The organism is Streptomyces sp. NPDC028711 (assembly GCF_055565415.1).
This window is the reverse complement of the sequence record NZ_JBVHUJ010000004.1, coordinates 499260-550583: the sequence shown is the minus strand read 5'-3', so window position 1 is coordinate 550583 and position 51324 is coordinate 499260. Positions and strand designations below refer to the sequence as shown.

Sequence of the window (51324 nt, the reverse complement as noted above, 5' to 3'; positions counted from 1 at the left end):
CACCCGGATACGTCGGATGCCCCGGCTTCGTCGGCTCACCCGGATACGTCGGATGCCCCGGCTTCGTCGGCTCACCCGGATACGTCGGATGCCCCGGCTTCGTCGGCTCACCCGGATACGTCGGATGCCCCGGGTTCGTCGGGTGGCCGGGAGGCGCCGGGTTCTCGCCCGGGTGGTCGGGGGTTTCCTCGTCGGGGCCGTCCCCGTACCCGTCGGGGTCGTCGAGGGCCCGGGCGCAGAGGTCACGGACCGCCTCGCCGCCGATGTCCGCGAGCTTCACGGAGTCCCCGCACAGGCTCATCGAGAGAGGGGCCTGACGATGGTGGCCCGCGTCGGGCCCCGGCGTGTCCCCCGCGGAGTTCGCCGCCACGGCGAACCCTCCGGTCAGCGACAGAATGCCCGTCGCGGCTGCGGCAGTGAGCAGCTTCCTGGTGATGATGGATCGCATACCGCTCTTCCTCTGGAGAAAGGGAGAGACCGGCCGAGGTTCCCCCTCGCTCCGACCGGCCTTTCCGCGCGCCCAGTCCGTCAGTCACAGACGAACTGGTTACGGAACGCCGTCCTCGGTCTCTCCATGAGCCGACCTTCCGTGGTTGATGGGCGAGAGCGTAAGGAGTGGCACGCGACGAAGAACCGGCCCCACACGGCGGCGGATCAGAAAATCATTCGATCAGCCGATCACCGTGGAAAGAGTCGTGTGGGGTCCGGATACTGAGGGAGCGTCAGCCGCCCAGCGGGAGGCCACCGAGCAGTGGCGTCTTCTTGCCGGTCTCGTTCAGCTGTTCGGTGACCTCGCCCACGGTCTCGACCGGGGAACCTTCCGTGGTGCTGCTCAGCGCGTCCGTCTCCAGGCCCTCACTGGAGATCGCGCCGAGCCCCCCGCCCAGGCCGGCGGGAAGCTCCGCCGGCCCCATGGCCATGGCGGGTGCGGCGGCACCGAGGGCCATGACGGAACCGGCAACGATCGCGGCGACCTTGGTGGGCTTCATGGAGTGAGTCCTTTCCTCTGAGCGTCGATGCGTCTTCTTCGCAAGCAAGTCGCTTGCCGCGCGGGTGAGTTGAGTGACCCCGCGCGTCCTTCTGCCTCTGTAACGAGAGGCGTGCTCCCCGGAAACTCCGGGGGGACGACACTGCACCCGAATGAAGGGGCCCGGTCCTATTTGCCGACCGGACCACGCGCCGAACGGCTTCCCCCCACCGGCCCTGGGGCTATAGCTCTCCGCGACGGGAGAACTACTGAGCGCCACGCATTCGTTCGGGTGAATCCACCCCCCGTCCTGCCACCCCCAGGGGCGTACGCCGTTGCACCGGGCGGCGCACGAGGGTGCGTACGAACGAGCGGGAGGCCGGCACGCACACCCCGGGAGGGGTGGCGCACCGGCCTCGGGGACCGCGATCCGCGTGGGGGATCAGGCGTTGACGCAGGTGTTGCCGAAGGTGGGGTTGAGGATGCCGATGACGTTGACGGTGTTGCCGCAGACGTTGATCGGCACGTGGATCGGCACCTGCACGACGTTGCCGGACAGGATGCCCGGGGATGCGGCGGCCAGACCCGAGGCGCCGGAGTCGGCGACGGCGACACCGGTGGCACCGGCGACGGACGCGGCGACACCCGCGAACAGGGCGACAGCCTTTGCGATACGGGACATGGGGAAGCGCTCCTCGATCGATTGCGAATCACGCGGACCGGAAGGTCAGCGGTGTGACCGGATCAGCCCGGCTCCCTCAACAACGCGGTTCCCATTCTTCGGTTGCTCTCCCGAATGGGTGACGTTCAACCTATCTTTGGGCCATCAGAGGGGTATTCGAGCAAGTGAGCCGGGAATGGCGCAACACGCTCAACGAGGAAACGGCCGCCCGGATACGAAGGTTAGTCTTTGTGAGCATCTAATGCTTACTATCGCCCGGAATCAGCGTTATAACGTTCGCCGACGTCGCTCACGGTCCAGCCGCGCGGACACCGTTTTCGCACGGTCGGAAGCTTCCCTCTCCCCGGTCTTCACGGGTGTTCCCTACTTTCTCTCATCAAAGCGGAGAACCTGTATGAGGAATTCAGCGGTTCTTGCTGTGCGCCGCGGCGCGCCGTGCGCCCGGTCCGGCGCCGCCCGGCGGGCGACGCTTTCCCTCCGGGCGGACGTCGGACACTGACATGCCGCCTCCAAGAGAACCGGACTCCTCCCACCTCTCCGTCCTGCACGCGGTCCAGCCCGGGGACGGCGGCGTCGCCCGTGTCGTCGCGGACCTGGTCCGCGACCAGCTCCGCGCCGGGATGCGGGTCACCGTCGCCTGCCCGCCCGGCACGCCGCTCGCCGCGGCCGTCCGCGCCGAGGGTGCCGACGTGTACGCGTGGCGGGCCGGGCGTGACCCCGGCCCCCGGCTTGTCCGCGAGACGCTCGGCCTCGCCCGGCTGATCCGTACCGCCCGCCCGGACCTGGTGCACGCCCACAGCGCCAAGGCGGGACTGTGCGCCCGGCTGGCGCTGCGCGGATCTCTGCCGACGGTGTACCAGCCGCACGCCTGGTCCTTCGAAGCGGTCGAAGGCACGGTCGCCGCGCTGGCCCGGCGCTGGGAACGCCGGGCGGCGCGCTGGACCCAGCGCATCGTCTGCGTCAGCGAGGCCGAGCGCCGCACCGGCGAGGCGGCCGGCGTACGCGCCTCCTGGTCCGTCATCCACAACGGTGTGGACGTGGCCAGGTTCGCGGACGCCTCCGCCGACGCCGTCGCAAGCGCCGCCCCCGGCCGGTCCGGTGACGGACCCGTCGTCGTCTGCGTGGGCCGGCTCTGCCGGCAGAAGGGGCAGGACACCCTGCTCGCCGCCTGGCCCGCCGTCCTCGCCCAGGCCCCCACGGCCCGCCTCGTCCTGGTCGGTGACGGCCCGGACGGCGAACGACTGCGGGCCGCGGCTCACCCGTCGGTGCGCTTCACCGGCGCCGTCGACGACACCACCCCCTGGTACCGGGCCGCCGACCTCGTCGTCCTGCCGTCCCGTTGGGAGGGCATGGCGCTCGCGCCCCTGGAGGCGATGGCGAGCGGCCGTCCCGTGGTGGTCAGCGACGTGGACGGCGCGAGAGAGAGCCTGCCGCCGGGCCACGAACCCCTGTGTCTGGTCCCGCCCGGGGACCCGGCCGCCCTCGCCGTCGCCGTCGGCCGCCTTCTCGGCCGGCCGGAGCTGCGGCGGTCCCTGGGCCGCCAGGCCCACGAACACGTACTCAGCAGATTCGATGTGCGGCGCACCGGCGCGGCCGTCGCGGACGTGTACCGCGAACTGGCCGGAGCGCGGAGCACTGAGCGCAGGGAGCCGATTTCGCCGTGACCACGGAAAGCACCAGCATCCCTCCCGCGCCGGGGGCCTGGCCCCCGGCGAGCCGGGGACACGCTCACGGACTCGCCTCCCTCGCACCGCGGCGTGGCGCGGCCGACCGGCTCGCTCTGCCGCAGCGCCGGTCCGCGCGGACGCGGTTCGCCGCCGTCCCGTTGGTGACGGCCGACGCCCTGGCCGTGCTGCTCACGGCAGGACCGCTCGCCGAGCCGTACCGCGAGGTCCGGCTGCTCCTGCTTGTCCTCGGGGGCGTCCTCGTACTCAACGGCGGTGCCGGACTGTACCGGCCCGGGCCCCTCACCTCCGTCCTGGACGAGCTGCCCGCGCTGGCCGCCCGGATCGGCGTCGCGTGGTGTGCCGCGGCCGCCGCCGTCGCCGCGTACACCCCGGCTCTGGCGATCGGTCCGGCCGCGCTCTGCTCGGCGTACGCCACCCAGCTCGTCGCCGTGTGCCTGCTCCGCGGCGCGGTGCACGCCCGCAGGCGACGGACGGCGCGGACGCATCCGAGGTCCGCGCTTGTCGTCGGCGGGCCGGCCGCCGCCCAGCGGTTCGCGGCCTCGCTCGGGCAGCATCCGGAGTACGGGATCCGGCCGGTCGGGATCGTCGGCGCCCGGCAGAACGGGGACTCGCCGGAGCCGGCCGGGGAGACGGGGCTGCCGGTCCTGACCACCACCGAGGAGATCCACCGCGCCGTCATCCAGAACACCGTCCTCGACGCGGTGTTCCTGACCGACGACCCGGCCCTGGTGATGCTCTTCCAGCACTACGGGTGCACCACCTGGCGGGTGGGCGAGCAGCGGCACGGCGGGGCGATGGGCGAGCACCTGTGGGGGCACGGCTGCCGCCGTCTCGTCCCGCCGGCCGAGCGGCGCGGTCTGACCGCGAAGCGCGTCCTCGACGTGACCCTGGCCGGTCCGGCACTCGTGCTCGCGCTGCCCGTGCTGCTGCTCTGCGCGGTGGCGGTACGGCTCTCGGACGGGCCCGGTGTGCTGTTCCACCAGGAACGGGTGGGGCAGAACGGGCGGCTGTTCACGCTGCTGAAGTTCCGTACGCTGCGCGCCGACGAGGCCGAGTCGGCGACGCGGTGGAACGTCGCCAACGACCGGCGGATGAGCGCGGTCGGCGGCTTCCTGCGGCGGACGTCGCTCGACGAGCTGCCGCAGCTGTGGAACGTACTGCGCGGGGACATGAGCCTGGTCGGCCCGAGGCCCGAACGCCCTTATTTCGTCGCTCAGTTCAGCAAGGTCCACGCCGGGTACGCCGACCGCCACCGGATGCCGGTGGGGCTGACCGGTCTGGCGCAGGTGCACGGACTGCGCGGTGACACCTCGATCGAGGACCGCTGCCGGTTCGACAACCACTACATCGACCACTGGTCGTTCTGGCAGGACGTCCGCATTCTGCTGCGGACCGCGGCCGGGCTCGTCCGGCCCGCGGGGAGCTGACGATGACGACGGCCGTACCGGTACGCGTGCCGGGACCCGCGCTCGGGCCGGTGGCGGCGCGTCGGCAGACGCGCGACCTGCTCCGCCGGGCGGGGGCGCTGTCCCCGGTCCTCGCGGTGATCGCCCTGCTGCTCGTGCCGCCCGCCGGTGGCGCGGAGGGCGGGACGGGCGGTTCGGGCACGCTCGCCGACGCGGCCTCGGGGCTGCTCGTGCTGATCTGCCTCGTACGGGTCGTACGCGGCGGGGCACGGCCGCTGACCCGGGGCGCGGCCGTCGTGCTCGGGCTTCCGGTCCTCGGGATCTGTCTGTCGGCGATCACGTCGAACGACCCGGCCGCGAGCCTGCCGGGCGTCGCCCGTTACGTGCAGGTCTTCGTGCTCGTCCCGGCGGCCGTGCTGCTGATGATCCGTGACCGACGGGACTTCGCGCTCGTCGCGTGGGCGCTGGTCGCTCTGGCGCTGCTCCAGGGCGGGGTCGGTGTGGTGCAGTACCTGACCGGCACGGGCGCCTCGTACATGGGGGAGGACATCCGGGCGGTCGGGACGTTCGGACCGACCGATGTGATGGGCATGGCGACGATCGTGTCGTACGGACTCGTCGTCGTCACCGGGATCGCGCTGGGCGGCGGAGGCCGGACGCGGACGGCGGCGGTCGTCTGCGCCGGGCTGCTGTGCGTGCCGCTTGTGGTGTCCTTCAGCCGGGGCGCGTGGATCGCGACGGTCCTCGCGTGTGCGCTCCAGCTGCTGCTTTCGGGACTCCGGCGGGCCGGCCGGGTGGCGCTTGTGGTGGGCGCGCTTGCCGTGGTCCTCGTCGGCGGTCTCGGCGTCGGCTCTTCGATGGTGAAGGAGCGGGTCGCCAGCATCACGCAGGTGACGGCCGCGCCGGACCAGTCGGTGACGGACCGTTACACGATGTGGGCGGCGGCGGAGCGGATGTGGCGTTCGGAGCCGGTGACGGGGGTCGGGCTCAAGGGCTTCCCGCAGTACCGCGACTCCCATGCCTCGCTCGCGCTGTCCTCGGGCAGCGACACGGCGGGCGCGGGCGCCGACTTCCGGCGTCAGCCGCTGCTCTCCCCGCACAACATGTACCTGCTCGTGCTGAGCGAGCAGGGCCTGGTGGGGCTGCTCGCCCTGGCGGGCAGCTGGGTGGCTCTCCTCGCGGGGGCGCTGTGGCGGCGCTCGCGGAGCGCGGAGTGCGCTCTGGTGGCGGTCGGCCTGCTGTCCTGGCAGCTCATCGACTTCTTCTACGCGGACATCGGCGGCCCCTCCACGGTCCTGATGTCGGTGGTCCTCGGTCTGGCGGCCTGGTGGTCCCTGGCGGAGGTGCGGCGTGCGTGACGCCAGGGGCGGGGAGCCGGATGCGACGGACGCGGCGACGGTCCCGGCTCCGGTGACGGCGCCTTCGCCGACTCCGGAACCGCCCGGGGCCGACCGCGCGGGCCGCCCGCCGTCCCCCTCACCACCGCCCCCGCGCGCGCACACCGCCGGCGGCCGGGGCCGCCACCGGCTCCGCCCGCAGCAGTCCTCCGGGCGGTTCCTCGCGCGGGCCGCCGCCGTCACCGCGGGGCTCACCGCGGCCGGTGCGGCGCTCGGGCTCGTACGGGACCAGATCCTGGCGCACTTCTTCGGCGCCGGCGCCGAGACGGACGCCTTCCTGGTGGCCTGGACGGTGCCCGAGTTCGCCTCGACGCTGCTCATCGAGGACGCGATGGCGCTGATCCTGGTGCCCGCGTTCAGCCGGGCCCTCGCACGGCGGAGCGGCGCCCTCTCCGGTGACCCCGTACTCTCCCTCGTACGCTCCACCCTGCCCCGGCTCGCCCTCGCCGTGAGCGCCGTCGCCGGACTCCTCGTCCTCACCGCACCGCTCCTGGTCGCCGCCCTCGCGCCCGGTCTCGCGGACCCCCGCCTTGCCGTCGACTGCACCCGGCTGACCGCGACCTGCGTCCTGACCTTCGCGCTCGCCGGGTACTGCTCCGCCGCGCTGCGCGCTCACGGCAGCTTCCTGCCACCGGCCGCCATCTACGTCGCGTACAACATCGGGATCATCGGCACGGTCGTGGTGCTCCGCGAGCCCTTCGGCGTCCGGGCGGCGGCCGCCGGGGTCGCCGTCGGCGGTGTGCTGATGGTGCTGGTCCAAGCTCCTTATCTGCTGAAGGAGTTGCGCCGCCCGCCGAAGCCGGCACCGGCACCGAAAGAGACGGCGGCGGTGCTCTCCGGCGACGGACGGCTGCTCGTCCTCGGGCTCATCGCGCCCGTCATCGCCTTCGCGGTCTCCCGTCAGTCCCAGATCCTCATCGAGCGCTTCCTCGCCTCCCCCCTTCCGGCGGGCGCCATCTCGCATCTGAACTACGCGCAGAAGATCGCGCAGATGCCGATGATCCTCTCCCTGATGCTGTGCACGGTCAGCTTCCCCGTCGTCGCCCGCGCCATGGCAGCGGGCGACACCGAGGGCGCCCGCCACCGGGTCGAGCGCGACCTGCTCCTTGCCGCCGTCGTCGTACTCATCGGCGCGTCGATCGTGATCGCCGCCGCTCCGCAGATCGTCGAAGTCCTCTTCCAGCGGGGGGCGTTCGACCGCGCCGACACCGAGGCCACCGCAGCGGTCATGCGCGTGTACGCCCTCGGGCTGCTCGGCCAGACGCTCGTCGGCACCCTCGTCCGCTGCTACTTCTCCGCCGCGCGACCGCTCTGGTACCCGGCCGCCGCCATGGCCACGGGGCTCGCCGTGACCGCCCTCGCCGGAATCCCCGGCGCCCGCCTCTGGGGCGCGGTCGGCATCGCCGCCGCCAACGCCCTCGGCATCACGCTCACCGCCGTGATGATGCTGATCGGCGCCCGCCGCCAGTCCATCCCGGTCCGCATCCGCTATCTCGGCGAGGGGCTCCTGCGGCTGGCCACGGCCGCCGCGTGGGCCACCGCCGCCGGCTGGCTCTGCGCCGCCTTCGTGAGCCCGACGCTCCTCTCGCTCGCCGTCTCGAGCGTGGTCACCGCCTCCGTCTTCCTGCTCTTCACCGCTCTCGCGCCCCGCGCGCCCGAGATCCCGCCCCTCACCCCCGTCGCATCACGAAGGCTCGCCCATGCCCGCTGCCTTGGCGCCCCGCACCCCCGCGATTCGTCGTCTGCTGCCGAAGCCGCCCCCCTGGGTGGTGATGTACCACTCGATCGCGGACACCCCGATTGATCCGTACCGGGTGACCGTCTCCCCCGTGCGCTTCGCCAGGCAGCTGCACTGGCTGAGGGACCGGGGGCTGCGCGGTGTCTCGGTACGGGAACTGCTCGCCGCCACGGCCGCGGGCCGCGCGAAGGGGCTGGTCGGACTCACCTTCGACGACGGGTACGCGGACTTCCTCGAATCGGCGGTGCCGCTGCTGCGCCACCACCGGTTCACGGCCACCGTCTACGTCCTGCCGGGCCGCTTCGGCGGCGCGAACACCTGGGACGGGGACGGCCCGCGCAAGCCGCTGCTGACCGAGGACGGCATCCTGCGCGCCGCCGAGGCCGGCATGGAGATCGGCTCCCACGGCCTGCGGCACGTGTCGCTGCCCGCCGCCGACGACGCGGCCCTCGCCGACGAGACCCGCCGCAGCCGCGCCCTCCTGGAGGACCTCACCGGGACGACCGTGGACGGATTCTGCTACCCGTACGGCCATGTCGACGCCCGGACGATCCGCGCCGTACGGGCCGCCGGCTACCGCCACGCCTGCGCCATCGACCCCGGCCCGCTGACCAGCACGCACGCGCTGCCGCGCATCCACATCGACGAGCGGGACGCCGCCTGGCGCCTCACCGCCAAGCGTGTCCTGCACCCGCTGCGCCGCCGCCGCCCCGCCGATCTGGTGCCCGCCCCGCAGCTGCTGGCCGGGGCGGACGCCTCATGAAGGTCCTGCACGTCATCACCGGCCTCGGCATCGGCGGCGCGGAACAGCAGCTGAGGCTGCTGCTGCGCCGGCTGCCGGTACGCGCCGAGGTCGTGACGCTCACCAACCCGGGCGCGGTCGCCCGCGGCATCGAAGCCGACGGCACGCCCGTCACCCACCTCGGCATGGCTGGCAACCGCGACCTCGGCGCACTGCCCCGCCTCACCGGGCTGATCCGCCGGGGCCGGTACGACCTCGTCCACACCCATCTGTACCGGGCGAACCTCTACGGCAGGCTCGCCGCTCGCGTCGCCGGGGTCCGCACGGTCCTGGCCACGGAGCACTCCCTCGGCGACACCCAGATCGAGGGCCGCCCGCTGTCCGCCGGCACCCGCGCCCTCTACCTGGCCGGCGAGCGCCTGGGCACCGCCACCGTCGCCGTCTCCCCCAGCGTCGCGCGCCGCCTTGAGGAGTGGGGCGTGGCCCCGTCCCGTATCCACGTCGTGCCCAACGGCATCGAGACGGCCCGCTTCGGCTACACCGAGGACCGCCGACGGCTCGGCAGGAAGCTGCTCGGTCTTGCCGAGGACGCGTTCGTCGTCGGAGGGGTGGGGCGCCTCTCGCCCGCGAAACGATTCGATCTGCTCGTACGGGCGGTGGCTTCGGTGCCGGAGGCTCGGCTGCTCCTCGTCGGCGAGGGCGAGGAGCGCGCGCGGCTGAAGGCCCTTGCCCGTGAGTGCGGGGCCGCCCACCGGGTGGTGTTCGCGGGAGCCTGCGAGGACCCGGCACCGGAGGGAGCCGGGGAACCCGATCTGCCGTCGCTGCTCGCCGCGATGGACGTCTTCGTCTCCACCTCCCCCGACGAGTCGTTCGGCCTGGCGGTCGTCGAGGCGCTCGCCGCAGGACTGCCGGTGCTGTACGCGGCGTGTCCGGCGATCGACGACCTGCCCGACGCGGCCCCGGGCGCCCGCCGGATCGGCGGTTCGGTCGCCGAGGTCGTCTCGGCGCTGCACGGCATCCAGGACGCCCGGCTCACGCGGCTCCCGCCGCCCGCCGCGGCGTCCCGCTACGACATCGCCCACAGTGCACGGCAGTTGATGTCCCTCTACGAACAGGCCGTACACGGCACCCCTCTCCCCGCGAAGCGAGACACCCGATGAACCCTTCACGCTCCTCACGCTCGGCGAGCTCCCCCGGCTCCGCGAACCCCGGCCCGCCGCCGTCGCGCCGCTCCCCCCTCCCGACGGCTCTGCGGACCCCGCAACGCTGGTGGGCGCTGCCCGCCTCCGTGCTCGCGGGCGCCGTCCTCGGCGCCGGCTACGGAGCGCTGAAGGCTCCGGAGTACGCGGCGACGAGCTACGTCATCGTGGTCCCGGCCGGGAAGTCGGACCCGGCCGCGGCCGTCGGCTTCGCCCAGGCGTACGGGCGGGTCGCCACCGACATCGCGGTGACCGGCGACGCCCAGGTGTGGGCCGGGGTCTCCGCGCAGACCCTGCGCTCCAGCGTGCAGGCGGCCACGAGCCCGGACGCGCCGATGATCTCCATCACGGCGAGGGCGGCCAAGCCGGCCGAGGCGGTGTCCATGGCCGACGGAGTGGCCCGCGCCCTGGTCCTCAACAGCTCGCACGTCTCGGGGAGCACGGGAGTGAAGGTGGTGCAGTTCTCGCGGGCGACCAAGCCCACCGCGCCGGTCTCACCGTCCGCGCCGCTCTCGGCGCTCGTCGGCGGCTGCGCGGGCGGTCTGCTCGGCGGTCTGGCGCTCCTGGTCCGCCCCTCGCGCGCCACGCGCGCCGAGGCCCGGCACTCGCGGCAGTCCGCCGCCGTCCCCGGTCCGGCGGGCGTACAGCACCAGCCGGAACCGGAGACGGTGTGAGCACGGCGGGCGCGGGCGGCCTGCGCGCCGAGATCTGCCGGGACGAGGCGGAGTTCGGCGGACTCGCCGACCGGTGGGGAGCGCTGTACACGCGCTGCTCGACGGCGACCCCGTTCCAGTCCCACGCGTGGCTGCACTCGTGGTGGGTGTCGTACGGCAGGCCCGGCGCGCTGCGCGTGGTGCTCGTACGACGGGAGGACGGCGAACTGGTCGCCGCGGCGCCCCTGATGCGCGCCCGCGGCCCGCTGCCGGTCCTCACCCAGCTCGGCGGCGCGATCACCGACTTCACCGACGTCCTCCTCGACGACTCCTGCCCGGACGCGGTCCCCGCGCTGGCCGGAGCCCTTGCCCGGGCGGCGCGCCGCGCGGTGATCGATCTGCGCGAGGTGCGGCCGGGGGCGGCGGCCGAGCAGGTCTTCGGCCGCTGGCGCGGTCCGCGCAGACGGCTCGCCGACTCCCTCTGTCTGGAGCTGCCGGCAGTGCCGATGGACGACCTGCTCCAGCGGATCCCGTCGGCCAAGGCCCAGCGGGTACGGGCCAAGCTGCGCAAGCTGGACGCGCTCGGCATCGACGAGCGGGTCGTGACCGGGGAGGAGGTGCCGGCGGCGCTTGAACGGCTGCTGCGGCTCCACCAGCTCCAGTGGCAGGGCAGGGGGGTGACCGCCGAGCACACCAGCGACCGGTTCGCGCAGCATCTCGCGCGGGCGGTCCGGCCGATGGTCGAGTGCGGGAACGCGCGGGTGACCGAGTTCCGGCTCGCCGGGGACGTGGTCGCGGCCGACCTCACCCTGATGTCACCGCGGCTCGCGGGCGGATACCTGTACGGCGCGGATCCGGTGTTGCGGGCCCGGAAGGTCGATGTGGCGACGATGCTCCTGCGGCACGGGGCGCGCGAGACCAGCGCGAGCGGGCGCGCGACGCTGAGCATGCTGAGGGGCACGGAACCGTACAAGCGGCACTGGCGGCCGGAGACCGTGCCGAACCAGCGGCTGATGCTGTCCGGCCGGATCGCGGCTCCGTTGCTGTGGCTGCTGGCGGGCGCGGCGGACGGGCGTCGTCGGCTGGCGCGGCAGGCTCGCGAGCGGGCGTGGGTGGGGCGGGCGGTCGGACGTCTGCGCGGACGGCCGAGCGGCGGCGGAGGATGAACTCCTCCGCCGCCGCGGTGACCCTCGGGTGATCAGAAGGGCCAGTTCTCGCTGTCCATCATCTCCTCCCAGGGCTCGATGTCGTCGACGTCGTTGAGGTCGATCTCGTCGACGATGTCGTCGATCTCGTCCTTCGAGTCGCCCTTGTCGATGCAGAGGGGCCCACCAAGCCAGCTCTCCACCCAGGAACCGAGGTTGATGCTCAGGCAGTCCTTCCCGGGCTGAGGCTCCGGCTTGGGCTTCGGGGGAACCTCGGGCTTCGGCGGGACTTCCGGCTTCGGGGGAACCTCAGGCTTCGGCGGGACTTCCGGCTTCGGGGGAACCTCGGGCTTCGGGGGGACCTCCGGCTTCGGCTCGGGCTTGGGCTCAGGCTTGGGCTCAGGCTTCGGTTCCGGCTTCGGTTCCGGCTTGGGCTCAGGCTTCGGTTCCGGCTTCGGTTCCGGCTTCGGAACCGGCGGGACCTCGGGCTTCGGTTCCGGCTTCGGAACCGGCGGGACCTCCGGCTTCGGCTCGGGCTTCGGAACCGGCGGGACCTCCGGCTTCGGCTCGGGCTTCGGAACCGGCGGAACCTCCGGCTTCGGCGGAACCTCCGGCTTCGGCGGGACCTCCGGCACCTCCGGCACCTCGGGTTCGGCGCCGTACAGCATCTGACGGAACACCTGCGACGACCTCGGATTGTCATCGCACTGCCAGACGCCGTGCGGGCAGTAGTCGGTGATCGTGTGGTAGAGCGGCTTGTGCTGCTCCATCCATTCGATCATGCGCCGCATGTACTCGGCGTTGTCCCCGTTCCGGAAGAGCCCCCATTCCGGGTACGAGATCTGCTTTCCGTGCTCGGCCGCGAATTCCACCTGTGCGCGCAACCCGTACGGCTCATTGACGTGGCTGTCGAAACCGGCCCCCGACGGCTGGTCGTACGAGTCCATTCCGATGATGTCGACCACGTCGTCACCCGGATAGCATTCCGTCCACGGAACGGCGTCCCTGCCCCGGCTCGGGTTGAAGTCGAAGCGGAACTCCTGACCGGGGACGGAACGCATCGCGGTGACGATCCGGTTCCAGTACTTCTTCCACGACGCGGGATCCGGTGCGCACCGGTGGGTGTACGTGGTGCCGTTCATCTCCCACCCGAGGACGATGACGGTGTCCTTCGCCTCCAGGTCGACCAGACGTTCGGCCAGCGCCCTGAAGTGGTGGTCGTAGTACCCCGCGGCGCCGAGCCGGAGCTGCCTGCGGACTTCCTGGTCGGAGACCCCGGCCTCGTTGCGCTCCAGCATCGGCACGTTCAGGACGAACAGCCGGTCCTCGCGCTCGTTGCGCCAGTCCGCCCAGGCGTCCAGGAAGCCCGGGGGGCCCTCGATGTTCGACCAGAGGTCGCCGGGGAGGTACGTGTGCCCGACCCGCAGCTCCCTGCCGCCGAGCCACCGCTCCATCTGACGGATGCGGCTGACACCCACGGGGCCCGATTCCAGGAACGCGCCCATCGCGCTGGACAGAGGCGGTTCGGAGGCTCCGGTCGTTAGGGGTTCGGCAGCGTGAGCCGGAGAGGACAACACGACCGAACCCGAGGCGAGGAGCCCCGCGGTGAACACCCCCCACCACGTTCTCGATGCTTTACGTGTTCCTTTGGCCATGACCACTCCTTCTCGTCCCGCGCCACTTGATGAGCCGTCAATCCGATGTTCAGAAAGTATTCCTAATAAGCCGACCGTGAACGCAGGGAGGATCTGATCCGTAGTCCATTGGTGGATTCCATCGCCCACTTGGGGCACCCGAGGTGAGGAATCCCGTTCCGAGTTTTGACACCGGCGTCCCCGCTCTCCTCGTGCGGCTCGACCGGAATCCCTTTCATCACGGCACGCTCGGCGCCGCCCGGTCCCTCGGGCGGGCCGGCATCCCGGTCCACGCGGTGATCGAATCGCTCACCAGCCCCGTCGCCCGCTCGCGCTACGTCCGCGACGTCCACCTGAGCCCGGACGCCCCTTCCCCCGCCGAGCTCTGCCGCCTCCTGCTGACGCTGTCCGACGGGCTCTCCGGTCCCGGGCCCGCGCTCCTGGTCCCCATGGACGACCTCACCGCCCTCGCGCTGGCCGAGCACCGCACCGAGCTCGCGGGCCGGTACCTGCTGCCCGACCAGACGCCCGAGCGGCTCCTGCGGGTGGCCGACAAGGCGGCCCTCGCCGAGACCTGCCGGGCCCTCAACCTCCCCCACCCCCGTACCGAGATCCCCGCCGGCGCCGACGAGGCGGCCGCCATGGCGTGGTCGCTCGGGCTGCCGGTCGTCGCCAAGTGGAGCTGTCCCTGGCTGCTCCCGGCCGGAAGCGGGCTGCGCAGTACGTCGATCGTGCGCTCACTCGCCGAGGTGCGCGCGCTGTACGCCCGTACCCCCCAGGCCGGCAGCCGGCTGCTGCTCCAGCGGCTGCTGCCGGCGGGGCGGCACCTGGACTGGTTCTTCCACGGGTACGCGGACTCCACCGGCCGCTGCGTCGCCGCCGCCACTGGGCGCAAGGAACGCTCGTGGCCGCACGGGGCCGGGCTCACGGCGGTCGGCCGGTGGATGCCGAATCCCGCCGTGGAGCGCATCGCCCGCGAACTGCTCGCCGCGCTCGGCCACCGGGGCGTGGTCGATCTGGACTTCCGGCTCGACCGGTCGACGGACACGTACCACCTGATCGACTTCAACCCACGCCCCGGCGCCCAGTTCCGGCTCTTCGCGGACCGCGACGGGCTCGACGTCGTCCGTGCGACGCACCTGGACCTGACCGGGCGCCGGGTCCCGCCGCACTCCCCCGTGTACGGCCGCCGGTTCGTGGTGGAGAACTACGCGGCGCTGGCTCTGCTCACCTCCCCGCGCCGCCGCCCCGACGCCGAACGGGGCATCGGGGGCGGTGGGCGGTACGGCGACGCGGGCGGTACGGAGACGGTCGCGCCACCGGAGGCGGAACCGGCCGTGGAGTCCGGACACCCGACGCGGCGCGTGGAGACGGCCTGGTTCGCCGCCGACGACCCCGCCCCCGGCCTCGCCATGACCTGGGCCTGGCTCCGCCACGCCCTGCTCAAGGGACTCCCGGGAAGCATGACGAAGGGCCGGTCCCGGCAGGTGCGACAGGCACCTTCCGGGTCCGGCCCTTCAGATCGCGCCCCTGCGAGGGGGCGCCGGCGTCAGGCGTTGACGCAGACGTTGCCGTAGGTCGGGTTCAGCAGACCGATGACGCTGATGGAGTTGCCGCAGGCGTTGATCTGCGCGTGGATCGGAACCTGGACGACATTCCCCGAAAGGATGCCCGGCGAACCGAAAGCCAGGCCCTGCGCCTCCGCGTCCGCGAAGGCGGGCGACGCCGCACCCATGGCCATGATGATTCCGGCGACGACGGCCGCAGCCTTCTTGCACTTCATTTCGTCTGAATCCTTTCTGCGGCGGAAGACTACTCACGGCTTTCGTGATCACACGGGGCACATTTTCATGCCCCGGCTTCCGCTGCACACTTCGCCGAGCACCATGCCTCGGAAGTGGACCGCACGCGTAGCCGAACCGGCGGCATTCACTCCATCGCATTCACCGAATTACGCCGGACGCCGCGATTTCGGCTCAGCGCGGCCAGATCGGCGCCCTGATCAGCCGCTCCCACTCGTGATCGGGGACTCCCGGCACCGTGCGGCCCGCCTGGGCCCACCGCCGTGCCAGCGAGGAGTACAGGGGGAACGGTCCTCGGTCGGCGGGTGGCGGGTCGACCACATAACGGCTCTTCGGAATGAAGGCCATCCGCTCCCATTTCCCGGGATCGGGTGCCATCTTTCCCTCCCATCCGGTGCGGTTCCCGCATCATTCCACAGACCCCGCAGGAGAGTGATTCCATCGGCCGATGTCGCGTCGCGAACCTGTGTGCGACGGGAATCGATTTACTGTGCGGGTCCACATTCCCGACCTACGGTGGTGTACGCCCGTGTCCGTCAGGAAATTCACGCGTCCGCGGCGACTCGCGCTCGCCACCGCGGCGCTCGTCGCCCTCGGTTCCGGGGCGCTCGCCGCCGCCCCCGCCGCCCTGCCGTCCCCCGCCCTGCCGTCCCCGAGCCGGGGGCTCAACATCCTGGTGGTCGGTCTCGACACGCGGAAGGGCGTGACCGCGCGGGAGAAGGAGGCGTACCGGCTCGGCGGCAAGGAGTGCGGCTGCACCGACGTGATGATGCTGGTGCACGTCTCCGCCGACAACAGGCGGGTCAGCGTCCTTGGGCTGCCGCGCGACTCGCTCACCGAGTTCGCCGCCGGCCACCGGGACCGACGGACGGGCGCGACGCACGGCGCCCATGCGGCGAAGCTCAACGGCGCCTGGGCCGAGGGCGGTCCTTCGTACGCGATGGAGATGGTCGAAAGGACGACGGGGCTCCCCGTGCACCGCTATCTGGAGATCGACTTCCGCCGGTTCATGGACGCCGTGGACCAGTTCGACGGCGGCGTGCCGATCTGTGCCGCGCAGCCGCTGAAGGACACGTCCACCGGCATCGACCTCCAGCCGGGCACCACGAACGTCGGCGGCGGAGAGGCCCTCCAGTACGTGCGCTCGCGGCGCGCCGACGGGCAGATGGACTTCGGACGGATCCGCAAGCAGCAGCAGTTCGTCCTCAACACCCTGCGGAAGGTGCGCTCGGACCTGCTGGGGAACCCGCTGCGGCTGATGACGTTCGCCTCGGTGCTGAGCGGGCCGACGGCCGCGGAGCATCGCGGGCTCTCCACCCTGGACCTGATGTTCCTCGCCATGCGCCTGCGGAACCTCACCCCGGACCGTATGGAGTTCGCGACCGTGCCCGTCCTCCGCTTCGAGACCGTCCAGGGCGCCGGGTCCTCGGTCGCCTGGAACGTGGCGCACGCCGAGGAGGTGTTCGCGCGGCTGCGCGCGGACGAGCCGCTGCCGCCGGCCCGCCCCACCCCTTCCAGTGAGATCCCCCAGGCCGAGTACCGGCCGGCCGGCGGCGCTTCGCTCGTCTGCTGGTAGCCCCTCGCCCGGCCGGCGCCGTCAGCGGCCGAGCTTGCGTGCCAGCTCGGCCGGGTCCGTCGTCGGCGCGTCGCAGGTGAAGTGCCGGCAGACGTAGGCGGCCGCTCCCCCGTCCACCAGCGGTCGGTCCCTGAGCAGCGGGAACTCGTCGCCGTCCGGGGCGCCGGAGGCGACGACCGCGCCGGGCGCGGGTGCCAGCAGGGCGGTGCGGTGCAGGGCGCGGCCCAGGTCGTCCCCGGCGGGAGCCACCACCGCGATCTCGCGCGGCCCGTCGAGCAGGGCCTCCGCCGTGGCCAGACCCCAGCCGATGAAACGGGGAGCGCGCGGCCCCAGGGCCTTGACCACGCCGAGGGCGCCCTCGGCTGCCGCCCGGTGGGCCTCCGAGCCGGTGTGCGCGGCGTACGAGAGGAGCGCTCCGGCGGCGGCCGTCCAGCCGGACGGGGTCGCGCTGTCGGTGGGGTCCTGCGGCCGGCGGATCAGGGTCTCCGCGTCGTGGGCCGTGTCGTACAGCGCCCCGCCCTCGGCGACGAACTGGTCGAGCACGATGTCGAGGAGGAAGCCGGCGAACTCCAGCCACACGCCCTCGCCGGTGACGCCGGCGAGCGCGAGGAAGCCCTCGGCGACGTCCGCGTAGTCCTCGAGCACTCCGGCGTTGGCCCCGACCCGGCCGTCCTTGGAGGTCCGGGAGAGCCGCGCGCCCTGTCCCATGTGTACGCGAACGAGCAGGTCGGCGGCCTCTGTGGCGCGTTCGACCAGGTCGGGGCGGTCGAAGAAGGCTCCGGTCTCGGCGAGGGCGGCGATCGCGAGGCCGTTCCAGGCGGCGACCACCTTGTCGTCGCGGCCGGGGCGGGGCCGCCGCGTGCGGGCGGCGAGGAGCCGCTCCTTGATCGAGGTGATCCGGTCGGCGTCGACCGGGCCCGTGTCCCGCGGGAGCTGGAGGACGGAGGCGCCCTCCTCGAAGGTGCCCTCCTCGGTCACGCCGAAGTACCGGGCGGCGTAGCGGGCGTCCTCCTCGCCCAGCGCCTCGGTCAGCTGCGCCGGTGTCCAGACGTAGTACGCGCCCTCGACGTGCCGGCCCGTCCCGTCGTCGGAGTCGGCGTCGAGCGCCGAGGCGAATCCGCCCTCCGCCGTGCGCAGTTCGCCGACCATGAAGTCGGCGGTCTCCAGGGCGACCCGGCGGGCCATGTCGTCGCCGGTGGCCCGCCACAGGTGCGCGTACACCCGGCAGAGCAGGGCGTTGTCGTAGAGCATCTTCTCGAAGTGCGGCACGACCCAGTCGCGGTCCACGGAGTAGCGGGCGAAGCCGCCGCCGAGCTGGTCGTAGATGCCGCCGCGGGCCATCGCCTCGCCGGTGTCGGCGGCCATCTGCAGGGCGCCTTCGGCGCCCGTACGGGCGTGGTGGCGCAGCAGGAACTCCAGCACCATCGACGGCGGGAACTTGGGCGCGCCGCCGAAGCCGGCACTGCGGGAGTCGTAGTCCCGGGTGAGGCCGAGCAAGGCCTGGGCCAGTTCCGCCTCGCCGGGGACGCCTTCGCCGCCGTACGCCAGGGAGCGGGACGCGAGGTCCTTGGCGATGTTGCCCGCGACCTCGCCGACCTCGTCGCGACGATCCGTCCAGGCACGGGAGACGCCGTCCAGGACGTCACGGAAGGAGGGCATGCCGTGGCGGGGCTCGGGCGGGAAGTAGGTGCCGAAGTAGAACGGTTCGGCGTCCGGGGTGAGGAAGACCGTCATGGGCCAGCCGCCCTGCCCGGTCGCCGCCTGCACGGCCTCCATGTAGACGGCGTCGACGTCGGGGCGCTCCTCGCGGTCGACCTTGACCGCGACGAAGTGCTCGTTGACGTCCGCGGCGGTGACGTCGTCCTCGAAGGACTCGTGCGCCATCACATGACACCAGTGGCAGCTGCTGTAGCCAACGCTGAGCAGCACGGGAACATCGCGGCGGCGCGCCTCCTCGAACGCCTCGGCCGACCAGGGCCACCAGTCGACCGGGTTGTCGGCGTGCTGGAGGAGGTACGGGGACGTCTCATGGGCCAGTCTGTTCGGCATGCCCCCATCCTCGCGCACACGGCTGAGCCCCGTCCGTTGCGCCACGGAGGCGTCGTACGGTCGCGGCGCCGGTACGCCGGAGCGGCCCCGCCCTTCGCAGTGGAGCTGCGAAGGGCGGGGCCGCCCAGCGACGAAGCTGACGTCAGCTGACGTCGGTGTTGCCGTTGTCGGCCAGGAGGTCGACGAGGTCGGACAGCGGGTTGTTCTGGCTCTGCTCGACCGAGTTCTGCGTGCAGGTCATGTTCTGCTTCGGGCTCAGAACGTCGTCGATCGGAACCGAGACGAGGTTGATGACCGGCACCTGCGCCGTGATGTCCTGGATGTCGAAGCAGTGCAGGACGCCACCGTTGATGAGGCCGAAGTTCGGGCTCATGTAGCCGCCGGTGGAGTTGCTGCCGATGGCCTGCTTCGACGTGTTGCCGATGACGTTGGTGCTGTTGCCGTCATCGGCCGCCGCGGTCGCCGTGGCAGCGGACATACCGACGACGGAGGCCGCAACTGCCGCGGTGGCGAGAACCTTCTTGATCACGAGATTTTCCTTCTTGAGCTGGAGGGCCCTGGGAGTGCTCCGTACCGAAGCACGCTGATCAACTGCCGGAGACGGGATTGGTTCCGGCTGATCACCCTGATGCGCTATTTGGCAGATGAACGCCATCGGACGTGATCTCGAAGGGCATGTGTTCGGTACGGCCGCCGACCCCCCGCGAGGCCAGGCGGGACAAGGGTCGACCGCGCGGCAGCGGGTGGCGACCCACGCGGGGAGCCCGCGCCCGGGTGCGAGTACGACTCAGGGCCCCGGGAGGTCCCGGGGCCCTGAGTCCGCGACGTACCGCCGGCTATTCCCCTGCCGCCGCCTTGCCGGGCTTCACGGCCGCGGCGGCCGCCGGGTCGGGGGCCTCCTCGAAGGAGACCTTGCCCATGTGGCGGTTCATCGACTTCATCAGCTGCCAGACCGCGAGGGCCAGGACCGCGAAGACGACGAAGCCGAGGACGCCGGGGGTCACCTTGTTCTTGTCCAGCTCTTCGGCGGCGAAGGGGACAAGCTGGGTCAGTGCCAGGTGTGCGCTCATGTCAGGCATTGTCGCGGATGCCCGCGAAGAGATCTTCCTCGGGGAGGGAGGTCGGGACCAGCGCCTTGCTGAGCTCGTACTCCTCCGTCGGCCAGACCTCCTTCTGGATCTCCATCGGGACCCGGAACCAGCCGCCGTCGGGGTCGATCTGGGTGCGGTGGGCGATCAGGGCCTTGTCGCGGGTCTCGAAGAAGTCGGCGCAGGGCACGAACGTGGTGAGCGTCCGCTCCTTGCGCTGGAACTCCTTCCAGCGCTCCAGCCACTCCCCGTACGGCGACTCCATGCCACGGGCGAGGAGCGCCTCGTGCAGGGCCGTGGTACGGGGACGGTTGAAGCCCTGGTTGTAGTAGAGCTTCAGGGGCTGCCAGACCGGGCCGAACTCGGCCTCCGGGTACTTCTCGGCGTCGTTCGCGCCGTCGAAGGCCACCATGGAGATCTTGTGGGTCATGATGTGGTCGGGGTGCGGGTACCCGCCGTTCTCGTCGTAGGTCGTGACGACCTGCGGACGGAAGGAGCGGATCTTGCGGACAAGGGCTCCCGCCGCGGTGTCGACGTCCTCCAGGGCGAAGCAGCCCTGGGGAAGCGGCGGCAGCGGGTCGCCCTCGGGGAGGCCGGAGTCGACGAATCCCAGCCATTCCTGGGAGACGCCGAGGATCTCGCGGGCCTCGTCCATCTCCTTGCGGCGCACCTCGTGGATGTTCGCCTCGATGTAGGGGTCACCCTGGAGCCGGGGATTGAGGACCGAGCCCCGCTCGCCGCCCGTGCACGTCACCACCATGACGTCCACCCCCTCGGACACGTACTTGGCCATCGTGGCCGCACCCTTGCTCGACTCGTCGTCGGGGTGGGCGTGAACGGCCATCAGTCGCAGCTGCTCAGTCAAGACTCGATCCTCAGTGATTCGACGCGGAGGGTGGTCTCTATAGTGACGGAATCGGGGGAGTGAAAATTCCGCCACCCCCGGCTTCGAGAGGATCGATCATGAGCGCGGTGCGAGAGCAGCTGTCCGAGGAGCGCTACGGGCGCTCAGCGGACCGGGCGGCGGACCGCAGGCTCACGATCACGGGCGCGGTGCTCGGTGTCCTCTTCCTCGGCCTGATGGGCTGGTTCGGCTGGCACTACGTCGTCGACAGCAGGATCAGCGCCGAGATGATCAAGTTCGACGTGGTGAGCCCCACCGAGGTCCAGGTGCACCTGGAGATCCGCAAGGACGAGGGCGTCCGCGGCGTCTGCACGCTCCGCTCGCGGGCCGAGGACGGCGCCGAGGTGGCCCGCAAGGACGTGCGCGTCGACGACCCCGCCACCCGGGTCGACAGCGTCTTCTCGCTCCGTACGACCGCGCACGCGACGAGTGCCGAGCTCGTGGGGTGTACGGCCCGGTAGCGGTGGGTACGGAGCGGGTGTCGAGTCCCGGCGAGTCACCACGGTGACCTGGGGTGACGCCATTCCTGATGGTTATGTCCTCCCGCTTTTCGCCACTCATTGTTAGGCTCGTGGTTTCGCCCACCCGGGACAGCACCGTTTCCCCGTGTAGGGCGATGCTTTGTATTCCCAGTACCTACGAGGAGCACCTGTGACCCAGACCAGCGACAACGTCACCTGGCTCACCCAGGAGGCGTACAACAAGCTCAAGGACGAGCTTGAGTACCTGTCTGGTCCCGCGCGTACCGAGATCGCCGCCAAGATCGCCGCCGCGCGCGAAGAGGGCGACCTGCGCGAGAACGGCGGGTACCACGCGGCCAAGGAGGAGCAGGGCAAGCAGGAGCTCCGGGTCCGCCAGCTCACCCAGCTGCTCCAGCACGCCAAGGTCGGCGAGGCCCCCGCGGACGACGGCGTCGTCGAGCCGGGCATGGTCGTCACGATCGCCTTCGACGGCGACGAGAACGACACGATGACCTTCCTGCTCGCCTCCCGCGAGTACGCGAGCGGTGACATCGAGACCTACTCGCCGCAGTCGCCGCTCGGCGTCGGCGTCAACGGCAAGAAGGCCGGTGACGACGCCGAGTACGAGCTGCCGAACGGCAAGAAGGCCGCGGTGAAGATCCTCAGCGCGAAGCCGTACACCGGCTGAGGCGCCTGATCCACGCCAAGGGCCGGACCCCCGAGGGGGTCCGGCCCTTTGCCTTGCGCGGCTCCGTCAGGCCGTCGCCGAGCGGTACTTCCGTACGGAGAGCGTCCGGAAGACCACGATGATCAGCACCGACCAGATCAGCGACGCCCACACCGGGTGCTGCATCGGCCAGGCGTCGGACGCGGAGACGCCCGGGTTGCCGAAGAGCTCACGGCAGGCCTGGACCGTCGCGCTGAACGGGTTCCACTCGGCGATGGGCTGCAGCCAGGAGGGCAGCTTGCTGGAGTCCACGAACGCGTTCGAGATGAAGGTGACGGGGAAGAGCCAGATCAGCCCGCCCGAGGTCGCCGCCTCCGGCGTACGGACCGAGAGGCCGATCAGGGCCCCGATCCACGAGAACGCGTAGCCCAGGAGGAGCAGGAGCGCGAAGGCGGCCAGCGCCTTCGGGACGCCCTCGTGGATGCGCCAGCCGACGAGGAGCGCGACGATCGCGAGGACGAAGAGCGTCAGCGTCGTCTGCACCAGGTCGGCGAGGGTACGGCCGGTGAGGACCGCGCCGCGGGCCATCGGCAGGGCGCGGAAGCGGTCGATGAGGCCCTTGTGCATGTCGTCCGCGATGCCCGCGCCCGCGCCCGCCGTCGCGAACGTGACGGTCTGGGCGAAGATGCCGGCCATCAGGAACTCGCGGTAGACGTTCGGCGAGGTGGACCCGCCGATCTGCATGGAGCCGCCGAAGACGTAGCTGAACAGCACCACGAACATGATCGGCTGGATGAGCCCGAAGATGACCATCTCGGGGATCCGGGACATCCTGATCAGATTGCGGCGCGCGATGACCAGCGAGTCGCCGACGGACTGGACGACCCCGCCACGCGGGCGCGGGGCGGCCGGGCGGTCCGTCCCCTCCAGGACAGTGGTCACTTCACGGCCTCCTTCGGGCTCGTCCCGCCGCGTTTCCGGCCGGCCGCCGCCTCGTCCTCCTCCTCGTCCCGCTCGGCCGCGTGGCCGGTGAGGGAGATGAAGACGTCGTCGAGCGTGGGGCGGCGCAGTCCGATGTCGTCGATCTCGACGCCGACGGCGTCCAGGTCGCGGATGACCTCGGCGAGCAGCTTGGCGCCGCCGGTGACGGGGACGGTCAGCTTGCGGGTGTGGCTCTCGACGGAGACCTCGCCGTGGCCGATGCCCTCGATGCCGTAGCGGGCGAGGACGTCACGGGCGCCGGTGATCATCTCCGGTTCGTGGACGACGACCTCGACGCGCTCGCCGCCCGTCTGGGCCTTGAGCTCGTCGGAGGTGCCGCGCGCGATGACCTTGCCGTGGTCGACGACGCAGATGTCGTGGGCGAGGTGGTCCGCCTCCTCCAGGTACTGCGTGGTGAGGAGCAGGGTCGTACCGCCCGCGACGAGTTCCTTGATGACCTCCCACAGCGCCTGCCGGTTGCGGGGGTCGAGGCCGGTGGTCGGCTCGTCCATGAACATCACCGGCGGGGCGACGACGAGGGCCGCCGCGAGGTCGAGACGGCGGCGCATGCCGCCGGAGTACGTCTTCGCGGTGCGGTCGGCGGCGTCGGCGAGTCCGAAGCGCTCCAGGAGCTCACCGGCCCTGGCCTTCGCGGCCTTCGCCTTCATCTGGTAGAGCTGCCCGACCATCTGGAGGTTCTCGCGGCCGGTGAGGTACTCGTCGACCGCCGCGAACTGGCCGGAGAGACCGATCGAGCGGCGCACCTCGTTGGGGTGCTTGAGCACGTCGATGCCGGCCACGAAGGCCCTGCCGCTGTCCGGCTGGAGGAGCGTGGTCAGCACGCGCACGGTGGTCGTCTTCCCCGCGCCGTTCGGGCCGAGCAGACCGAGGACCGTGCCCTCCGGCACGTCGAGGTCCACGCCGTCCAGAGCTCGTACGTCGCCGAAGGTCTTCACCAGACCCTCGGCATGGATCGCGCCTGGCATGTGGGTTCTCCCGGGGAGAGGAGGCGTTTGCCCCACCGATCCTAGGATCAGCGGGCCCGCCCCGCCCAGTGAATATGTGACCCACGCCACATGATCTTGCTCCGCGTCGGTCAGGCGAGAACCGTGTACCCGGCGTCCTTCAGCGCGTCCTCGACCTCACGGCAGTGCTCCGGGCCCTTCGTCTCCAGGTGCAGCTCGACCTCCGCCTCCGTCAGGCCGAGCCTCGGGTCGGTCCGTACGTGGCTGACGTCCAGGACGTTCGCGTCGGCCACCGTGAGGACCGCGAGCAGGGTCGCGAGGACGCCCGGCCGGTCCGTGACCCGCAGCCGCAGGCTCAGATAGCGGCCCCCGGCGGCCATGCCGTGCCGCAGGATCCGCTGGAGCAGCAGCGGGTCGACGTTCCCGCCGGACAGGACCGCCACCACCGGCCCCCGGAACGCCTTCGGGTCGCTGAGCAGCGCCGCCACCGGGCTCGCCCCCGCCGGTTCCACGACCAGCTTCGCCCGCTCCAGACAGAGCAGGAGCGCCGAGGAGAGGGCGTCCTCGGAGACCGTCACGACATCGTCGACGTACTCCTGGATCAGCGCGAACGGCACGTCGCCGGGCCGCCCCACCTTGATCCCGTCCGCCATCGTCACCGGCGACTCGACCACCACGGGGTGCCCGGCGGCCAGCGAGGGCGGATAGGCCGCCGCACCCTCCGCCTGCACGCCGATCACCCGCACGTCCGGGCGCACCGACTTCACGGCGAGCCCGATGCCGGCCGCGAGACCGCCGCCGCCGACGCCCACGAGGACCGTCCGGACCTCCGGGCACTGCTCCAGGATCTCCAGGCCGACCGTGCCCTGCCCCACGATGATGTCGGGGTGGTCGAAGGGGTGGATGAAGACGGCGCCGGTCTCCCGCGCGTACTGCTCCGCCGCCGCGAGCGTCTCGTCCACTACATGGCCGTGCATCCGGACGTCGGCGCCGTACTCCCGGGTCGCCGCGACCTTCGGCAGCGGGGCGCCGACCGGCATGAAGACGGTGGCGTGCACCCCGAGGAGCTTCGACGCGAGCGCGACCCCCTGCGCGTGGTTGCCGGCCGAGGCCGCGACGACCCCGGCGGCCCGCTGCTCGGGCCGCAGCCCGGCGATCCGCACGTACGCCCCGCGCAGTTTGAAGGAACCGGTCCGCTGCAGGTTCTCGCACTTGAGGTGCACCGGCGCCCCCACCAGCGACGACAGATGGCGGCTACCCTCCATCGCCGTCATCCGGGCCACCCCGGACAGCATCTTCCGCGCCCCCCGCACGTCGTCGAGCATCAACCGGTGCAAGGGGTCTGGCGTACGCAAGCTCATGACAGAAGTCTCGCAGCTCACGGCCCCCGTGGCCGCCCGGCGGGCAGGTGCTCCAGCCGGTTTGCGCAGGCCCGGTACGGACCTCCCCGGGGCCGCGTACTCTGTCCCCCACCGACCGACCACCCCCGCACGAGAGAGACCCACAGCCATGCCCACATCTCAGGACATGACGACTGCGCTCGACCCCGGTCTCCTCGATGCCCTCCAGCACCAGGTGGCCGTCTTCGCCCGCCGCGCCGAGCAGACCCGCCTCGGCGGGACGGGCCAGCTGCGGAACTCGATGGACCGCGCCGCCTACCTCCTGCTCAACCGGCTCGACCAGGAAGGCCCGATGGGCGTCAAGGCGCTGGCCGCGGGCATGGGCATCGACTCCTCGACCGTCACCCGCCAGGTCGCCCCGCTCGTCGACACCGGCCTGGTGAAGCGCACCTCGCACCCCGAGGACGGACGGGCGGTCGTCCTCCAGCTCTCCCAGCGCGGCCTGTCCCGCCTGGAGGAGGTCCGCTCCTCGCGCCGCCAGCTGATGGTGGAGGTCACCGAGGGCTGGACGCAGGCCGAGCGGGAGTCCTTCTGCACGCTGCTCACCCGCTTCAACACGGCGCTGTCGGCACGGCAGTCGGCGCACACGGGGCACGGGGTGGCGGAGTCGGCGGGCGAGTCCGGGAGCACGTCCGGGGCGGAGTCGGCGGGTTCGTCGCCGGCCGGGTCCGGGAGCACGTCCGCCGGGGAGCCCGGGAGCACCTCGCCGGCCGGGCCGGCGAGCGCCTCCGCGGCCGAGGGGTCGAGCTAGGGGGCAAGACACCCCCTAGTCCGCGCCGACCTCTTGACCCCGCACCCTCGCTGTCCTCTGATGAGGACGTGCGAGAGCAGCGGAGCGGGGCCGGCGTCCAACGCGCCGACCGCAGCGGTGAGTTCGACGCGTTCGTCGCCGGGGCGGCGGGCCGGCTGCTGCACGCCGCGACCCTCCTCACCGCCGAGACCCGCACCCGCAACCCGCGCGCCCAGGCCCTGCTGACCGCCGCCCTCGCCCACACGTACGCGGTCTGGGGCCGACTGCGCGACGAGGATCCGTACGACCTGACCCGGCGCGACCTCGCCGCCCGCTTCGCGCGCACCGCCTGGCGGCACCGCGGCGGCCGCGGCGGAGTCCTCTCCGCGCTCCACCCGCAGGAACGGCTCGTCGTCGTCCTCCGGCTGTACGAGGGCGTCGCCGAGGAGCAGCTGGCGGCGCTGCTCGGACTGTCCGAGGCCCGCGTCCGCGCCGTCTGCGCCCGCTCGGTCGCCACGCTCAGGACGGCGGCCCGGGAACGGAACGCGCGTCGGGACGGGCCCGGGGAGGACGCGCGCCGGGACGCGCCCTCGGACGACGCACGTCGGGACGGCCACCCGGGCGACGCGCGTCCGGCCGCCCGGCGGGAGACGCCGCCCCGGGAGACGGCCGCGTGACCCGGCACGAGGACAAGGAGGCCGCGGTCCGCCGCATCCTCGACACCCCGCACCCGCCGGTCCCCGCCGACCTCGCCGTACGGGCAGCGGCGAGCGGGGCCCGGCGGGCCCGCCGCGAACGCCTTGCGCGCCGGCTGCTGTGGGGCCTGCTCGTCGTCGCGGTGCTCGCGTTCGCCGTGTGGGCGTCGGCGGCCCGGCCCTGGGAGGTCCCGCCGGCCGAGACGACGCCACCGCTCGAAGGCTGGTGAAGACGGGCCTAGCCTGGAGGAGGGGCCGGTCTGGAGGTCGTCATGACGAGGAAAGCAACCGACTGCCGCGACGCCCCGAGCGTCTCCGGCTGTTCGCTCTACATGTCGGGCGAGGAGGACGAACTTCTGCGGGCGGCCGTCGCCCACGCGGTCTCCGTGCACGAGCACACGGACACTCCCGAGTTCCGCGAGGAGGTCCGGGCCTCGATGAAGGACCCGCTGCCCGGCACCTGAACGACGCGGGCCCGGGCGCCCTAGGGCGTCCGGGCCTTCCGTACGGCGGTCGCGCCCGGGCCTTCCGTACGGCGGTCGCGCCCGGGCCTTCCGTACGGCGGTCGGCCCGGGGTCCTCCGTAGCCGCTAGCCCAGCGCCTGGCGCAGGTCCGCGAGCAGGTCGTCGACGTTCTCGATGCCCACCGAGAGACGGACGAGGTCCGCGGGGACCTCGAGGGCCGAGCCCGCGACGCTCGCGTGGGTCATCCGGCCGGGGTGCTCGATGAGGGACTCGACACCGCCGAGCGACTCACCGAGGGTGAACAGCTGGGCGCGGTTGCAGACCTCGACCGCCGCGTCCTCGCCGCCCTGCACGCGGAAGGAGATCATGCCGCCGAAGGAACGCATCTGCTTGGCCGCGACCTCGTGCCCCGGGTGCTCCGGAAGGCCCGGGTAGAGCACCTGCGTGACCTTCGGGTGCTGGGTCAGCATCTCGACGATCTTCTCGGCGTTCTCGCTGTGCCGGTCCATGCGGACCGCGAGGGTCTTGATGCCGCGCAGCACGATCCACGAGTCGAAGGGACCCGCGACCGCGCCCATCGCGTTCTGGTGGTACGCCAGCTCCTCGCCGAGCGCCTCGTCGGCCGTCACGAGCGCGCCGCCGACGACGTCCGAGTGGCCGCCCATGTACTTGGTGAGCGAGTGCACGACGACGTCCGCGCCGAGCGCCAGCGGCTGCTGGAGGTACGGCGAGGCGAAGGTGTTGTCGACGACGAGCTTCACGCCGGCCTGACGTGCGACGCCCGCGACCGCCTCGATGTCGGTGATGCCGAGGAGCGGGTTCGACGGGGTCTCGACCCAGATCAGCTTCGTACGGTCGTTGAGGGCGTCCCGCACCGAGTCGACGTCGGAGGTGTTCGCCACCGAGAAGTCCACGCCCCAGCGCTCCACGACCTTGGCGAACAGCCGGAACGTGCCGCCGTAGGCGTCGTTCGGGATGACCACGTGGTCGCCGGGCGCGAGGAGCGTGCGCAGCAGGCAGTCCTCGGCCGCCAGGCCTGAGGCGAAGGCGAGACCGCGCCGGCCGCCCTCCAGGGCGGCCAGGTTCTCTTCAAGGGCCGTACGGGTGGGGTTGGCGCTGCGGCTGTACTCGTAACCGCCGCGCAGCCCGCCCACGCCGTCCTGCTTGTAGGTGGACACCTGGTAGATGGGCGGGACGACCGCGCCGGTCAGCGGGTCGGCGGTGTTGCCCGCGTGGATCGCGCGGGTCTCGAAGCTCTGATGGGAGTGCTGGTCGCTCATGGTCAGGAGCGTAGTGCCGCAGGACCACCGTCGCCTCGTTCGTCTCATCGGGTGTCCTGGACAATGGACAGATGGACATTCTCTGGTTCCTGATCGCGCTCGGCCTTCTGTTCGGCGTCCTCGGTCCCTATCTGCTGCGCCGCCGGGGTGGCGGGATCCGCCTCGCGGCGCCCGGATCGCCGGACGCGGCCGACCCCGAGGCGTACGGATTCGTACGGCAGGAGGACCAGGACGTACGGCTTCCGGGCGCCGACGACGAGCTCCTGCACGTGCTCGACGTCGTCCAGGCCACCCAGGACTGGCGGGCCGCGTCACGGCTGCTCGCCGCCACCGACAAGGACGGCGAGGTGCGCTGGCAGCGCGTCCAGGCCTTCGCGGGCGCCGCGTCCCTGGAGCTCCAGGAACGGCCCGGGGTCGGCGGGGCGTGGCTGCGGTCCTGGCGGGCCGACGCCCCCAAGGACGCGGGCGGCGCGGCCGTGCACGCGGAGTTCCTCGTGCAGCAGGCGTGGCGCTCCTCGGCGGCGGGGACCGACGACTTCCGGATCATCCTGGAGGAGGCGCGGAAGGTCACCGAGGAGGCGGCGCTGCTCGCCCCGGGCGACCCCGTCCCGTACATCACGCAGCTGGCCGTGGCGCGCGGCCTCGGCTACGGCCACGAGCAGTTCGACCAGGTGTGGGCGCAGGTCATCGACCGGGCACCGCAGCACATGGGGGCGCACCTGGCGGCGCTCCACTACTGGTGCGAGAAGTGGCACGGATCCCGCGAGGAGGCCGACCACTTCGCGACGACGGCGGCGGCGCGCGCCCCGCGGGGTTCGCTGCTCGCGGCGCTTCCGCTGTTCGCGGTGTACGAGCACGTGCCGGACGTGGTGCTCGTGCAGGACTTCTTCCGTACGGCGGTGGTGTCGAAGGCGATGGACGGCGCGCTGTACGCGGTGCACTCGGCCCGGGCCGACGACCCGATGCTGGCGCACGTCCGCCATCTGCTCGTCTGGTTCCTGGTGCGCGCGGAGCGCTGGTCGGAGGCCATGCACCAGCTGGTGAAGGTCGACGGGCACGTGGGCGCGGTGCCGTGGACGCTGAGCGGGGACCCGGCGGCGGCGTTCACGGTCGTCCGGAACCTGGCGGTGGCGGGGTACGAGGCGAACGGCGGGAGCCCGGCGACGCTGCCGCGCTGACGGCCGCGCGCTGCGGGACGGGGCGGGGGACGCGTTTGCGGGGGGAAGGTTTCCCCCCGCTTCCTTGTTGTGTCCACTGCCGACCGTCGAGGAGAGATGCAGCATGTTCCTGTCCCGCACCCCCGTCCTCCCCACCCCCGAGCAGGCGCTGCCCGGCCGTGCGGAGCCCGAGTTCTCCGTCCCCGAGCGCCACACCGTCCTCGGCAACCCGCTCCTCGGCCCGTACCCGGAGGGCCTGGAGGTCGCCGACTTCGCCCTCGGCTGCTTCTGGGGCGCCGAGCGCAAGTTCTGGCAGACCGACGGCGTCTGGACGACCCTCGCCGGCTATCAGGGCGGCTCGACGCGCAACCCCGCGTACGAGGAGGTCTGCTCGGGCCTGACCGGCCACACCGAGGCCGTCCGGGTCGTCTTCGACCCGTCGAAGGTCTCGTACGAGAGCCTCCTGAAGCTGTTCTGGGAGTCGCACGACCCGACCCAGGGCTTCCGCCAGGGCAACGACGTGGGCACCCAGTACCGCTCGGCGATCCACACCCACTCCCCCGCCCAGGCCGCGGCGGCCGAGGCGTCCCGGGATGCCTACCAGAAGGTCCTGACGGGCTCGGGCCACGGCCGGATCACCACCGAGATCCTCCCGGCCGACGAGACCCGCCCCTTCTACCCGGCGGAGCCGTACCACCAGCAGTACCTGGACAAGAACCCGGCGGGCTACTGCGGGATCGGCGGGACGGGCGTGTCGTGCCCGATCGGCGTGGCGAAGGCCGACGGCTGACGCGGCGGCCCGGTTTCGCCGCGTGAGCTTCCGCACCTACGCGCGCGGGGTGCGTGACGAACAGTCGCCTCCCGCCCGACGGCACAGTGCGCTGAGACGTGCCGTCGGGCAGTACTGCCCCCTCGGCTTCCACGCGACGTGGGCCTACGTCGCCGCGACGGCGCTCCCTTCGCCGGACCTCCGGAGCGACACCGAGGCCCTGCTGCGCGCGCTCGACACGCTGGAGGCGAGCCGCGCGGCGCGGCTCGCGGAGGTGGCCGCCTTCGCCACCCGCCGCCGCGTGGAGAAGGCGGCCGGCCGCCGAACTCCCCGAGGCGGGCCCGCCACACCGCAGTGGCGCCCCCACTGGCCCACGGAGACAGCGCCCTCCCGCCTCGGGCTCGTCGCCGCCGTGGCGAACCGCCACGCGGCCTTCCTGCGGTCGCCCCCGTCAGCCACCCTCGCCGGTGACGATGGCGAGGCCCTGCGACTCGCGGAGCTGTACGGCCGTCTCGACGCCTGCGCAAAGGCCTGGCTCACCGCCCTCGGGCGCCCGGACGACACGACACGCGAGGAGCTCGCCGGCATCATCACCGGCATCCGGAACCACGTCCGTCCGGGCTACGCGCCGCTGAACATGTGCCTCCTGCCGTGGCTGCGCTTCGCGGACCTGCTGGCCTATGCCACGGCGGTTCCCTCCGGCCGGTAGTTCGGTGTCGCCCGGCTCGCCCAGACGCTCGCCGAGACCTTCGGCCTCGGACCCGACCACACCGTGCGGGACGCCGTCGACGCGGCGCTCGCCCAACTCCGCGCGATGGAAAGGGAGATGCGTGCCGCCGAGGAGCGTCTCGGCACCGCCACGCCCGAGGAGCTCCTCGCCTACGGCGAGCGTGACCCGGCCGGCCGATCTGCTCGTCCTCGACGAGCCGACCAACCATGTGGCGCTCTCTCTGGTGGAGGAGTCGGAGGCGGCCCTCGCCGCCTTCGCGGGCGCGGTCGTCGCGGTCTCCCACGACGGCCGCTTCCGCGCGGGCTTCGGCGGCACACGCCTTGAGCTGCGCTCAGGCCGTGCCGTCTGACGCGGCACGCAGCGCCGCGACGGTCGTCATCGGGTCGTAGCCCTCCGGTACCCCGTCGATCAGGAGGATGTCCCCGGCCATGTGCCGGGTGCGCAGGGGGATCAGGGCCCGGTAGGGCTCGGAGTCGTACCAGGCCCGGGCGTCCTCGTACGTCGGGAAGCCGATGATCACGAGGGCGCCGGGCCACTCGCCCTCCTTGACCTCCCGTTCGGGCGCTCCGTGGACGAGGAAGCGGCCGCCGAAGGGGTCGAGGGTGCCCTGGATGCGTTCCATGTAGGCGAGGACCTCCTCGTGGAGGGCGGGCTTCGGCTGCAGGTTTCCGATGGCGTATGCGGTCATGACGCAAGCGTGCCGGGCATGACCTCCGGGGTCGATTACCCCGGAGGTCATGCCCGGTAGGCCCGGGAGGCCGTGCCCGGAGGTCATGTCCCGGAGCTCACGCCCCGGCGGCCCGCGTCAGATCGTCGACGCGTCGATCACGAAGCGGTAGCGCACGTCGCTCGCGAGGACCCGCTCGTACGCCTCGTTGATCCGGTCCGCGTCGATCACCTCGATCTCCGCCCCCAGGCCGTGCTCCGCGCAGAAGTCGAGCATCTCCTGCGTCTCGGCGATGCCGCCGATCATCGAGCCCGCGAGGGTCTTGCGGCCGCCGATGAGGGAGAAGAGGTTGAGCGCGACGGGCTCCTCGGGCGCGCCCACGTTCACCAGCGCGCCGTCCGTCTTGACCAGGCTCAGGTACGCGCCGAAGTCCAGCGGCGCCGAGACCGTCGAGATCACCAGGTCGAAGGTGCCGGCGAGCTCGGTGAAGGTCTCCGGGTCGCTCGTCGCGTAGAAGTGGTCGGCGCCGAGCTTCAGGCCGTCCTCCTGCTTCTTCAGTGACTGGCTGAGGACGGTGACCTCCGCTCCGAGCGCGTGGGCGATCTTGACGCCCATGTGGCCGAGGCCGCCGAGGCCGACGATCGCGACCTTCTTGCCGGGGCCGGCCTGCCAGTGGGCGAGCGGCGAGTAGAGGGTGATGCCGGCGCAGAGGAGCGGCGCGGCCTCGTCGAGGGCGACGCCCTCGGGGATGCGCAGGGTGTAGTTCTCGTCGACGACGATGTGGCTGGAGTAGCCGCCGTAGGTCGGCTCGCCGTTCTTGTCGAGGGCGTTGTACGTGCCGGTCATGCCCTGGGTGCAGTACTGCTCCAGGCCCTGCAGGCAGTACTCGCACGTGCGGCACGAGTCCACGAAGCAGCCGACGCCGACCCGGTCGCCCACCTGGAACCTCGTCACGCCGGGGCCGACCTCGGCGACGATGCCGGCGATCTCGTGGCCAGGGACCATCGGGAAGATGCCCTCGCCCCAGCCGTCGCGCGCCTGGTGGATGTCGGAGTGGCAGATGCCGGCGTACTTGATGTCGATGAGGACGTCGTGCTCACCGACGGCCCGGCGCGGCACGGTGGTGCGCTCCAGGGGGGCGTTGGCGGCGGGTGCGGCGTAGGCGGGGACGGTGGTCACGTTCGTGGTCATGCCCTCAGCCTGCCGGAGAGCCCGGACATCACCCAGCCACCTGTCGTGCCTACGACCGGTGTGCCTACCACTGGCAGGGACAGGTTCGCCTGCCCGTGTGGTCGTACGACCTGGGATAATCGGGCTGCATGGATCTCAGTGCCGAACTCAGTGAATTCCTGCGCTCGCGCCGGGCCAGGCTGAAGCCGGAGGACGTGGGCCTGCCCGAGTTCGGGCGGCATCGCCGCGTGCCGGGGCTGCGCCGGGAGGAGCTCGCGCAACTGGCCGGTGTCTCGGTCGCGTACTACACGCGGCTCGAGCAGGGCAACGGCCGCAACGTGTCCATGGAGGTCCTCGACTCCATCGCGCGGGCGTTGCGGCTGAGCGACGTCGAGCGGGACCACCTCACACGGCTGGCCAAGCCGGCGCCCGGGCGGAAGCGGCCGCCGCGGACCCAGCGCCTGCGGCCGGGGATCCAGCAGTTGATGGACGCGATGGTCGGGGTGCCCGCGTACGTCGTGGGGCGGCGCACGGATGTCCTCGGGTTCAACCGCATGGCCACCGCCCTGTTCGGCGACGTCACCAGGCTGCCCCCCGAGGAGCGCAACATCGCCCGGCTTCTCTTCCTCGGCGACAGCGGCTGCCGGGACGTGTTCGTCGACTGGGAGCAGAAGGCGTGCGAGGTGGTCAGCTATCTGCGGGTGGCCGCGGTGCGTCACCCGGACGATCCTCAGCTGTCGGCGCTGGTCGGCGAGCTGTCGGTGAAGAGCGAGCCGTTCAGGACTCTGTGGGCGGCACATCATGTGAAGGACAAGGGGCACGGCGCCAAGCGGCTCCACCATCCGCTGGTGGGTGAGCTGACCCTGTGGTGCGAGACGCTGATCGTGGCCGACGATCAGGAGCAGGCCCTGATCACCTTCCACGCGGAGCCGGGGTCGCCTTCGGAGGAGGCCCTGCGACTCCTTGCCAGCTGGGGTGCGGACGACACGGTCGCCGTCCGGTGACGAGAACGGCGGCCCCTCCGGGCGAGAACGGCGGCCCTCTCCGGGATGGAGGGGGCCGCCGTCTTCGTACGACTACAGGTCGGATCAGGCCGCCGAGCCGGCCTTCCAGTCCGCCCAGCTCATGTTCCAGCCGTTGAGGCCGTTGTCGGGGGCGATCGTCTTGTCCTTGGAGTTCTCGACGATCACGACGTCGCCGACGATCGAGTGGTCGTAGAGCCAGGCGGCCGACTGGTTCGGGTCGCCCGCGCCCTTGACGTCGTTGAGACCCACGCAGCCGTGGCTCGTGTTGGCGGAGCCGAAGATCGAGTCCGGGCCCCAGTAGTTGCCGTGGATGAACGTGCCCGACGTGGACAGGCGCATCGCGTGCGGCACGTCCTTGATGTCGTACTCGCCCTTGCCGTCGTCGTCGGTGAAGCCGACGGTGGCGCCGTTCATCCGGGTCTCCTTGAACTTCTCGGAGATCACCATCTGACCGTTGTACGTCGGGTTCTCCGGGGAGCCGGCGGAGATCGGGATGGTCTTGATCGTCTTGCCGTCCTGGGTGACCGTCATGGTCTTGGTCTCGACGTCGACGGTGGAGACCTGGTTGCGGCCGATCTTGAACGTGACGGTCTTCTGCTGGACGCCGAAGACACCGTCGGCGCCCTCGACGCCGTCGAGGTCGAGCTTGAGGGTGACGGTGGAGCCCTCGGTCCAGTAGTCCTCGGGGCGGAAGTCGAGGCGCTGGCTGTTGAACCAGTGCCCGACGACCTCCTGGCCGGTGCTGGACGTGACGGTGATGCCGCCCTGGACGGCCTTCTTGTCGGTGATCGCCTTGTTGAAGTTGATCGAGACCGGCATGCCGACGCCGACGGTCGAACCGTCCTCGGGCGTGAAGTTGCCGATGAAGCTGTTGGCCTTGGAGACGGTGGTGAACGAGGAGTTCTCGTGCGCCTCCAGGCCCTCCGCGTCGACGGCGGTGGCGGTGATCTTGTAGACCGTTGCCCGCTCCAGCTGCTCGCTCGGCTTCCAGCTGAGGCCGTCGGCCGCTATCTCGCCCTTGACCTCGGTGCCCTCGGCGGAGGTCATGGTGACCTCGGTGAGCTTGCCGTCGGCGACGGTGACCTTGGCGTCGTTGTTGATGGACGCGTTCTGCGTGCCGCTCCTGGGCGCGATGGTGATCTGCGCCGTGGACGTCTTGGCCGCCTCGACGGCCTCGTCGACCTGAGCCTGTGACGTTGGTGTCGCGGATCCGGAAGCGCTGCCGCCCTTGTCGCCGTCGTTGCACGCCGAGAGCACCATGACGCCGCCGAGCACCGCGGCCGCGACCGCCAGGCTCCTGCGGCGCTTGCCGTCCGTCTTCACACGCATCTCCATCGTCGCCGATTCCCTGCCAACACTTACCTGAATACCCATGACACCCCGTCCGGTTCCTGAACCGGACGGTATGTGGGGAACACCACTGATCGACACGCACGGTCGGTGCGTCCGGTTCCCGGGGCCAGGCAAAAGGCCCCGGGACGGCGTCCCGGGGCCTTTGTGCGGGCCGGCCACCCGACTTCAGGCCGGGAGGCTTCCCGGCCTACGCCGGGCCTCGCGGCCGGTGGACCATGCCCTACGGCCGGTCGTCGTCGTCTTCCTCCGCCCCATCTTCCTCGCCGAGGTCCCACTCCAGCGCATCGGGGTCGCACTCGACCTCCTCGCTGCTCCAGGAGGCCTGGACCATCTCGATGCCGGGGACGTCGCGGATCAGGTCGAAGGGCTCGACGAGGTAGGCGAGGGCCTCGGCGCTGTCGTCGCGCGCGGCGGCCCGGGCGTGCACCCGCTCCTCCTCCGGCATGAACTCGTCGGCGCCGATCCGGGCCTCCGCGGCCTCGGCGAGCTCGGCCGGACCGTCGATCTCCAGAACCACATCGACGCGAAGGCGTACATAGCGTGCTGTCTCAGAAGTGCTCATGGGTCGGAGCGTAGGTGCCACGAGGCCTCGGCTTTCCCGCGACCCGCTGTGTTCATTAGCATCGGCGCACCGACCAATTCGCGGTTTCCGCAAGGGGGATCCGACATTTCCGTGCCCGCTGCCCGACGCCGACTGCTGACCGCGACCACCGCGGGGACGCTGCTGTGCGCCCTGTGGTTCGTACCGTCCGCGAACGCCACCGACGAGCGGAGCGGGGTACGCGTCGGAGTGGTCCAGGACGCGCCCCCGGGGGACGGCGGGAGCCTCGCGGAGACCGGGGGCCGGGACACCACGTCGTACCTGCTGGGCGGGACGGGCTTCCTGGGCGTCGGCGCGGCTTTCGTGGCGCTCGCGATGCGCCGCAGGGGCCGCGCCTCCTGAGACCGGCGGCGTACGGGGTCGGGGCTGCCGGAGACGCCGAGGCGCGCGGGCCCGGGGTCGGGTCCCGCGCGCCGGCGGTGGTGGGTGTCAGGCCAGCGGGCCGGTGACCGGCTCCACGGCGGCGACCAGCTTCCCTTCCCGTACGAAGGTGTCCGCGGCGGCCAGGTCGGGGGCGAGGAACCGGTCGGGACCCGGGCCCTCGACGCCCGCCGCGCGCAGGGCGGCGATGGCGGCCTGGGAGGCGGGGGCCGGGGTGAGGCCCTCGCGGAGCTCGACGCCGCGGGTGGCGGCGTACAGCTCGACGGCGATGATCCGGTTGAGGTTGCCGATCGCGGTGCGCAGCTTGCGGGCGGCGGACCAGCCCATGGAGACGTGGTCCTCCTGCATCGCGGAGGACGGGATGGAGTCGGCGGAGGCCGGGACGGCGAGCCGCTTCATCTCGCTGACCAGGGCGGCCTGCGTGTACTGGGCGATCATCAGGCCCGAGTCGACGCCGGCGTCCTCGGCGAGGAAGGGCGGCAGACCGTGGGAGCGGTTCTTGTCGAGGAGCCGGTCGGTGCGGCGCTCGGCGATGGAGCCGAGGTCGGCGGCGGCGATGGCGAGGAAGTCGAGGACGTACGCGACGGGGGCGCCGTGGAAGTTGCCGTTGGAGCGGACCTGGCCGTCGGCGAGGACGACGGGGTTGTCGACGGCGGCGGCGAGCTCGCGCTCGGCGACGAGGCGGGCGTGCGCCATGGTGTCGCGGCCGGCGCCGGCGACCTGCGGGGCGCAGCGCACCGAGTAGGCGTCCTGGACGCGGGGGGCCTCGCCGGCCTGGGCGTGGCCGGTGAGGCCGGAGCCCTTGAGGACGGCCAGCATGTTGGCGGCGGAGGCGGCCTGGCCGGGGTGGGGGCGGATGGAGTGCAGCTCGGGTTCGAGGACCTTCTCGGTGCCGAGGAGGGCTTCGAGGGAGAGCGCGGCGGTGATGTCGGCCGACTTGTAGAGGGTGTCGAGGTCGGCGAGGGCCATGATCAGCATGCCGAGCATGCCGTCGGTGCCGTTGAGGAGGGCGAGACCCTCCTTCTCCTTGAGGGCGACGGGGGCGATGCCGTGGGCGGCGAGCAGTTCGCCGGCGGGCTTCAGCTCGCCGTCGGGGCCTTCGGCGTCCCCCTCGCCCATGAGGGCGAGGGCGCAGTGGGAGAGCGGGGCGAGGTCGCCGGAGCAGCCGAGGGAGCCGTACTCGTGCACGACCGGGGTGATGCCCGCGTTGAGGACGTCGACCATGGTCTGCGCGACCTCGGGGCGGACGCCGGTGTGCCCGGAGGCGAGCGTCTTGAGGCGGAGGAACATCAGGGCGCGCACGACTTCGCGCTCGACGCGGGGGCCCATGCCGGCGGCGTGGGAGCGGACGATGTTCCGCTGGAGCTGGGCGCGGAGGTCGTGGCTGATATGCCGGGTGGCGAGCGCGCCGAAGCCGGTGGAGACCCCGTAGACGGGCTCGGGCTTGGCGGCGAGCGCGTCGATGACCTCTCGGGCGGCGGCGAGCGCCTGCACGGCGTCGTCCGACAGCTCGACGCGGGCGCCGTGGCGGGCGACGTCGATGACGTCCTGCGGGGTCGTGCCGGACGTGCCGAGGACGACGACTGTCTGCATATCCATATTCAGCACCCTACGGATTGAAGACCGACCTGTCACTAGGTGACTTCGTCACGACCCGGACGCGGGACGGACCCTTACCGTTCCGATGATGGGTGATGGAGGGTGAGTCTGCTGGGTGGGGGGCGGGGTGCGGTGGGGGCGACCGGTGGCGGGTGGGGGTCTTGGGGATGCGGGCGCGGTGGGAGTGCGGGTCTTGGGGTCCTGGGGGTGGGCCGGGTTGGTTGGCTTCTGGTGGGACCGCCCTCTTTCCGAGAGTCGCTCCTTCCGGCGATGCGTCAAGGGCGCCTGCCGGCGTCGCTTCGCGATGGGCTGCGCCCACCCTTGACCCACCGCCTCCAGGAGCGAAAGACCTCTCGGAGGGCGGTCCGGGGGCGGGGTCCACGCCGAGCCCCGGGCAGTCCGCGCGCATCGCGTGCGGGAGGCGGGCCGGTGGGTGGGGGCTGGGTTCGTTGCCGGGGCGGGAGGGGCTGTTTCTGTCGGCTCGGGGTGCGCGGCAGTTGAATGGGGCCGCCGGGCTCGGCTCAGCGACCGGAGGTCGGTGAGTGGCGGGGATTCAGGCCCCGCTGGTCGCTCTGGGTGGGTGGGGCGTGGATACGTGCATGCTACTTGCGGTAACCGGCAAGGAGTCGACCCCCAAAGGGGGTAAATCGCCCACTCGGGCGAAGTTACCGTGAGAAACTTCCCCAGGCAGTCCCCCACCACCCACTCAGACAGACCAGCGGGGCCTGAATCCCAGCCCACCGACGGCCGTGACTCGCCTAGCGTCGCCGGGCCGCCCCATTCAACAACCGCGCACCCCGAACCCACTGGCCTGCGCCCACCGGCACAGGCCAATAGCCAAGCCCCCACCCACCGGCCCGACACAGCCAACCCCTCCGCTACCGATGCCCGGCCTCGCCGCCACCCGCAAACCCGACAGGCGCCTACGGCGCGCAACAAACTGGGGCGCCCCCGCGTGGACCCGTCCCCCGGGCCGCCCTCCGAGTGTGAAAAGGCGGCCTCCGCCGCCGTGTCAAGGGTGGGCGCAGCCCATCGGCGAAGCCGACTTGCCCTTGACGCGGCGGTGGAGGCCGCCACACTCGGAAAGAGCGCGGCCGCACCCGCACCCTCCCGACACGACGACCCCCAGAACCCTCCCCTTACGAGCCCCAAGCCCCAACCCGCCCCAGCACCCCAAGGCTCCGCTCCAGCGGATCCACCGAGGTGGAGTCGGGTGCCGGCACCTCCGGCCCAAACGGGCTCCCCGGCGCCATGCGGGCCTCCCCCCTCGGCACCGCCTCCGCGATCGGGAGCGCCACGGCCAGGACCTCGGGCCCAACGGCGTACGGCAGTCCGAGACTTCGGGCTACGTCCCACCCGTGCACCACGTAGTCGACGAGGTGGAATCCCACGGCCCGTTCGGGCGGAACGTGCGGTCCCGGCTGAACTCCGGCAGGACGAAGGCCTGGTCCGGCCCCTCCACGGCCGCGAACGCGGCCACCACCCCCTCCGCCGCCACGCCGTACCGCTCAGGCTCAGACTCGGGGTCGGACGCGTCCGAGCCCGCCAAGGGGCGGATCTCCCAGTGCGCCAACTCCCGCCCCTCACCCCGCGCAGCCGCGGCGAACCCGTGATGCTGGGCAACGGGTATTTTCTTCGCCATGGCCGAGAGCAACGCCGAGAACCCCGGCGAAACCACCGCCCCCCCACCCCCAGCCCGACCCCCGCCCCCGCCCCGACCTCGCCGCGATGGTCGTCCCGCTCGGCCGTGCCCTGATCGCCGCCGAGCAGCCGGTTCTCGACGCGCACGGCCTGACCATGTGGGCGTACACGGTCCTCCTCCACCTCGACGAGAAGCCCATCCGCACCCAGGCAGCACTCGCCGAGGCGATCCGGGCGGACAAGACCCGGATCATCCCCGTACTCGACGACCTGGAGGCGCGGGCGCTGCTGCGCCGCCAGCCCGACCCGGCGGACCGGCGGGCCCGGCTGCTCTCCCTCACCGCCGAAGGCCGCCGCCTCCGAGACAGCGCGCAGTCCGCGATCCAGGAAGGCGAGGAACGTCTGCTCGCCGAACTACCCACCGCCGACCGCGAGGGGTTCTTCCGAGGGCTGCGCGCCCTGTACGAGCGCAGCCGGCCTTAGAGCCCGTAGCCCGTACAGACAGGTGCGTGTTGGCGCCACGGATCACCAGCTGTCAGAGGCGCCTCCTACCCTTCGAGGTGTCATCTTGGGCAACGAGAGGATTCACCTGTGTTCGACGAGCGGTTGAAGGAGTTCTCCCGGGATCGGCTGGGCGGACATCCCGTGCCCGAGGACGTGCGGATCCTGGCGAAAGCTCAGCGGGAAGGGCGCGGACACCCCTTCGAGCAGTTCGGCATCACCCTCTTGGAGCCCAGTGCCCCACACCCGCTGACCGACACCCGTTATCTCGGCGAGAACGAGCGGGCCGATCCCGACATCATGGCCAACTGCGCGGCGTCCGAGCAGATGGCCGAGCACCTGAAGGCCGTGGCCCAGGACGAGGACGGCAACTTCTACGGATTCTGGCTGCACCCGCAGCAGCGGGCGAACCAGCAGCCGCCCCCGGTCATCAAGGTCGACACGGAGTTGACGTACTGGGAACTGGGCGGTCGCACCTTCTCCGAAGCCTGCCTGTACGACATCGCTTTCGACGATGACGAGCTATTCGCGCAGGTGGCCGCAGAGCTCGCGCGGCTGCGCATCCCCATTCCCGTCAGCTCCCGCGAGGACCTCGACGAACCGTCCGCCGACCCCGCCCCGGAAGACATGCACAGACGGCTCTACTACGCCGAGCGGGAGAGGCTCCGCCTACCGTCACAGGGATGATCATTCGCCCGGCGATTCAGCATGCAACATGAACGTTTCTTCGAGATCGCTTCTCCGGGATCCCTTACTCGACGAGGGCGTCCAGGCGAGCCGAGGAGGATCGTTTTTCCTGACTGATTTCCCGGCCATCCGATGTTCCACGGCCCCCGGTCCAGATCGCCTCGATCCCGAGCGGACGGTAGCCGTCCCCATTCGACCAGGTCGACAAGGAGCTGGAACGTTCCTGCACGTGAGCAGGACGGGCAGGGACGGGCGACCCCTTCCGCTCGATACCGCCGAGGCGCCGCTCGAATTCGGCCTGGAGCCGGTTCATGGTGTCGAGGAATTCCTCAAGCGGAATGCTTCCCTCGTACATGTACTCCTCGTTTCACGAATGATTCTTCTGCGCCATTGCAGACGCAGTCTCGAAAGTATTCAAATTCGAAACAAAACGGGCTTGCCGTTGTCGCACCCCGCACAACGATCTCCCCCCTCAAAAGGAATGCGGCATTCGGGTGACACCGCCCGTCCCGTGTCCCGCGTCCCGTATCCCGCACCCCGTGGTGGCCTCAAGCCGTGTCCGGTGGTGGTCCCACCGGCGGCGCGTCCCTGAAGCGGCGGCGGTCGCGGGCGCCGGGGGGAGCGTCGGCGAGGCGGACGACCGTGCCGTCGCGGCCCGCCACCACCGGCTTCGTCGAGCGGGCCGCCTTGGCCTGGTACTGGGCCGCGTCGGCGAGCCGGAAGAGGCGGCGGGCCGACTTGAGCGGGCCGATGGGGTCGCCGGTGGACGCGACCCCGCAGGCGACGCCCTCCCCGAGCTCCAGCTCCGCCGCCCGTACGCAGAGTTCCTCGGCGACCGCGACCACCTCGTCGGCCGTCGGGCCGACCGTCAGGAGGCAGAACTCGTCGCCGCCGAGGCGGGCCGCGAGGGCGCCGGGGAGCATGGCGCCGCACCGGGAGAGGACGGAGCCGAAGCGTTCGAGGAGGCGGTCGCCGACCGCGTGGCCGTGGGTGTCGTTGACGCGCTTGAGGCCATTGAGGTCGCAGACCATCAGGCTGACGACGGAGCCGTCCGCCCGGTAGCGCTCGATGGCCTCGTCCAGGCGGGTGTCGACGGCCCGCCGGTTGGCGAGGCCGGTCAGGGGGTCGGTGAAGGCGAGTTTGCGGACCTCCTCCAGGCGTTCGGCCTGGGCGATGCCGGCCGCGACGACCGCGGAGAGCACGGTCGCGAAGTCGGCGTCCGCACGGGTGAAAGGTTTCGCCGCAGGCGGGCGGGCCACGTACAGCTCGCCCCACGCCCGCCCGTGCAGCACGATCGGGGCGACCACACAGCAGCCCCGGCCCCGCCTGCGCAGCCCGGTCACCCGGCCGGTCGACACGGGATCCCTCGCGGTCTCCACCCAGGCGTCCGGCTCGCCGCCGCCCGCCCACTGCTCGTGCAGGAACTCGGTGATCTCAGGGAACTGGTACACCGGATACGTCTCCGAGTCCGGGAACTCCTCCTCCCCCACGGCCCGCTCCCCCGCGTTCACCAGGACCTTCAGGCGGCCGTGGTCCCGCTCCCAGACCGACAGGGCGGCGAAGCTCCCGTCGAGCCCGTCGCAGGACCCGAGCGCCGCCGCCCGCCAGAACTCGCGTGGAGTGTGCGCCGCCGCCATCCCCTGCGCCAGCGCCACTACGGCCCGCAGCCGCCCGTCCTCACCCATTCCTCCACCTTAGGGAGGTTTGACCCGTTTTCCCTTCCGAGACGTCACAGTAAGTGACATTTAGTGCAAAATGATAGGAATGACCGGCCGGACCGGTGTCACTCGCCGGGCCAGTTCGGCTTCCGCTTCTCGTTGAACGCGGCCACGCCCTCCGCCCGGTCCCCCGAGAAGGCCACCGAACGCCAGGCCGCGTCCTCGACCTCGAGTCCCGCCCGCAGGTCGAGGCCCTGACCAAGCCGCATGGCCCTCTTCGCGGCGCGCAGGCCCACCGGCGAGTTGGCCGCGATCCGGCCCGCGAGCTCCAGGGCGGCCGTCCGCGCGTCCTCCTCCAGGAGGTCGACGAGCCCCAGTTCGCGGGCCTCCGCCGCCTCCACCCGGCGGGCCGTGAAGACCAGCTCGGCGGCGCGCGCCGCGCCCACCCGGCGCGGCAGCAGCTGCGTACCGCCGCCGCCGGGGATGACGCCCACGGAGACCTCGGGGAGGCCGACCACGGCGGTCGCGTCCGCCACGATCACGTCGCAGGCGAGGGCCAGCTCGAAGCCGCCGCCGAGGGCGAAGCCGTGCACGGCGGCGACGGTCGGCATCGGAAGCTCCAGGACGCCGGTGTAGGCGGCACGGGCGGTCGGCCGCTGGCGGACCAGCTCGGCGTCGGTGAAGGAGTTGCGCTCCTTGAGGTCGGCTCCCACGCAGAAGGCGCGGTCGTTCGACGAGGTGAGGACGGTGACGCGGACCGAGGGGTCGGCGGCGAGGGCCTCGCAGGCGGCGCCGAGGGAGCGGGCCATCTCGGAGGAGACGGCGTTCATCGCCTTGGGCCGATCGAGGACCAGCTCGGCGACGTGCCCGCCCCCGTCCTTCCTGACCACCACGAACTCACCGAAGCGCTGCTCGGACATGACCGCACACCCTCCCGACCAAGACCCGCCCGTTAACGGCTGTTAACCGGCGTTCACGGGAGCGATCCTAAGTCGGGCGGCGGGTCAGGAGCCAGGGTTCGACGACGCCGAGACCACGGACCGGGCGCTGCCACATCGGCTGGAGCGCGAAGCGGTACGTGGCGACCTTGCGACCCTCCTTCTCCGCGCGGGCCGCGAGCTCCGCCGCCTCCGCCTCCGAGACGGGCGCCTCGCCCGTCCTGGACAGCTCCTCCGCGAGCGCGCCGTCCACGAGGACGGCGTCCTTCGGCGCTATCGAGGTGAGGCGGCTCGCCAGGTTCACGGTGGTGCCGAAGACGTCGCCCATGCGGGTCGTCACGGTGCCGAAGGCGATGCCCACGCGGAGGGCGGGCATCGTCTCGTCGTGGCCGAGGGTCTCGATCAGGCGCAGCGCGATCTCGGCGGCCGTGCCGGCGTCGTCCGCCGCGTAGAGCACCTCGTCGCCGAGGGTCTTGATGAGGCGCCCGCCGTGGGCGGCGACCAGGTCGGCGCAGGTCGTCTCGAAGGCCTCGACCAGTTCGCCGAGCTCCTCCTCCTCCAGGCGGCGGGTGAGCCGGGTGAAGCCGACGAGGTCCGCGAAGCCGACCGCGAGCCGCCGGTCGACCATCTCCTCGTCGTCGGCCGCCTGCACGACCCGGCCGGTGGCGGCGGCGAGCTGCCTCCGCCAGACGTAGATCAGGAACTCCTCCAGCTCGGGCAGGAGCAGCTCGACGAGGGGGTACGTGACCTCCGTACGGGTCATGCCGGGCTCGGGCGGCTCGGTGAGGCCTTCGAGGAACGAGTCGATCTGCCACTCGGCGAGCCGGGCGGTGGTCTGTCCGGTGGAACGGGCGACCTGCACGGCCATCGGCTCGCTGAGCAGCCCGGCCTCGACGAGGCCGGCGAGCCGGCGCAGCGCGAGGACGTCGGCCTCGGTGAGCGCCTTGGCCTGGCCGATGTCGGCGAAGCCCATGGCGCGCCAGAAGCGGGAGGCGAGCTCCATGGAGACGCCGGCGGTGCGGGCGGCCTGGAACGGCGTGTAGCGGCGGTCGGCGCCGAGGATGAGCTGTTCGAGGCGGATGGCGAGCGGATCGTCGGTCGGCTCGGCCGTGTGGTCGACCTCGTGGTGGGGGGTGGGGTACGTGGGAGGCTCGGGCGTGTCGCCCTTGTTCTCGTCGTCGACGGTCACCGGCCGCCTCCTGCCCGTTCCCTGCCCACTTGCCCTGCCGATCTGTCGCCTGGATCGCGCTCCACGATACGGCAGGTGTGGAATGGCTCACGCGCGAACGCTGCCGCGTGGGTGCGGGGCGCGGGTTGTTCGGGCCCTTCCGGACGCGGGCCCCCGTCGGGTTGCGGGCCCTACCCGGCCTGGGCCCTCTGGGCGGACGACGTGGGGGCGCGGCGCGCTGTGGGGGTGTGCCCACCCGTTCCTCCCCCAAGGACTTCGTCCAGGGGGGACCCCCACGGCGGAACGATTGCCCACACCTGGGCAGCAGCCCCCCGCCCCCACCTGCTAGGTCCGGAGATGCACGATGTCGCCCGCTCCCACCGCTTCCGTGCCGCCGCCCTCCGTGGCGACCACCAGGCGGCCGTCGCCGTCCAGGGCCACGGCCTCTCCCTCCAGCATGCGCTCGCCCGGCAGGTCGGCCCTGACCCGGCGGCCGAGGGTCGCGCAGCCGGCCGCGTACGCCGCCTGGAGTCCGGAGGCCTCGGGGTCGCCGTCGGCCCGTACCCAGTCGCCGTACCACTGGGCGAGGGAGCGCAGGACGGCCCGCAGGAGGGTGTCGCGGTCGGTGGAGACCGCGTCGGCGAGGAGGAGGGAGCCGGCTCCGGGGACGGGGAGTTCGTCCTCACGGAGGGTGACGTTGATGCCGAGTCCGACGACGACGCCGTCCGCGCCGGCCCGCTCGGCGAGGATGCCGCCGGTCTTGCGTTCCTCGCCGCCGACGGAAACAAGGAGGTCGTTGGGCCACTTGAGGGACATGTCGACTCCGGCGGCCTTCGCGAGGCCGGTCGCGGCGGCCACGCCGGTGAGCAGCGGGAGCCAGCCCCAGCGGTGGACGGGCACGTCCGGCTTGAGGAGGACGGAGAGGAAGAGGCCGGAGCGGGCGGGCGCCGTCCAGCTGCGGTCGAGGCGGCCACGGCCCGAGGTCTGCTCCTCGGCGACGAGCACGGCGCCCTCGGGGAGGTCGTCGGCGCGGGCGGTGAGGTCGCTGTTGGTCGATCCTGTGGTGGTGACCACGTCGAACGAGGTCCACAGGCCGTCGGGGAGGACGAGGGCGCGGCGCAGGGCGGCGGCGTTCAGCGGGGGCCGGTCGAGGTCGGACCAGGGTCCGCCGGAGCCTTGTGAGGACGTCATGCAAGCCAGAGTAGGTGTGGCAAAGACCGCAGTGCCGAACCGTATCGGCGTCGATACGCTACGGCTCAGTAGCTGTGCACTAGCCCATTCGTAGTCAACGAACCCCCCGTGACCAGGCAGGGAGCCGCATCCCGATGTCCGAGCCGGCAGAGCAGTACGAGATCGACATTCACACGACCGCAGGCAAGATCGCGGACCTCAAGCGCCGTATCGACGAGGCCACCCACGCCGGCTCGGAGCGTGCGGTGGAGAAGCAGCACGCGAAGGGCAAGCTGACCGCGCGCGAACGGATCGCCCTCCTCCTCGACGAGGGATCGTTCGTCGAGCTGGACGAACTGGCCCGGCACCGGTCGACCAATTTCGGCCTGGAGAAGAACCGGCCGTACGGAGACGGTGTCGTCACCGGCTACGGCACGGTGGACGGGCGTCCGGTGGCCGTCTTCTCGCAGGACTTCACGGTCTTCGGCGGGGCGCTCGGCGAGACGTACGGCCAGAAGATCATCAAGGTGATGGACTTCGCCCTGAAGACGGGCTGCCCGGTCGTCGGCATCAACGACTCCGGCGGCGCCCGCATCCAGGAGGGTGTGAGCGCGCTCGGCATGTACGGCGAGATCTTCCGCCGCAACACCCACGCCTCCGGGGTGATCCCGCAGATCTCCCTGGTCGTCGGGCCGTGCGCGGGCGGTGCGGTGTACTCGCCCGCGATCACCGACTTCACGGTGATGGTGGACCAGACCTCGCACATGTTCATCACGGGTCCTGACGTCATCAAGACGGTGACCGGCGAGGACGTGGGCTTCGAGGAGCTGGGCGGTGCCAGGACGCACAACGCGACCTCGGGCGTGGCGCACCACATGGCGGGGGACGAGAAGGACGCCATCGAGTACGTGAAGTCCCTCCTGTCGTACCTTCCGTCGAACAACCTCTCCGAGGCGCCGGCCTTCCCCGAGGTCGCGGAGACCGACGTGACGGACGAGGACCGGGAGCTCGACACGCTGATCCCGGACTCGGCGAACCAGCCGTACGACATGCACCGGGTCATCGAGCACGTCCTGGACGACGGCGAGTTCCTGGAGACGCAAGCGCTGTTCGCGCCGAACATCCTGACGGGCTTCGGCCGCGTCGAGGGCTTCCCGGTGGGTGTGGTCGCGAACCAGCCGATGCAGTTCGCGGGCTGCCTGGACATCGACGCGTCCGAGAAGGCCGCGCGGTTCCTCCGCACCTGCGACGCCTTCAACATCCCGGTGCTCACCTTCGTGGACGTGCCGGGCTTCCTGCCGGGCGTGGACCAGGAGTACGGCGGCATCATCCGGCGCGGCGCGAAGCTGATCTACGCGTACGCGGAGGCCACGGTCCCGCTGATCACGGTCATCACGCGGAAGGCCTTCGGCGGCGCGTACGACGTCATGGGTTCCAAGCACCTCGGCGCGGACCTGAACCTGGCGTGGCCGACGGCGCAGATCGCGGTCATGGGCGCGCAGGGCGCGGTGAACATCCTGCACCGCCGCACGATCGCGGCGGCGGAGGACCAGGAGGCCGAGCGGGCGCGGCTGATCCGGGAGTACGAGGACACGCTCCTCAACCCGTACACGGCGGCCGAGCGCGGTTACATCGACGGGGTGATCCTGCCGTCGGACACGCGCCCGCAGATCGTGAAGGGGCTGCGTCAGCTGCGGACGAAGCGGGAATCCCTGCCTCCGAAGAAGCACGGCAACATCCCGCTCTAAGCCCTCCAGGACCTCGAAGGAGTCGTTGTGATCAAGGTCGTACGAGGAAACCCGACCCCGGAGGAGCTGGCCGCCGCACTGGCGGTGGTTCAGGCCCGGGCCGCGGCCACGGCGGCGGCGTCCGCCGAGGGCGGCGGCCCGGCGGTACCGGAGGGGTGGTCGGACCCCTCCCGCATCGCGCGGTCGGTACGGCCACGTCCCGGGCCGCGGGCCTGGGCCAGGTCGTACTGGCCCGTGTAGTCGTCGCACGGTGAAAGGCCGGACCCTCTCGGGAGGGTCCGGCCTTTCGCGCGTCCCGGTCACGTACGGCGCAGGAAGACGCCGGCCAGGACCGCTCCGACGGCGACGATCGCGGCGTTGACGAGGACCGCGAGGCCGATGCCGTCGAGGAGCACGGGAGCGGTGACGACGACGGCGCTCATGATCGGCGTGCCCATGGTGATGCCGATCTGCTGGGTCATGGTCGCGATTCCCGTCGCCGTGCCCTGTTCGTGGTCGGGGATGCCGGAGGTGGCGGTGACCATGAAGCCGACGATCGCGAGCATGTTGCCGACGCCGCCCGCGAAGGTCGCGGCGAGCAGCAGTCCGAGGCTGCCCCGGTCGTCGCCGAGTCCGTAGAGGGCGAGGGTCGCGGCGGCCTGGAGGAGCCCGCCGGCGACGAGCGCGGTACGGGCGCTGTAGCGGCCGATGAAGCGGGAGGCGAACACCCCGCCGAGGACGGTGCCGGCGCCGAGGACGCCGAAGGAGAGCCCGGCGGCGAGCGGGGAGAAGCCCAGGACGTCCTGGAGGTAGAGCGTCATCAGGAAGACCAGCGAGGTCTCGGTGACGAAGGCGACGAGCCCGGCGAGGTTGCCCCAGACGACGGTGCGGCGGGTGAGGATCCGTACGGGCACGAGGGGCGAGGCGGAGCGCCGCTCCACGAACCAGAAGGCGACGAGCAGGGCGACTCCGGCGACGAGGGCCAGGGGTTCGGTGGTCAGCCCGTAGACGAGGGCGAGGAGACCCGCGGTGACGGTGATCGCGCCGGGGACGTCGAGGCGGGGCCGGACGGCCGGGCGGCTCTCCTTGAGGACGATCGGGGCGACGACGAGGACGGCGAGGGCCACCGGCACGTTGACGAGGAAGGCCCACCGCCAGGACAGCAGGTCGGTGAGGACGCCGCCGAGGATCGCGCCGGTGGTGAAGCCCGCGGACATCAGGGCGCCGTTGAGACCGAGCGCGCGGGCGCGCAGCGGGCCCTCGGGGAAGGAGGAGGTCAGGAGGGAGAGGCCGGCGGGGGTGACGGCGGCGGTGGCGAGGCCCTGGGCGACGCGGGCGGCCATCAGGACTTCGGGGCTGGTGGCGAGGCCACCGACGAGGGAGGAGACGCCGAGGAGGGCCATGCCGCCGAGGAAGAGCCGGCGGCGTCCGACGAGGTCGGCGACGCGCCCGAAGAGGAGGGTGAAGCCGGCGGCGGCGAGGGCGAAGGCGGTGGCGATCCACTGGAGTCCGCCGAGGGTGAATCCGAGTCCCTGGCCGATGACGGGCAGGGCGACGTTCAGGATCGAGAAGTCGACGGCCAGCATGAACTGGGCGACGAGGAGGACGACGAGGACGAGCCGCATCCGGCCGGTCATCCGGGTGTCCGGGTGTTCGGTGGGTGTGGGCGTGGCGGTGGGGAGATCCAGGGCAACCATGAGCACGACTCCTTAATGGGAGACTCGTTCCGTTAAGATGTCCCGTACCGTAGCAGAGTCGATGGAGTTAATGGAACAGGAGACCCGTTTGCCTGAGAGCCAGCCGGCCTCGCCCGGCACCCTGCGCCCCGGCGGCCGTACCGCGAAGGTCCGCAGGGCCGTCCTCGACGCCACCCAGGACGCCCTCGCCGAGAGCGGCTTCCACGCCCTCAACATGGACCGGATCGCCGCGAGCGCCGGCGTCGGCAAGACCACCGTGTACCGCCGCTGGGGCTCCCCCGTCGGCCTGGTCACCGACCTCCTGCACGACATGGCCGAGCAGTCGCTGCCCGCCTCCGACACCGGCAGCCTCGCGGGCGACCTGCGCGCCAACGCCGAGCTCGTACGGGCCACCCTCACCGAGCCGCGGATGGGCGCCGTCTTCCGCGCGGTCATCGCCGCGGCCGCCTGCGACGAGGAGTGCGCCCGCGCCCTCGGGGCCTTCTACCGGACCCGGCTCGACGAGTGGGCCCCCGTCGTCGCCAAGGGCGCGGCGCGCGGCGAGATCCCGGCGGACACCGACCCCGTCGAGCTGCTCCGCGCCGTCTCCGCGCCGCTCTACTACCGCTTCACGGTCACCCGCGAGGAGCTCACCGGGGCCGTGGCGGAACGGGCGGTCACGGCGGCGCTCGCGGCGGCGCGGGACGGGGTGTTCCTCCGCGAATAGTCCTTCGGCACCGGGGCGCCTGAGTATCCGTACTCAGGCGCACCACCCGCCCCGGCCGCAGGATCGGAGGCATGCTGTGGTCCGATCCGAAGAATCAGCCGCCGAAGTTCATGCGCGACATGCAGGCGATGCTCCGCCGCGCGGGCGTGCTGCTGGCCCTGGCGATGGTGGTCGCGATGTTCGTGGCGAGCGCGCGCTAGGGGGTGTCTTGTCGATCAGGCCGGATCAGGGAGCGGCGTCTGGTGCCGTGCCTCGCAAGGCGGAGGAGGGAGGCAACGCGGAGCGTTGTCGACCGACGACAACGCGGCGAGGTGCGGCACCAGGCGTCGCGAGCCCGGCCTGATCGGCAAGACACCCCCTAGGGCCTGTCCCGCCGATCAGGCCGGATCGGCGGGCGGCTTGCCGATCGAGCCGGGCTCGCCGCGGCGCCCCCCGGCCGCCGCACTGGCTACGCTGCCCCCATGACTGCTGATCCGCGCCGTGTCGTGCTCGCCTCCGCCTCCCCCGCCCGGCTCGGCCTGCTCCGGCAGGCCGGTCTCGCCCCGGAGGTGATCGTGAGCGGGGTCGACGAGGACAAGGTCCACGCCCCGACCCCGGCCGAGCTCGCGCTGGCCCTCGCGGAGGCGAAGGCCGCCCATGTGGCCGCCCGCCCCGAGGTGTTCGGCGCCCTGGTCATCGGCTGCGACTCGGTCCTCGAGCTCGACAAGCAGGCCCTCGGCAAGCCGGCCGACGCCGAGGAGGCCACCGCCCGCTGGAAGTCGATGCGCGGCCGGGTCGGCGTCCTCCAGACCGGTCACTGCGTGTACGACACGGCCGCCAAGCGCTTCGAGTCGGCGACGGCCTCCACCGTGGTCCGCTTCGGCGAGCCGACGGACGAGGAGATCGCGGCGTACGTGGCGAGCGGCGAACCGCTGCACGTGGCGGGCGCGTTCACCCTGGACGGGCGCTCGGCGCCGTTCATCGACGGCATCGACGGGGACCCGGGCAATGTGATCGGCCTGTCGCTGCCGCTGCTGCGCACGCTCCTCGGGAAGCTGGGCGTGCGGATCACCGACCTCTGGGTCTGAGCCCACCGTGCGCCGCGGGGCGAGGAGTTGCGCGGCCGCCGCGGCGGCGGGTCACGCCGCCGCCGGGGCCTCCTCGCGGAGCTCTGCGGCCTTGTCGTCCCCCTCGCCGTACACCACGAGGGTGAGCACGATCAGGCCGAGGACCATCACCAGGAAGGTGAACGCCGGCCAACCGAGGAGTCCCACCGCCACCGCGGCGAGGACTCCGTGGACGACCGCGCAGCCGATGAGCAGGCCCCTGGCCGCCTTGCCGGGGCGGCGGTCGCGGATGCCCGCGAGGAGGGCCACGAGGCCGCAGAGGGCGAGGGCGATCCCGGAGCCGATGCCGAGCGCCCACGTACCGGTGTACATCGCGTCGGGGTCCATGCCGTCGAGGGACATCGACTGGACCTTCACGAACCGCGCCATGACGGCGTTGATCGCGACGATCCCGGGCGCTTCGAGGAACAGCACCGCCGCCGTCACGAGAGCTATGGGTCTGCGGGCCACCTCGGCCACCCCCTGGTTTCACGGTTACCGACAGTACGATCGACTGCGCGCAGGCTACTGGCCGGTAAACCCCTCGACAAGAGTGTGGCCACGATGGCCGGCGGGCGACG

Annotated in this window: 52 protein-coding genes and 4 pseudogenes; 30 read left to right on the top strand and 26 right to left on the bottom strand. The window is 71.9% G+C overall.

The window, feature by feature from the left end; all coding sequences use genetic code 11:
- The 3 genes and pseudogenes from ACZ4VK_RS17100 to ACZ4VK_RS17090 all read right to left on the bottom strand — a co-directional run.
- Positions 1 to 448, bottom strand: a pseudogene (locus tag ACZ4VK_RS17100) (hypothetical protein); the annotation flags it as partial.
- Between the two features lie 274 nt (positions 449 to 722).
- Positions 723 to 989 carry a hypothetical protein gene (locus tag ACZ4VK_RS17095; protein ID WP_468352960.1) on the bottom strand — a complete coding sequence of 89 codons (267 nt, stop codon included), beginning with the start codon at positions 987 to 989 and terminating at the stop codon, positions 723 to 725.
- A 420-nt stretch (positions 990 to 1409) separates the two neighbouring features.
- Positions 1410 to 1649: a chaplin gene (locus ACZ4VK_RS17090; protein ID WP_468352959.1), complete on the bottom strand. Its 240-nt coding sequence runs from the start codon at positions 1647 to 1649 to the stop codon at positions 1410 to 1412.
- 500 nt (positions 1650 to 2149) lie between these two features.
- Between ACZ4VK_RS17090 and ACZ4VK_RS17085 the strand changes: the two genes are divergently transcribed.
- Genes ACZ4VK_RS17085 through ACZ4VK_RS17050 form a run of 8 tightly spaced genes read left to right on the top strand, consistent with a single transcriptional unit; the run spans position 2150 to position 11638 of the window.
- Complete coding sequence (locus tag ACZ4VK_RS17085; protein WP_468352957.1) at positions 2150 to 3313, top strand: glycosyltransferase; 1164 nt, start codon at positions 2150 to 2152, stop codon at positions 3311 to 3313.
- Complete coding sequence (locus ACZ4VK_RS17080; RefSeq protein ID WP_468352955.1) at positions 3310 to 4764, top strand: exopolysaccharide biosynthesis polyprenyl glycosylphosphotransferase; 1455 nt, start codon at positions 3310 to 3312, stop codon at positions 4762 to 4764. The genes ACZ4VK_RS17085 and ACZ4VK_RS17080 overlap by 4 nt, the downstream gene beginning before the upstream one ends.
- 2 nt (positions 4765 to 4766) lie before the next feature.
- On the top strand, positions 4767 to 6101 hold the full coding sequence (locus ACZ4VK_RS17075; protein ID WP_468352953.1) for an O-antigen ligase family protein: 1335 nt from the start codon (positions 4767 to 4769) through the stop codon (positions 6099 to 6101).
- A complete protein-coding gene (locus tag ACZ4VK_RS17070) occupies positions 6094 to 7944 on the top strand; it encodes a lipid II flippase MurJ (protein WP_468352951.1) in 1851 nt (616 codons plus the stop codon). The genes ACZ4VK_RS17075 and ACZ4VK_RS17070 overlap by 8 nt, the downstream gene beginning before the upstream one ends.
- Entirely contained in the window at positions 7841 to 8641 is an 801-nt protein-coding gene (locus tag ACZ4VK_RS17065) for a polysaccharide deacetylase family protein (protein ID WP_468352949.1), read from the top strand. The genes ACZ4VK_RS17070 and ACZ4VK_RS17065 overlap by 104 nt, the downstream gene beginning before the upstream one ends.
- Positions 8638 to 9780, top strand: a complete 1143-nt coding sequence (locus ACZ4VK_RS17060; protein ID WP_468352947.1) for a glycosyltransferase — start codon at positions 8638 to 8640, stop codon at positions 9778 to 9780. Before ACZ4VK_RS17065 ends, ACZ4VK_RS17060 begins: the two co-directional genes overlap by 4 nt.
- A complete protein-coding gene (locus ACZ4VK_RS17055; protein ID WP_468352946.1) occupies positions 9777 to 10493 on the top strand; it encodes a YveK family protein in 717 nt (238 codons plus the stop codon). The genes ACZ4VK_RS17060 and ACZ4VK_RS17055 overlap by 4 nt, the downstream gene beginning before the upstream one ends.
- Complete coding sequence (locus ACZ4VK_RS17050; RefSeq protein ID WP_468352944.1) at positions 10490 to 11638, top strand: GNAT family N-acetyltransferase; 1149 nt, start codon at positions 10490 to 10492, stop codon at positions 11636 to 11638. Before ACZ4VK_RS17055 ends, ACZ4VK_RS17050 begins: the two co-directional genes overlap by 4 nt.
- Positions 11639 to 12084: 446 nt before the next feature.
- Here the strand turns inward: ACZ4VK_RS17050 and ACZ4VK_RS17045 are convergent.
- Positions 12085 to 13272, bottom strand: a pseudogene (locus ACZ4VK_RS17045) (glycoside hydrolase family 26 protein); the annotation flags it as partial.
- 143 nt (positions 13273 to 13415) lie between these two features.
- Between ACZ4VK_RS17045 and ACZ4VK_RS17040 the strand changes: the two are divergent.
- Positions 13416 to 14828, top strand: coding sequence for a carboxylate--amine ligase (locus ACZ4VK_RS17040; RefSeq protein ID WP_468352942.1), 1413 nt, complete (start codon positions 13416 to 13418; stop codon positions 14826 to 14828).
- Here the strand turns inward: ACZ4VK_RS17040 and ACZ4VK_RS17035 are convergent.
- Both ACZ4VK_RS17035 and ACZ4VK_RS17030 read right to left on the bottom strand, forming a co-directional pair.
- On the bottom strand, positions 14801 to 15034 hold the full coding sequence (locus tag ACZ4VK_RS17035) for a chaplin (protein WP_468352940.1): 234 nt from the start codon (positions 15032 to 15034) through the stop codon (positions 14801 to 14803). The genes ACZ4VK_RS17040 and ACZ4VK_RS17035 overlap by 28 nt on opposite strands.
- A 193-nt stretch (positions 15035 to 15227) precedes the next feature.
- Positions 15228 to 15431 (bottom strand): hypothetical protein, encoded by a 204-nt coding sequence (locus ACZ4VK_RS17030; protein ID WP_468352938.1) that lies wholly within the window; start codon positions 15429 to 15431, stop codon positions 15228 to 15230.
- 151 nt (positions 15432 to 15582) lie between these two features.
- On the opposite strand from ACZ4VK_RS17030, the gene ACZ4VK_RS17025 reads away from it, so the two are divergent.
- Positions 15583 to 16629: an LCP family protein gene (locus tag ACZ4VK_RS17025; protein ID WP_468352936.1), complete on the top strand. Its 1047-nt coding sequence runs from the start codon at positions 15583 to 15585 to the stop codon at positions 16627 to 16629.
- A gap of 21 nt (positions 16630 to 16650) precedes the next feature.
- Here the strand turns inward: ACZ4VK_RS17025 and ACZ4VK_RS17020 are convergent, their stop codons facing one another.
- The 4 genes from ACZ4VK_RS17020 to mca form a co-directional block, all read right to left on the bottom strand.
- Positions 16651 to 18678, bottom strand: coding sequence for a thioredoxin domain-containing protein (locus ACZ4VK_RS17020; RefSeq protein WP_468352934.1), 2028 nt, complete (start codon positions 18676 to 18678; stop codon positions 16651 to 16653).
- 142 nt (positions 18679 to 18820) lie between these two features.
- Complete coding sequence (locus tag ACZ4VK_RS17015; protein WP_468352932.1) at positions 18821 to 19207, bottom strand: rodlin; 387 nt, start codon at positions 19205 to 19207, stop codon at positions 18821 to 18823.
- A 307-nt stretch (positions 19208 to 19514) separates the two neighbouring features.
- Positions 19515 to 19757, bottom strand: coding sequence for a hypothetical protein (locus ACZ4VK_RS17010; RefSeq protein WP_468352930.1), 243 nt, complete (start codon positions 19755 to 19757; stop codon positions 19515 to 19517).
- Positions 19750 to 20631 (bottom strand): mycothiol conjugate amidase Mca, encoded by an 882-nt coding sequence (gene mca / locus ACZ4VK_RS17005; RefSeq protein ID WP_468352928.1) that lies wholly within the window; start codon positions 20629 to 20631, stop codon positions 19750 to 19752. Before mca ends, ACZ4VK_RS17010 begins: the two co-directional genes overlap by 8 nt.
- Positions 20632 to 20729: 98 nt before the next feature.
- Between mca and ACZ4VK_RS17000 the strand changes: the two genes are divergently transcribed.
- Both ACZ4VK_RS17000 and greA read left to right on the top strand, forming a co-directional pair.
- Positions 20730 to 21131 carry a DUF4307 domain-containing protein gene (locus ACZ4VK_RS17000; protein WP_468352927.1) on the top strand — a complete coding sequence of 134 codons (402 nt, stop codon included), beginning with the start codon at positions 20730 to 20732 and terminating at the stop codon, positions 21129 to 21131.
- Between the two features lie 190 nt (positions 21132 to 21321).
- Positions 21322 to 21819: a transcription elongation factor GreA gene (gene greA, locus ACZ4VK_RS16995; RefSeq protein WP_030548867.1), complete on the top strand. Its 498-nt coding sequence runs from the start codon at positions 21322 to 21324 to the stop codon at positions 21817 to 21819.
- Positions 21820 to 21885: 66 nt separating this feature from the next.
- Here greA and ACZ4VK_RS16990 read toward each other — a convergent pair whose 3' ends face one another.
- The 3 genes from ACZ4VK_RS16990 to ilvA form a co-directional block, all read right to left on the bottom strand.
- Entirely contained in the window at positions 21886 to 22740 is an 855-nt protein-coding gene (locus tag ACZ4VK_RS16990; protein ID WP_468352925.1) for an ABC transporter permease, read from the bottom strand.
- On the bottom strand, positions 22737 to 23765 hold the full coding sequence (locus ACZ4VK_RS16985) for an ATP-binding cassette domain-containing protein (protein ID WP_468352923.1): 1029 nt from the start codon (positions 23763 to 23765) through the stop codon (positions 22737 to 22739). The genes ACZ4VK_RS16990 and ACZ4VK_RS16985 overlap by 4 nt, the downstream gene beginning before the upstream one ends.
- Before the next feature lie 110 nt (positions 23766 to 23875).
- Positions 23876 to 25105 carry a threonine ammonia-lyase gene (gene ilvA / locus ACZ4VK_RS16980; protein WP_468352922.1) on the bottom strand — a complete coding sequence of 410 codons (1230 nt, stop codon included), beginning with the start codon at positions 25103 to 25105 and terminating at the stop codon, positions 23876 to 23878.
- A gap of 148 nt (positions 25106 to 25253) precedes the next feature.
- Between ilvA and ACZ4VK_RS16975 the strand changes: the two are divergent.
- From ACZ4VK_RS16975 to ACZ4VK_RS16960, 4 genes and pseudogenes are all read left to right on the top strand, one after another.
- Positions 25254 to 25727: pseudogene (locus tag ACZ4VK_RS16975) on the top strand (MarR family winged helix-turn-helix transcriptional regulator); the annotation flags it as partial.
- Positions 25728 to 25963: 236 nt separating this feature from the next.
- Positions 25964 to 26551 (top strand): sigma factor-like helix-turn-helix DNA-binding protein, encoded by a 588-nt coding sequence (locus ACZ4VK_RS16970; RefSeq protein WP_468352920.1) that lies wholly within the window; start codon positions 25964 to 25966, stop codon positions 26549 to 26551.
- Entirely contained in the window at positions 26548 to 26799 is a 252-nt protein-coding gene (locus ACZ4VK_RS16965) for a hypothetical protein (RefSeq protein WP_468352918.1), read from the top strand. The genes ACZ4VK_RS16970 and ACZ4VK_RS16965 overlap by 4 nt, the downstream gene beginning before the upstream one ends.
- 42 nt (positions 26800 to 26841) lie before the next feature.
- Positions 26842 to 27033 carry a DUF1059 domain-containing protein gene (locus ACZ4VK_RS16960; protein ID WP_468352916.1) on the top strand — a complete coding sequence of 64 codons (192 nt, stop codon included), beginning with the start codon at positions 26842 to 26844 and terminating at the stop codon, positions 27031 to 27033.
- A gap of 125 nt (positions 27034 to 27158) precedes the next feature.
- On the opposite strand, the gene ACZ4VK_RS16955 is transcribed toward ACZ4VK_RS16960, so the two are convergent.
- Entirely contained in the window at positions 27159 to 28313 is a 1155-nt protein-coding gene (locus ACZ4VK_RS16955) for a cystathionine gamma-synthase (RefSeq protein ID WP_468352914.1), read from the bottom strand.
- A gap of 71 nt (positions 28314 to 28384) precedes the next feature.
- Between ACZ4VK_RS16955 and ACZ4VK_RS16950 the strand changes: the two genes are divergently transcribed.
- The 4 genes and pseudogenes from ACZ4VK_RS16950 to ACZ4VK_RS16935 form a co-directional block, all read left to right on the top strand.
- Positions 28385 to 29491 carry a hypothetical protein gene (locus ACZ4VK_RS16950; protein WP_468352912.1) on the top strand — a complete coding sequence of 369 codons (1107 nt, stop codon included), beginning with the start codon at positions 28385 to 28387 and terminating at the stop codon, positions 29489 to 29491.
- Between the two features lie 103 nt (positions 29492 to 29594).
- Positions 29595 to 30260: a peptide-methionine (S)-S-oxide reductase MsrA gene (msrA, locus tag ACZ4VK_RS16945; protein ID WP_468352910.1), complete on the top strand. Its 666-nt coding sequence runs from the start codon at positions 29595 to 29597 to the stop codon at positions 30258 to 30260.
- A 22-nt stretch (positions 30261 to 30282) separates the two neighbouring features.
- Entirely contained in the window at positions 30283 to 30948 is a 666-nt protein-coding gene (locus tag ACZ4VK_RS16940; RefSeq protein ID WP_468352908.1) for a hypothetical protein, read from the top strand.
- A 181-nt stretch (positions 30949 to 31129) separates the two neighbouring features.
- Positions 31130 to 31318: pseudogene (locus ACZ4VK_RS16935) on the top strand (ABC transporter ATP-binding protein); the annotation flags it as partial.
- On the opposite strand, the gene ACZ4VK_RS16930 reads toward ACZ4VK_RS16935, so the two are convergent.
- A complete protein-coding gene (locus tag ACZ4VK_RS16930) occupies positions 31301 to 31657 on the bottom strand; it encodes a DUF1330 domain-containing protein (protein ID WP_468352906.1) in 357 nt (118 codons plus the stop codon). The pseudogene ACZ4VK_RS16935 and the gene ACZ4VK_RS16930 overlap by 18 nt on opposite strands.
- Before the next feature lie 117 nt (positions 31658 to 31774).
- Positions 31775 to 32827: an NAD(P)-dependent alcohol dehydrogenase gene (locus ACZ4VK_RS16925; RefSeq protein WP_468352904.1), complete on the bottom strand. Its 1053-nt coding sequence runs from the start codon at positions 32825 to 32827 to the stop codon at positions 31775 to 31777.
- A gap of 128 nt (positions 32828 to 32955) precedes the next feature.
- On the opposite strand from ACZ4VK_RS16925, the gene ACZ4VK_RS16920 reads away from it, so the two are divergent.
- Positions 32956 to 33810 (top strand): helix-turn-helix domain-containing protein, encoded by an 855-nt coding sequence (locus ACZ4VK_RS16920; RefSeq protein ID WP_468352902.1) that lies wholly within the window; start codon positions 32956 to 32958, stop codon positions 33808 to 33810.
- 84 nt (positions 33811 to 33894) lie between these two features.
- Here ACZ4VK_RS16920 and ACZ4VK_RS16915 read toward each other — a convergent pair whose 3' ends face one another.
- Both ACZ4VK_RS16915 and ACZ4VK_RS16910 read right to left on the bottom strand, forming a co-directional pair.
- A complete protein-coding gene (locus ACZ4VK_RS16915) occupies positions 33895 to 35166 on the bottom strand; it encodes a L,D-transpeptidase (RefSeq protein WP_468352900.1) in 1272 nt (423 codons plus the stop codon).
- Between the two features lie 238 nt (positions 35167 to 35404).
- A complete protein-coding gene (locus tag ACZ4VK_RS16910) occupies positions 35405 to 35746 on the bottom strand; it encodes a hypothetical protein (protein ID WP_468352898.1) in 342 nt (113 codons plus the stop codon).
- Positions 35747 to 35857: 111 nt separating this feature from the next.
- Here ACZ4VK_RS16910 and ACZ4VK_RS16905 point away from each other — a divergent pair, with 111 nt between their 5' ends.
- Entirely contained in the window at positions 35858 to 36127 is a 270-nt protein-coding gene (locus tag ACZ4VK_RS16905) for an LPXTG cell wall anchor domain-containing protein (protein WP_468352896.1), read from the top strand.
- Between the two features lie 87 nt (positions 36128 to 36214).
- Here the strand turns inward: ACZ4VK_RS16905 and hutH are convergent, their stop codons facing one another.
- The gene (gene hutH / locus ACZ4VK_RS16900; RefSeq protein WP_468353298.1) at positions 36215 to 37759 is read right to left on the bottom strand and encodes a histidine ammonia-lyase; all 1545 of its coding nucleotides are present in this window, start codon (positions 37757 to 37759) and stop codon (positions 36215 to 36217) included.
- Between the two features lie 1364 nt (positions 37760 to 39123).
- Between hutH and ACZ4VK_RS16895 the strand changes: the two genes are divergently transcribed.
- The 3 genes from ACZ4VK_RS16895 to ACZ4VK_RS16885 all read left to right on the top strand — a co-directional run bounded on the left by ACZ4VK_RS16895 (position 39124) and on the right by ACZ4VK_RS16885 (position 40594).
- Positions 39124 to 39378, top strand: a complete 255-nt coding sequence (locus ACZ4VK_RS16895) for a hypothetical protein (RefSeq protein WP_468352894.1) — start codon at positions 39124 to 39126, stop codon at positions 39376 to 39378.
- Positions 39379 to 39493: 115 nt separating this feature from the next.
- A complete protein-coding gene (locus tag ACZ4VK_RS16890) occupies positions 39494 to 39889 on the top strand; it encodes a MarR family winged helix-turn-helix transcriptional regulator (RefSeq protein ID WP_468352892.1) in 396 nt (131 codons plus the stop codon).
- A 108-nt stretch (positions 39890 to 39997) separates the two neighbouring features.
- Positions 39998 to 40594 carry a hypothetical protein gene (locus tag ACZ4VK_RS16885; RefSeq protein ID WP_468352890.1) on the top strand — a complete coding sequence of 199 codons (597 nt, stop codon included), beginning with the start codon at positions 39998 to 40000 and terminating at the stop codon, positions 40592 to 40594.
- 64 nt (positions 40595 to 40658) lie between these two features.
- Here the strand turns inward: ACZ4VK_RS16885 and ACZ4VK_RS16880 are convergent, their stop codons facing one another.
- The 5 genes from ACZ4VK_RS16880 to ACZ4VK_RS16860 all read right to left on the bottom strand — a co-directional run bounded on the left by ACZ4VK_RS16880 (position 40659) and on the right by ACZ4VK_RS16860 (position 45549).
- Positions 40659 to 40949 (bottom strand): hypothetical protein, encoded by a 291-nt coding sequence (locus tag ACZ4VK_RS16880; protein ID WP_468352888.1) that lies wholly within the window; start codon positions 40947 to 40949, stop codon positions 40659 to 40661.
- Between the two features lie 193 nt (positions 40950 to 41142).
- Complete coding sequence (locus ACZ4VK_RS16875; RefSeq protein ID WP_468352886.1) at positions 41143 to 42279, bottom strand: GGDEF domain-containing protein; 1137 nt, start codon at positions 42277 to 42279, stop codon at positions 41143 to 41145.
- Between the two features lie 98 nt (positions 42280 to 42377).
- Complete coding sequence (locus ACZ4VK_RS16870) at positions 42378 to 43172, bottom strand: enoyl-CoA hydratase/isomerase family protein (protein ID WP_468352884.1); 795 nt, start codon at positions 43170 to 43172, stop codon at positions 42378 to 42380.
- 67 nt (positions 43173 to 43239) lie between these two features.
- Positions 43240 to 44379: an adenylate/guanylate cyclase domain-containing protein gene (locus ACZ4VK_RS16865; protein WP_468352882.1), complete on the bottom strand. Its 1140-nt coding sequence runs from the start codon at positions 44377 to 44379 to the stop codon at positions 43240 to 43242.
- A 324-nt stretch (positions 44380 to 44703) separates the two neighbouring features.
- Positions 44704 to 45549, bottom strand: coding sequence for a biotin--[acetyl-CoA-carboxylase] ligase (locus ACZ4VK_RS16860; RefSeq protein WP_468352880.1), 846 nt, complete (start codon positions 45547 to 45549; stop codon positions 44704 to 44706).
- A gap of 134 nt (positions 45550 to 45683) precedes the next feature.
- On the opposite strand from ACZ4VK_RS16860, the gene ACZ4VK_RS16855 reads away from it, so the two are divergent.
- Both ACZ4VK_RS16855 and ACZ4VK_RS16850 read left to right on the top strand, forming a co-directional pair.
- Entirely contained in the window at positions 45684 to 47276 is a 1593-nt protein-coding gene (locus ACZ4VK_RS16855; protein ID WP_468352879.1) for an acyl-CoA carboxylase subunit beta, read from the top strand.
- Positions 47277 to 47303: 27 nt separating this feature from the next.
- The gene (locus ACZ4VK_RS16850; RefSeq protein WP_329282336.1) at positions 47304 to 47516 is read left to right on the top strand and encodes an acyl-CoA carboxylase subunit epsilon; all 213 of its coding nucleotides are present in this window, start codon (positions 47304 to 47306) and stop codon (positions 47514 to 47516) included.
- A gap of 59 nt (positions 47517 to 47575) precedes the next feature.
- Here ACZ4VK_RS16850 and ACZ4VK_RS16845 read toward each other — a convergent pair whose 3' ends face one another.
- Entirely contained in the window at positions 47576 to 48952 is a 1377-nt protein-coding gene (locus tag ACZ4VK_RS16845) for an MFS transporter (RefSeq protein WP_468352877.1), read from the bottom strand.
- A gap of 37 nt (positions 48953 to 48989) precedes the next feature.
- Between ACZ4VK_RS16845 and ACZ4VK_RS16840 the strand changes: the two genes are divergently transcribed.
- The 3 genes from ACZ4VK_RS16840 to ACZ4VK_RS16830 all read left to right on the top strand — a co-directional run bounded on the left by ACZ4VK_RS16840 (position 48990) and on the right by ACZ4VK_RS16830 (position 50725).
- Positions 48990 to 49658: a TetR/AcrR family transcriptional regulator gene (locus ACZ4VK_RS16840; protein WP_468352875.1), complete on the top strand. Its 669-nt coding sequence runs from the start codon at positions 48990 to 48992 to the stop codon at positions 49656 to 49658.
- 71 nt (positions 49659 to 49729) lie between these two features.
- Positions 49730 to 49858: a morphogenic membrane protein MmpB gene (mmpB, locus tag ACZ4VK_RS16835; protein WP_468352873.1), complete on the top strand. Its 129-nt coding sequence runs from the start codon at positions 49730 to 49732 to the stop codon at positions 49856 to 49858.
- 261 nt (positions 49859 to 50119) lie between these two features.
- A complete protein-coding gene (locus tag ACZ4VK_RS16830; RefSeq protein WP_468352871.1) occupies positions 50120 to 50725 on the top strand; it encodes a nucleoside triphosphate pyrophosphatase in 606 nt (201 codons plus the stop codon).
- A 51-nt stretch (positions 50726 to 50776) separates the two neighbouring features.
- On the opposite strand, the gene ACZ4VK_RS16825 is transcribed toward ACZ4VK_RS16830, so the two are convergent.
- The gene (locus ACZ4VK_RS16825; RefSeq protein ID WP_468352869.1) at positions 50777 to 51214 is read right to left on the bottom strand and encodes a hypothetical protein; all 438 of its coding nucleotides are present in this window, start codon (positions 51212 to 51214) and stop codon (positions 50777 to 50779) included.
- Positions 51215 to 51324 lie beyond the last annotated feature (110 nt).

What these genes read in the sequence shown, in the direction of transcription:
- ACZ4VK_RS17095 (WP_468352960.1), bottom strand. Translation starts at nt 989, where the DNA reads ATGAAGCCCACCAAGGTCGCCGCGATCGTTGCCGGTTCCGTCATGGCC.
- ACZ4VK_RS17090 (WP_468352959.1), bottom strand. Translation starts at nt 1,649, where the DNA reads ATGTCCCGTATCGCAAAGGCTGTCGCCCTGTTCGCGGGTGTCGCCGCG.
- ACZ4VK_RS17085 (WP_468352957.1), top strand. Translation starts at nt 2,150, where the DNA reads ATGCCGCCTCCAAGAGAACCGGACTCCTCCCACCTCTCCGTCCTGCAC.
- ACZ4VK_RS17075 (WP_468352953.1), top strand. Translation starts at nt 4,767, where the DNA reads ATGACGACGGCCGTACCGGTACGCGTGCCGGGACCCGCGCTCGGGCCG.
- ACZ4VK_RS17065 (WP_468352949.1), top strand. Translation starts at nt 7,841, where the DNA reads ATGCCCGCTGCCTTGGCGCCCCGCACCCCCGCGATTCGTCGTCTGCTG.
- ACZ4VK_RS17060 (WP_468352947.1), top strand. Translation starts at nt 8,638, where the DNA reads ATGAAGGTCCTGCACGTCATCACCGGCCTCGGCATCGGCGGCGCGGAA.
- ACZ4VK_RS17055 (WP_468352946.1), top strand. Translation starts at nt 9,777, where the DNA reads ATGAACCCTTCACGCTCCTCACGCTCGGCGAGCTCCCCCGGCTCCGCG.
- ACZ4VK_RS17035 (WP_468352940.1), bottom strand. Translation starts at nt 15,034, where the DNA reads ATGAAGTGCAAGAAGGCTGCGGCCGTCGTCGCCGGAATCATCATGGCC.
- ACZ4VK_RS17030 (WP_468352938.1), bottom strand. Translation starts at nt 15,431, where the DNA reads ATGGCACCCGATCCCGGGAAATGGGAGCGGATGGCCTTCATTCCGAAG.
- ACZ4VK_RS17020 (WP_468352934.1), bottom strand. Translation starts at nt 18,678, where the DNA reads ATGCCGAACAGACTGGCCCATGAGACGTCCCCGTACCTCCTCCAGCAC.
- ACZ4VK_RS17010 (WP_468352930.1), bottom strand. Translation starts at nt 19,757, where the DNA reads ATGCCTGACATGAGCGCACACCTGGCACTGACCCAGCTTGTCCCCTTC.
- ACZ4VK_RS17000 (WP_468352927.1), top strand. Translation starts at nt 20,730, where the DNA reads ATGAGCGCGGTGCGAGAGCAGCTGTCCGAGGAGCGCTACGGGCGCTCA.
- ACZ4VK_RS16985 (WP_468352923.1), bottom strand. Translation starts at nt 23,765, where the DNA reads ATGCCAGGCGCGATCCATGCCGAGGGTCTGGTGAAGACCTTCGGCGAC.
- ilvA (WP_468352922.1), bottom strand. Translation starts at nt 25,105, where the DNA reads ATGAGCTTGCGTACGCCAGACCCCTTGCACCGGTTGATGCTCGACGAC.
- ACZ4VK_RS16960 (WP_468352916.1), top strand. Translation starts at nt 26,842, where the DNA reads ATGACGAGGAAAGCAACCGACTGCCGCGACGCCCCGAGCGTCTCCGGC.
- ACZ4VK_RS16955 (WP_468352914.1), bottom strand. Translation starts at nt 28,313, where the DNA reads ATGAGCGACCAGCACTCCCATCAGAGCTTCGAGACCCGCGCGATCCAC.
- ACZ4VK_RS16950 (WP_468352912.1), top strand. Translation starts at nt 28,385, where the DNA reads ATGGACATTCTCTGGTTCCTGATCGCGCTCGGCCTTCTGTTCGGCGTC.
- msrA (WP_468352910.1), top strand. Translation starts at nt 29,595, where the DNA reads ATGTTCCTGTCCCGCACCCCCGTCCTCCCCACCCCCGAGCAGGCGCTG.
- ACZ4VK_RS16930 (WP_468352906.1), bottom strand. Translation starts at nt 31,657, where the DNA reads ATGACCGCATACGCCATCGGAAACCTGCAGCCGAAGCCCGCCCTCCAC.
- ACZ4VK_RS16925 (WP_468352904.1), bottom strand. Translation starts at nt 32,827, where the DNA reads ATGACCACGAACGTGACCACCGTCCCCGCCTACGCCGCACCCGCCGCC.
- ACZ4VK_RS16920 (WP_468352902.1), top strand. Translation starts at nt 32,956, where the DNA reads ATGGATCTCAGTGCCGAACTCAGTGAATTCCTGCGCTCGCGCCGGGCC.
- ACZ4VK_RS16915 (WP_468352900.1), bottom strand. Translation starts at nt 35,166, where the DNA reads ATGGAGATGCGTGTGAAGACGGACGGCAAGCGCCGCAGGAGCCTGGCG.
- ACZ4VK_RS16910 (WP_468352898.1), bottom strand. Translation starts at nt 35,746, where the DNA reads ATGAGCACTTCTGAGACAGCACGCTATGTACGCCTTCGCGTCGATGTG.
- hutH (WP_468353298.1), bottom strand. Translation starts at nt 37,759, where the DNA reads ATGCAGACAGTCGTCGTCCTCGGCACGTCCGGCACGACCCCGCAGGAC.
- ACZ4VK_RS16890 (WP_468352892.1), top strand. Translation starts at nt 39,494, where the DNA reads ATGGTCGTCCCGCTCGGCCGTGCCCTGATCGCCGCCGAGCAGCCGGTT.
- ACZ4VK_RS16880 (WP_468352888.1), bottom strand. Translation starts at nt 40,949, where the DNA reads ATGTACGAGGGAAGCATTCCGCTTGAGGAATTCCTCGACACCATGAAC.
- ACZ4VK_RS16875 (WP_468352886.1), bottom strand. Translation starts at nt 42,279, where the DNA reads ATGGGTGAGGACGGGCGGCTGCGGGCCGTAGTGGCGCTGGCGCAGGGG.
- ACZ4VK_RS16870 (WP_468352884.1), bottom strand. Translation starts at nt 43,172, where the DNA reads ATGTCCGAGCAGCGCTTCGGTGAGTTCGTGGTGGTCAGGAAGGACGGG.
- ACZ4VK_RS16860 (WP_468352880.1), bottom strand. Translation starts at nt 45,549, where the DNA reads ATGACGTCCTCACAAGGCTCCGGCGGACCCTGGTCCGACCTCGACCGG.
- ACZ4VK_RS16855 (WP_468352879.1), top strand. Translation starts at nt 45,684, where the DNA reads ATGTCCGAGCCGGCAGAGCAGTACGAGATCGACATTCACACGACCGCA.
- ACZ4VK_RS16845 (WP_468352877.1), bottom strand. Translation starts at nt 48,952, where the DNA reads ATGGTTGCCCTGGATCTCCCCACCGCCACGCCCACACCCACCGAACAC.
- ACZ4VK_RS16840 (WP_468352875.1), top strand. Translation starts at nt 48,990, where the DNA reads ATGTCCCGTACCGTAGCAGAGTCGATGGAGTTAATGGAACAGGAGACC.
- mmpB (WP_468352873.1), top strand. Translation starts at nt 49,730, where the DNA reads ATGCTGTGGTCCGATCCGAAGAATCAGCCGCCGAAGTTCATGCGCGAC.
- ACZ4VK_RS16830 (WP_468352871.1), top strand. Translation starts at nt 50,120, where the DNA reads ATGACTGCTGATCCGCGCCGTGTCGTGCTCGCCTCCGCCTCCCCCGCC.